The sequence below is a fragment of the Paraburkholderia sejongensis genome, from assembly GCF_020880815.1.
Taxonomy (GTDB): Bacteria; Pseudomonadota; Gammaproteobacteria; order Burkholderiales; family Burkholderiaceae; genus Paraburkholderia; species Paraburkholderia sejongensis.
On the sequence record NZ_JAJITD010000005.1, the window covers coordinates 170,685 to 228,355 of the forward strand.

Sequence of the window (57,671 nt, forward strand, 5' to 3'; positions counted from 1 at the left end):
CGGCGCTCGCGAGCGGCTCCGCGACGATGACGCTCACCGTCAACGGCGCCAGCACCTCGATTTCGCTGAACAGTTCGAACAGCACCGTTGCCGGCATCGCGTCGGCCATCAATAGCGCGAGCAACAATCCGGGCGTCACCGCTTCCGTGGTCAATGGCGCCGACGGCGCGCACCTCGTGTTGCACGCGACGAATACCGGCTCGGGCAACGGAATCAGCATTGCGGTCAACGACTCGAACGGTTCCGACGCGCTGAACCATCTCGCCGTGCAGACGACGAACGGGGCGACGCTGACCGGCAAGGCGAACGCAACCTCCACTGATCTCGCGAACAACCAGTCGACGATCGACAACAAGTCGTACTGGACGCAATCTACCGCAGCGCAAGACGCCTATTTCACGATCGACGGCACTGGCGTCACCAGCGCGAGCAACACCGTGAAGTCCGCGTTGTCAGGCGTGACGCTGAACCTGACGGCGGCCTCCGTCGACGCGAACGGCACTGCGCCCCAAACCCTGACGGTATCGCAGAACACCAGCGCGCAGTCGGCCGCGATCAACCAGTTCGTCACGCTGTACAACACGCTCGTCACGACGATGGGCACGCTGACGTCGTATAGCTCGACGGCGACGTCGCAGGGCGTACTGCTCGGCGATTCGACGTTGAACATGATTCGCAACCAGTTGGCCACGAACGTCGCGACCGGTGTGAAGAACGGCAATACGACGACCAGTCTCGAGGCGATCGGCATCACGCTCGGCGCGGACGGCACGATGTCGATCGACAGCACGAAGCTCAGCGACGCGCTGCAGAACAACCAGTCGACGGTCGCCACGCTGTTCAGCTCGACCAACGGGGTGGCCGAGCAGTTGAACGCCAACATCACGAACTATCTGTCGAGCAGCGGCGCGATCGCCACACGTACCAACGCGCTGAACGCGGACCTGACGAGCCTGACGACGCAGCAGAGTTCGCTGTCCAGCTACCAGGCGCAGTTGACGAGCATGTACACGGCGCAATTCACGGCGCTCAACACGCTGATGGCGACGATGAACAACAACAGCCAGTATCTGACGCAGCTGTTCGGCGGCACCAACAGCGCGGGCGCGCTCGCAACCAAGGCGAGCTAACGGAAACAATCCATGGACGCACAGACTGACATCGAACGCATCTGGCAGCTCACCAAGGCCATCGAACAGGCCGCGGCCGTTGACGAATGGGAGCGCGCCGCGCAACTCGTAGACGAACGCTCGCCGCTGCTGATGGCGCTCGGCGCGCAGCAACCGCCGGTGGTGATTGCGCAGCTCAAGGAAATACAGGCGATCGATGCGCGCGTTTCCGCAGCCGCGCAAGATGCGCAGAAAGCGCTAGGAGAGGAGTATCAGGCAGCCATGCTTGCGACTCGTAACGCCAGCCAGTACCAGCGCATCGCACAGTTTTGAAATTCGAATAACTACGACTTTGCGCCCTTCGGGGCGCGTGTAGTCCCTTGCCCGCCTCGTGCGGGCTTTTTACTTTGCGCGCTCTGCAGCGACGACCGCCGCGTCGCCGAGCCGTGATTAACCCCGCAAATTGACCACCATTTTGGCCCCAACTCGACGCATGGGCGCGGTGGCGCGCCCTTCATAATTTCTCTAACTTACCGCTCGAGGACGCCCTCGCCCCTTCGTCATGACCGCTTTGCATACTGCCACCGACACCACCACGCTGCCCCCCGAAGCGAAACGGGAATGGGACATCGACCGCATGATGCAGACAGCGTTCGAACATCACCACAAGCAGGAATACGCCGAAGCCGCGGCGCTCTACGCGCGCGTGCTCGACGCCGACAGCAATCATCTCGACGCCCATTACCACATGGGCGTGCTGCGTCTGCAAACAGACCTGCCTGCTGAGGCTGCTCCGCATTTCGAGGTTGTGCTGGGGCAGACGCCGAGGAATGGGCAGGTGTGGGTCTACTACATCAACGCGCTGGTAGGAAGCGGTCAGTCCGAAGCGGCACAAGCCGCACTGGAACTCGCGCGGCAGCACGGTCTGCCCGACGATGCTGTCCGCACGTTGCGGGCGCGCATCAGCGGCGAGGCAGACCCGCTCACAGTTGCGCAACAGGCGGAAGCCGACGCGGGAGCCGCAGCGCCCCTTGGCGACGGTGATGTGAGTGGCGATGCGCCCGCAGCAGCCGAGTCCGAAGGGACACCGCGATTGAAACTCGACACGCGCCGGGCGAGTTCCAAGGAACTGCGTGCCTTCGAGCAGCTTTACAACAGCGGAAAGCACGATGCGGCGCTCAAACTCGCGCGTCGCTTGACGCAGCGATATCCATCGCACGGCGAGTGCTGGTTCGAGCTCGGGCGTGTCCTGCAGGCGACGGGCCACTACAAGGAGGCCGTCGAGACTGCCGAACACGCAGCGCGCCTGTTGCCCAACAGCATCGTCGCCCAGACGACTCTGGCTGACCGGCTCGTCGCTACGCTCCAGCACAAGCGGGCTGAAGAACACTGCGTGCGGGCACTCAAAAGGTATCCCGAAAGTGCCGCGCTACATCGCGGTTTGGGTGCTGCTCTGCTGGAAACGGGCCGGGCCGAGGAGGGATTCGTCCATTTGCAGCGGGCGGTGGAACTGGCGCCCAACAACGCCCTCGAGCATGATGCGCTGGCGACTGCGCTAGGCAAGCATGGACTGTACGAAGAGGCCGAAGCCGCATTTCGCCGTGCGCTCGAACTCGCGCCGATGCAGCCGGCGACGCATAGCAATCTGCTCTTCTACGTAATGCACAAGCCGGACATCGATGCGAGCGGAGTATTCAAGGAGTTTCGCGAATTTGCGGCACGGCACGAAGCGCCGCTGCGTAGCCATCGCCTGCAGCACACCAATGACCGGGACCCGTCGCGCCGCCTCAGAATCGGCTTCGTTTCGGGCGATCTGCTCAATCATCCGGTTGCCTATTTCCTGCTGTCGGTGCTGGAACAACTGGTGCGCGACCCGAGTCTGTCACTGCACCTGTACTCCAATTACGCGGTGACCGATGGCTTCACCATGCAACTGCGCGAGCATTCGCATGCGTGGACCGAAATCTTTGGCATGACTGATGAAGCCGTCACCCAGAAGATCCGCGACGACCGAATCGACGTCCTCATCGACCTGTCGGGACATACCGGCCGCAATCGGCTGAAGGTCTTCGCGCAAAAGCCCGCGCCAGTCCAGGTGAGCTGGATTGGAAATCCGGCAACGACGGGACTCGACGCCGTCGACTATTACATGTCGGACCGTTTTGTCACGCCGCTCGAACAGTTCGAGCGCTTCTTCTCCGAAAAGCTGGTCTTCCTGCCCGCGCTAGCGCCGTTCAAACCGCATCCGCAGGCGCCGGAAGTGAACGAGCTGCCCGCCCTTAAAAATGGCTTTCTGACTTTCGGCAGCTTCAGCCGGATCGTCAAGATTGGAAAGGAAGTCGTTGCGCTGTGGGCTCGCGTGCTGCGCGAGGTGTCGAACTCGCGCCTGCTGATCGGCGGGATCGCGGCGAAGGATCAGATGCTCAAGCTGACCGATATGCTCGTGAAAGAGGGCATCGACGTCAGCCGGATCAGTTTTCTGCCTCGCGGCAGTGTCACGACTTACCTCGAGCAGCATCACCTGATCGACGTCTGCCTCGACACTTTTCCGTTCGGCAATTCGACCACGACCATGCAAGCGCTGTGGATGGGCGTTCCCACCATGACGCTGCCGGGCGATTCGATGGCGAGTCGCAGCAGCACGGGGTGGCTGTCTCACCTCGGCCTCGATGCGGCCTTCGTTGCCGAAGATAAGGATGATTTCGTGCGCAAGTGCGCGGCGCTCGCGGCCGACCCCCAAGCGCTTGCAGCGGTACGCCGGGAGCTTCGCGAGCACTGCAGAAAATCAGCCCTCATAGACGCGGGTGCAATCGCCAATGCCGCAACGCGCGCATTTCGAATCATGTGGCAGCGGTGGTGTGATGGACAGGAACCAGAGCATTTCGAGGTGCTGGTAGAGCCCACAGCGACGTCTATCGCTGAGCCTTTGGCTGCACGACTACCTGCCTTTACCGATTCCGCCGAGACGAAAAATCGGATTTACCAGATCTACTATTCGGACGCGACGCGCGCGCGCGTCGAACCCGGGTTCGTTGCACTAGACAACACGGGCCAGCGACCCGACTGGCGCGAATACTGGCCAATGCGAAAATTTCTACTCGAGACACAGTTGGACGCCAACGCGCGCTATGGCTTTTTCTCGCCAAAGTTCACAGAAAAGACCGGGCTTCGTTCAAGCGATGTACATGCATTTCTCGACAGCGTGTCCGATGACGTGGACGTCGTAACGTTCTCGCCGTTTTTCGACCAAGGCGCATTCTCTCAGAACGTCTTTGAGCACGCAGCTGAAGTCCATCCAGGCTTGGGGCCGGTTATTGACGAGCTGCTTGCCGTTGTTGCTCCGGGAATCGATACCCGTGCACTGGTGATGACCGCAGCACAGAGCGTCTTCTGCAATTATTTCGTCGCCAAACCCGCGTTCTGGATGGAATGGCTGAAAAAATGCGAGCAAATATTTGCGATCGCCGAAGCCGGCTCTTCGCCCCTCGCCCGGAAGATCAACGATGACGTGAAATACAACACCGACGCGGCTCCCGCGAAGGTCTTCATCATCGAACGCATTGCGTCGTTGCTTCTGGCTACGCAGCCTGAATGGAAAACGCGCCAATTCGACCCTCTTCGCCTACCGATGACGCGCTCGCCCATTGCGCGGTTTCAAGATGGACTACTCATCCTGGACGCGCTGAAGCATGCAATGAGAACGACGGGGTTCTCACACTACCTGGAAACTTACCTGCGCGAACGGGCAGCGCTGCGATCGAAATCAGTCATTCGCAACGCGCTTAAATAGCATTTCAGCCCGGTCCGTTACCCTTGCGAGCGGCCGGGCTCTCGCGCCAATACAGCGACAAATAACTGCGCCGGAGCGAAAGCCAACAGCGCACTGACGGACAGGCATATGACCTTCGATGTAAAGCATTCTGGGCAGTTGGGCGATATCGTCTACGCGATGCCGGCGATGAAAGCACTCGCACGGCTATCCGGCTCGGACAAAGTCAGACTTTCGATTCCACGGAACAAGCAAGCGCACCGCCCTGCTGCGCTGAAACACGTGGGCGGCGACTTCATGATCAGCGATGAAATGTTCGCGTATCTCAAGCCGCTGTTAACCTACCAGGAATGCTTTTCCGAGGTTGTTTCAGTGGACGAGCGAGAAATTCCTTCCGGTGCGGCAGATTTCGATGTAATTCGCAGTGGCTGCATCAACGTGTCGGCAGGAAACATCAAGGATTATTACTTCAAGGTTTTTGGCCTCGTTTCCCGCGGGACGTCACCGTGGATTACCCCCAGCTTCGACGGTCGCCGATCCGGACAATTCGACATCGTGATCGGACGATCGACCCGTTATCTCAATCAGGGCATTGACTACGGAATCCTGGCCGCGCTGGGCTTGCGGATCGGATTTATTGGAACCGCGAATGAGTATCTGGCGTTTGCCAACCGATTTCCGAGCGTCGCGGCCGAATATGTTCCAACCTCGAGTGCGATGGAAGCCTGCGATCTGATCGCAAGTTCGTCGCTTTTTATCGGTAACCAGTCGTTTTTCTTCGCGGTAGCAGAAGCCCTGCAGGCCAACCGGTTACTGGAGGTGTTTGAGCCTGTCCCGAACGTCCTTCCAACCGGAGGTATGTGTGGACAGTTCATTGCGACTCGTGGGTTCGCCACGCTGTTGCGGGACTTTTTCGATCACCCACTTGCTATTTCCAAAGAGTCTCACCAGCTTCAGCCGAATTACTTATTGAGCATCTGATATGCCTCAAGTTATCGAAAATATCGACGATCGGTCCTACAGTAAAGTCATCCCGTGCAAAGTATGCGGCGAATCGTCGTCGTTATTCGGCGTAGTGGATTTCAGCAAAAGCTGCGAAGATCATAAAGGCCGCAGCCTCCCGCTCGCCGGAGTTCCGGTCTACTACCATCGCTGCGATTGTTGCGGGTTGGTTTTCACTGTTGCCCTCGACAAATGGTCAAAGCATGACTACATGGAGAACATCTACAACGACGACTACGTGTGCGTCGATCCAGACTATGTCTCCGTTCGACCAGAAGAGAATTCTGAGGTGACGAAGCGGTTCTGTAGGGAAAACCGGTCGCTGAAAATATTGGATTACGGCGGCGGTAACGGACATTGCTCCCGCCGTCTCGAGGCACAGGGATTCGACGCAAAAAGTTGGGATCCAATGGATTTCAACGCAGAAAAGCCCATTGGGCTACGCGTCGACCTCGTGACGGCATTCGAGGTCATGGAGCACACACCGACCCCAATCGAAACGCTTGCGGAGGCGTCATCTTTTTTGAAAGATGACGGGGTGATGTTCTTTTCGACTCTTGCAATCGACCAGGTACCCAATTCATCTGTCTCGGTACAACACTGGTACGTTGCCCCGAGGAACGGGCATATAACGATTTTCACTCAAAAGTCGCTCGATATTCTCGCGAAAAAATGTGGGCTGCAGATTTTCCATGCAAACCTGTCCCATCATATTGCGTATAGATCGGTACCCGCATGGCTGCGCTAACTGCGGCTCCGCTGAAACCGCCAGCCGCGATGATCGCCTCGTATAGATGGCGTGTAGCAGACCAATTGGAGCTGCAACGCGCTTGCGGGCTCGTTGTCCCCATGCCGATCCTAACCACGACATTCAGACGGGGCAGTCTAAGCTTTGGTGGGAAACGTCTATGACTGGCTACGGACGCTTCAACTCAAAACTGCGTGGACTACGCTAAAGCGCGCCGACCACAGCTGCGAGTCCACCGCCTCCCAACACCCCCGTGACCGCTACGCCCTCCTCGCCCCTATGCGCCAGCACATCCTCCCCGAAGCCACCGCCCTGAGCGCCGCCGGCCAGTTCGCCGACGCGCTCGCGCTGCTGACACCGCTCGTCGGCGAGAACGCCTGCCCCGAAGACGCTGAACACGCCGATGCGCTCAACCTCGCCGCCATGTGCGCGATGGGTGCAGGCCGGCCCGCGCAGGCGCAGGCTCTATGGCTGCGCTGCATGCAGGCGAAGCCGGATTTCGCCGACGCGTATCTGGGCCTGGGCGCGATGCTCGCGACGCTCAACCAGCTTGCCGAAGCCGCGGAAGTTTACGGGCAGCTTGCCGCGCTACGGCCCCACGACGCCGACGTCCACAGCAATCGCGGACTCGTGCTGCATCGCCTCGGCCGGCACGACGCGGCCGAGACCGCGTACCGCACGGCGCTCGCACTGCGCCCGGATCACGTCGACGCGCACTACAACCTCGGCATCGTGCTTCACGAACAGCGCCGCCTCGACGAAGCGCAGGCGGCCTATCGCGCAGCACTCGCCGCGAATCCCCAGTTCGCGAAAGCGCATAACAACCTCGGCAATCTGTTGCGCGAATGCGGCCGCATCGAAGACGCCGAAGAGGCGTATCGGCAGGCGCTGCTCGCGCACCCGCAATACCCCGAGGCACTGAACAACCTTGGCGCTCTATACAGATCGCTCGTCCGGCTTGCCGAAGCCGAACTCGCCTGCCGCCTCGCGCTGCAGATTCGCCCGGCTTACGCGGAAGCGCTCAACAATCTCGGCTGCGTGCTCACCGAACTGAAGCGTCTGCCCGAGGCCGAAAGCGCGTACCGGCAGACGCTCGCGTTGCGCCCCGCGTTCGCCGACGCGCATTACAACCTCGGCTGCGTGCTGCACGCGATGGACCAACCGGTCGACGCCGAAGCCGCGTATCGGGAAGCACTGCGGCTCGCGCCGAACCGCGTCGAAGCGGCCAACAACCTGGGCTGCGCGCTGCTTGCGCAAGCGCGTCTGCCCGACGCACTCGCGGCGTTTCAGCACGCGCTCACATTGCGCGACGACATCGCGGAAACGCACTTCAACATCGGCAGCATCGTCAAAGAACTCGGCGAACTGGAGCAAGCCGAAGCCGCCTACCGCCGCGCGCTCGCGCTGCGCCCCGACTACGGCGACGCGAAGTTCCGTCTCGCCACGCTGCTCATCAGCATGGGCCGCTTCGAGGAAGGCTTTCTCCTATATGAATGCCGCTACGAGATGGTGGGGTTCGCGCATCACGCGACGCAGTCGATGCTGCAATGCCCGCGGTGGCGCGGCGAGCCGCTCGCCGGCAAATCGCTGCTCGTCTGGCAGGAAGATGGACTCGGCGACATGCTGCAGTTCGGACGCTATCTGCGCCTGCTGAAGGCTCAGGGCGCCGCGCACGTCGCGTTTGCGTGTACTGCGCCGTTACAGCGCCTGTTTACCGAGGTCGACGGCGTCGACGCCGTGCTCAGTCACGACGAAGCCGCGGCGCGCGCCGGCGCTTTCGATTGCTGGACCAGCCTGCTCAGCGCACCGCTGTATCTGGGCACGACGCCCGACACGATTCCGCCCGCGCTGCGCGTCGCACTCGAGCCGTCGCGCGTCGAGCATTGGCGCGCGCGCCTTGCCTCACTGGGCGCGGGACACCGGGTGGGTCTCGTCTGGAAGGGCAACCCGAAGCACCACAACGACGCGCATCGTTCGCTGCCGTCGCTGAACACGCTGGCGCCGCTCTGGAGCGTGCCGGGAGTGAAGTTCGTGAGCCTGCAAAAAGGCGCGGGGGAAGACGAAGCACTGTCATTTCCCGCGAGCTTGCCCATCCTGCCTCTGGGCGCCGATCTCGCAGACTTCACCGACACCGCCGCGCTCATCTCGCAACTCGATCTGCTGATCTGTGTGGACACATCGACCGCGCATCTGGCGGCCTCGCTCTGCAAACCGTGCTGGGTGCTCCTGCCGGCACGCGACGTGGACTGGCGCTGGATGCACGAGCGCGACGACTCGCCGTGGTATCCCGGCACGGTTCGGCTATTCCGCCGTGGCCTGGATGAACCGTGGCTCGCCGTCGCGGAGCGCGTGCGGCAGGCTTGCGCCGCGTGGTTCGGCGCGTGACGGCGGCGCGACTTCAGCCAATGCGGTCGCATGCCCTCAACGCGTCAACGTCACCGCGAGATATGTTGCATACAACGCGCCGCACACCAGCAACGCCCACACCGGCACGCCCCGTTCGCGCGCGTTGATACGCAGCCACGCGGCGGCAGCCAGCGTGATCATCACGCCGGTCAGCACCTCGATGCGCGGCGTCCACGGCGTCAGCAAAATGCCGATCGCGGGCAACAGCGTGCCCTGAAACACCATCGCGCCCGTGATGTTGCCGAACGCGAGCGTGTCCTTGCCGCGGCGGATCCACAGGATACTGTTGACCTTCTCGGGCAACTCCGTCGCGATCGGAATGATCAGCAGCGACAGCAGCAGCGGCGACACCTGGAACGCTTCGGACACGCCCCGCACGCCTTCGATAAAGCCTTCCGCGCCCCACACCAGCAAGCCGACCGCGAGCAGCAGCTGCACGCCGATCGTCGCGAGATTGGTCGGGATGCCCAGGCGCGCGAGAAACATCTTGCCGGGCGCCTCGGTGCCATGACCGGCATCGACCAGCCCGCTCGACGCGCGGAACGTCATCACGACATAGGTCACATAGACGCCGACCAGCGCGATGCTGAACAGCGCGCGCACGATCATCTGCTCGTGTGGCACGTACATCGCGACGGCCGCGAGCGCGAACGCGCACAGGAAGTAGTTCAGATCGCGGGTGAAGCCGCTGCGCTCCGGCGCGACCCAACCGTTGACGCCGCGTGTGCGCAGCACCGCTAGCGTCATCAGAAACGTCGACAGGGTGGACAGCATCAGCGGCGCGCCGAGAATCGCGCCGACCCCGATCTCTTCATTGACGGTGCCGCCGGTCCGGCTACCCGCGATCGCGAGCAGCGGCACCAGCGTTTCGGGCAGCGCGGTGCCGACCGCCGCGAACAGCGAGCCGGTCACGCCTTCGGAGATTTTCAGACGCTCGCCGAGATGTTCGAGCGCATTGGTGAAGAGTTCGGCCGCCACCAGGATGACGACCAGCATGATCGCGAGTTCGAGCAGCAGACCGGTCATGCGGCGCTCCCGGCCGACGCGCGGCAAACACGGCTACTCATCGACACCGTCCGGCGGGTCGACGCGAAAGCAAAGGGGGAAACGGCTGACGTGCAACGGTGATTCACAGGGCAACTCCGCGGTCGGACGTAGGTGACGAACCATGACGCACCGCCACCCGTCCGACCAGAACGAGGCAGTACGTCAATGGTCTCGCCAAACCGACCCGGTCGAACGCGCCATGACCCGCAGGCCAAGTATGTTGACGCGCTCTCCTTCATGCGATGAAGGAAGGCTACTCCCCAGTGACCGGTGGATTCTAAAGTGACGCGCGGCTTTCAACAAGCTTTAGGGCGGGATTGGGTGATTGCGGAGTGTTGGGGGAGATAACGTCTGAATCGACGCGATGGCCAGCCTCGCGGGACGCGCAATGCGGATGATCGACCGATCGATGCAAACGGCAATCCGCGCAATCGTGCAGGGTCGAGAAAAGGGGAAATCTGTTGGGAAGGCTTGATACAGATGGCGCGCCCGGCTGGGATCGAACCAGCAACCCCTGCCTTCGGAGGGCAGTACTCTATCCATTGAGCTACGGGCGCTTCAACGCAAAACTGCGTGGACTACGCGAGAGCGCGGCAACCAGAACGGACGCGACGCCAAAGCGAGAGACCGCAAGGATACCCGGTTTCGGTCGAAGCGTCCACCGGCCGGCGACCGCCCATCCCCGCAAGCCTTGCACACAGCCCGTCGTCCGCCGCTTCGCTGCGGGTAAACGCCTGCTGAACAGCCTCCGGAGCCCCCTCGCCGCCGCCGAAATCTTGCGTCTATAATCGTCCGTGCCTGATAAAGAACAAGAAGTTGCCGTCGCGCTGTACCGCTCACAATTCCCACGGAGACGAGACAAGCATGAGCGAAGCACCACACGGAGCCCCGATCAAAACGCCAGCACAGCTCATCGCCGCGGTCATCGCCGGGTTCGCTGTGCCGATCATCATCATTGTTCTGCTAGCGGTCTACGTCGATAACTCGACCCGCACCGGCGCCGGCACCGACTCCCTCTCCGAAGCCGATGTCGCTTCGCGGATCCATCCGCTCGCACAGGTCGAAATCCGCGACGCCAACGCGCCGCGCGTCTACAAGAGCGGCGAGGAAGTCTACAAGGCGGTCTGCTCCGCATGCCACGCATCGGGTGCGGCGGGCGCGCCGAAATTCACCAATACCGCCGACTGGGCGCCGCGCCTCGCGCAAGGCTTCGACACGCTGCTGCACACCGCGCTGTCCGGCAAAGGCGCGATGCCGCCGCGCGGCGGCACCAGCCCCGACGACTACAGCGACTTCGAAATCGCCCGCGCGGTCGTCTATATGGCGAACAACTCGGGCGCGAGCTTTCCCGAGCCAGCCCAGCCGGCGGCCGGCGCGGCCGCGGCACCCGGCGCGGCGGCAGCTTCGGGCCCGGCGGCCGGTGCAGCGGATGCCGGCGCGGCCCAGCAGGCCGCCGCCGCGGTGGCGGCACTGGCCAGCGTGCCGCAAGCCGCGGCTCCCGCGGCGGCTGCCGCAGGCGGCGCGGACGCGGCGCAGGCCGGCAAGGCGCTGTATCAGGCGGTCTGTCAGGCCTGTCACGCGGCCGGCGTGCTGAACGCGCCGAAGTTCGGCGACAAGGAAGCCTGGGCGCCGCGTTTGAAGGAGTCGATGGACACCGTCTACAACTACGCGCTGCACGGCAAGGGCGCGATGCCGCCGAAGGGTGGCTCGAACGCGTCGGACGCGGATGTGAAAGCCGCCGTCGACTATATGGTCAGCGCGGTGAAGTAAGTAAAGCGGCTGGCGCTTCGGCCGCCGGTTTCACCCGCCCAATGAAAAATCCCTGCAGACGCTCACGCACTGCAGGGATTTTTTCATGCGCGTTGCGCAGCAGGCGTGACGGACACGCCGCGTCGTAACCTGGGAGCGTCGAGCCGCGCAGCCGCGAGCCCGCATCAAGCCTTCTGCAACAACGCCTTCAAACTGGCCAACCGGTCCTTCGGCGACATCGGCGCCTCTTCGGCGGTCGGCGGCGGCGCATCGTCGAGCAGCATCTCATTGATAAACCGCGACGGTTCGCAAACGATCGTCTCCCGCGCACGCTTGCGCTTCTTGCACCAGTTCAGATGCAGGCTGCGCTGCGCACGCGTGATCGCCACATACATCAGGCGACGCTCTTCCTCGATGCGCGAATCGTCGATCGGTTCGTCGTCGGCGCCGCCGCGGTGCGGCATGATCCCCTCCTCGACGCCGACCAGGAACACGTGCGGATACTCGAGCCCCTTCGACGCATGCACGGTCGACAACCGCACAGCATCCGGATCTTCCTCGCGGCCTTCGAGCATCGACATCAGCGCGACGGTCTGGATCAGGCCGAGCAGATTCTTGCCGGTGTCGGCTAGGCCATCGGCGGTGTCGTAGCCGGTCGCATCGCTGCCGGCCTGCGGCTCTTCCTTGGTGCCCTTGCGTTTGAGCCACTCGATGAACTCCAGCACGTTCTGCCACTTCGCCTGCGCCTGACGTTCGTCGAACGCGTCGTAAAGATACGCCTCGTAATGGATCGCCTCCATCAGCTCGTCGAGCAGCGTGCCGGCCGCATCCTTCTCCGCGCGATCGGTCAGCCGCTGCATGAAGTCGCAAAACACGCGCATCGGCTCGATCTGGCGCGGCGACAGGCGCGCCTCGATACCGCCCATGTAGACCGCCTCGAACAGCGACACCTTCGCCTGCCCCGCGAACGCGCCGAGCGCCTCCAGCGTGGTATTGCCGATACCGCGGCGCGGCGTGGTGATCGCGCGGATGAACGCGGGGTCGTCGTTGGCGTTGGCGATCAGCCGCAGATACGCGCAGATGTCCTTGATCTCGGCCTTGTCGAAGAACGACTGGCCGCCCGACAGCACGTACGGAATCCGCTCGCGGCGCAGCACCTGTTCGAAGATGCGCGCCTGGAAATTGCCGCGATAGAGGATCGCGTAATCGCGGAAATTCGCGCGCCGCTCGAACTTGTGCGCGGACAGCCGGAACACCACCGACTCCGCTTCGTGCTCCTCATCGTTGCAGCCCGTCACGGTGATCGTGTCGCCCATTCCGTGCTCGGACCACAACTTCTTCTCGAACAGCTTCGGGTTGTTCGCGATCACGTTGTTCGCGGCGGTCAGGATCCGCACCGTCGAGCGGTAATTCTGTTCGAGCTTGATCAGATGCAGGTGCGGGAAATCCTTGCCGAGCTGGCCGAGGTTCTCCAGCGTCGCGCCGCGCCAGCCGTAGATCGCCTGATCGTCGTCGCCGACCGCGGTGAACGCCGCGCGCTTGCCGGCCAGCAGCTTCACCAGTTCGTACTGGCACGCGTTGGTGTCCTGATACTCGTCGATCAGCAGATAGCGCAGCTTGTTCTGCCAGCGGTCGCGCACCTGTTCGTTGCTCGCGAACAGCTCGGCCGGCAGCCGGATCAGATCGTCGAAATCGACCGCCTGATAAGCATGCAGGGTCGCCACGTAGTTGCGATAGACGATCGCGGCCTGGTGCTCGTCCTCGGTCGATGCGGTCGCGATCGCCTGCTCCGGCATGATCAGGCCGTTCTTCCACAGCGAGATGATCGATTGAATTTTGCGGATGAAGCCCTTGTCGGTCGAGCCGACCTGCTCCTGGATCATGCCGAAGCAGTCGTCGGAATCCATGATCGAAAACTGCGGCTTCAGGCCGACGTGCTCCGCCTCCTGGCGCAGGATCTGCACGCCGAGCGAGTGAAAGGTGCACACCGTCAACTGGTTCACCGGCACCTTGCGGCCTTCCTTGCCGGGCGTCGTCAGCGTCTTGCCTTCGAGCAGCTTGCCGACGCGCTCGCGCATTTCCGCGGCGGCCTTGTTCGTGAACGTGACGGCCGCGATGTGGCGCGGTTCGAAGCCTTTCGCTTCGATCAGATGGGCGATCTTCTGCGTGATCACGCGCGTCTTGCCGCTGCCAGCGCCGGCGAGCACGAGACAGGGACCGTCGAGATAACGGACCGCTTCACTTTGAGCGGGATTCAGGCCAGCGGACATCGTGTGTGGATGGGTAATACGGTTGAGGACGGTCGTGGCTACCGGCGGGAGGCGCCGGCCCGACAGCCCGGGGACATGCTGCGCGGCGGCGCGGGGCCGAAGTCGCGGTACGCGATTCGTCCGGGCGCGTCTTGCGCGAGAGGAGCGATGTTAACACGGTTACCTGCGACGGTTACCCCCACCGCTTACCCGCGCCGGCTCCGTGCCGCTTGCCCACGATGGCTCGCGGCACGACTGCGCCCCCAGGTCCATCCCACAAATGCCACAATAACGGCATCGCGCGCCGCCGCCGCGGTGGCAAGGCAGCGCGCCGCTCCTGCAGGAAGACACGCATGTCCGCATCGTTAAAGATTGGATTGATGGGCTACGGTTTCGCCGGCGCGACCTTTCACGCACCGGTGATCGAGCATTGCGGACGCGCGAGCGTCGCCGCGATCGCCACCAGCCAGACCGAACACGCGCACGCGGATTATCCCCACGCGAAGATCGTCGCCGATCTCGACGCGCTGCTCGCGCTCGAGGACATCGACTGCATCGTGATCGCGACGCCGAACGACACCCACTTCGACCTCGCGCGCCGCACGCTCGAAGCCGGCAAGCACGTGGTCGTCGACAAGCCGGTCACGCTGAACGCGGCCGACGCGCACACGCTCGCCAACATCGCGCTCGCGCGCGGCAAGCTGTTCGTGCCGTTTCACAACCGCCGCTGGGATGGCGACTTCCTGACCGTGCGCGATCTGCTCGCGCGCATCGAGCTCGGACGCGTGACCCACTACGAATCGCATTTCGACCGCTTCCGGCCCGGCGTGCGCCAGCGCTGGCGCGAGGACGTGACGCGCGGCGGCGGTCTGCTGTTCGACCTCGGCCCGCATCTGATCGACCAGGCGCTCGCGCTGTTCGGGCCGCCGCAAACGGTGTCGGCGACGGTGCGCGCGCATCGCGACGACGCCAGCGCGCCCGACTACGTGCACATCCAGCTCGGCTACCCGGACTTCGAAGTGATGCTGCACGCGAGTGCGCTGACCGCGATCCCCGGTCCGCGCTTTGCGATCCACGGCACCCGCGGCAGCTATCTGAAGTACGGACTCGACACCCAGGAAGACCAGCTGAAAGCCGGTTTGCGCCCCGGCGACGAAGGCTTCGGCGGCGGCAACACAGCCGGGCGCTTGCGCGTGCTGGAAGGCGAGCAGGAAGTCGAGCGCGAACTGCCGACTCGCGACGGCGACTACGCCGGCTTCTACATCGCATTGGCCGACGCGATCCAGAACGGCATCGCGTTCCCGGTCAGCGCTCAGGACGCGGTCGACGTGATGACGATCATCGATCTCGCCGCGCGTAGCTCCGAACAGGGCGTGCGGCTGCCGTTCGAGCGCATCCGCTGAAGGCCGTCGCGGACTCGTGTCCGCGCGCTGCCGCGCCGTTTTGTGTACCAAAAACGGCGCGGCCCGCCAGGCCAAGAAAGCCCGTCCCACCGGGCTTTTCTGACATTTCCGAAAGGAACATAACGTTACAAATTCGGCCGCTGCCGGGTCAGCGAACAGCCGCCATCAGCCGTTGCTACCGACGTAGCTCCACCCAATCGACAACGACTCCGGGAGAATTCATGTCTCGTTTCATCCGTGCCCTTGCCGCGTGCGCGCTGCTCACGTCCGTCGCCGCCTGCGTGGTGACACCTCCGCCGCCGGCGCATCCGGGTCCGACCGCCCAACAGATCGCCGATCAGCGCCTGCGTCAGGTCAATGGCCGCATCGACAGTCTCGCGCGCCGCATCGACAACCACGTGAATCAGGGCTACTACCCGCCGTCGCAAGGCGCGTCGCTGCATCACCGGCTCGAGACGATCCGCCAGGAAGCGCGCGATATGGCCGCACAGCACGGCGGCGGTCTGACGGCCGAAGAACAGCGGGTGCTGAACCAGGAACTGGACAACGCGGCTCACGCGATCGGCGAGTGATCGGCTAGTAAGCAAGCGAAGCCGCGACACAAGCGCGGGTCCTCACGGTCCCGCGCTTTTTTTTTGGCGTTCGCGCCGCGCCAGGGCCGCGTAACGCCCGCCCCCGCGAACGCCACCGCCTATGCCAGCGCCTTTATTTGACAAGCCCCCGGCCGTCGCGTAAATTCGCCGCACGCGTCGGGAGAGCGCGCTGGCCGCTGAAAAATCGCAGGCCGCGCCGCCGAAGGGGCACACCCGCAAACTCTCAGGCAAAAGGACCGACCGCGTCGAAAAACCCGCTTTCAAGGCGGTTTTTTCGCACTCTGGAGAGCGGCAGTAGCCATCGGCGTCGCACGTCGTGCACCGCTGGCAGGCTGCCCACCGAAGGGGCGCGCGTTTCACCGTGATGTGACCAAGCAGGCTCGCCCGCGAGCACGCCCCCGTCCCGGCAGCGCAATCTCTCAGGTATCGAGGACAGAGGGGTCATGCACCAGCACACTCGCAGGCACAGCGCCGCGAGGCGTTGCGCCGCATGGCCTTTTTTGTTTCGCGAGACGCCCGAGGCCCCATGACCGAACTCAAACACACCCCGCTCAACGCCGCTCACCGCGCGCTCAACGCCCGCATGGTCGATTTCGGCGGCTGGGACATGCCCGTCAACTACGGCTCGCAGATCGAAGAACATCGCGCGGTGCGCACCGACGCCGGCATGTTCGACGTCTCGCACATGTGCGTGGTCGATTTCACCGGCGAGCGCGTGCGCGCGTTCTTCGAATTCGCGCTGGCCAACAACGTCGCGAAGCTGCAAACGCCGGGCCGCGCGCTCTATTCCTGCATGCTGAACCCGAACGGCGGCGTGATCGACGACCTGATCGTCTATTACTTCGCCGAAGACCACTTCCGCGTGGTCGTCAACGCCGGCACCGCGGACAAAGACATCGCGTGGTTCGGCCAGCTCAACGCCGAAGGCGAATACGGACTGACGATCACGCCGCGCCGCGATCTGGCGATCGTCGCGGTGCAAGGCCCGAACGCCCGCGAAAAGTTCTGGCAGACCGTGCCGGCCGCGCGCGCCGCGACCGAAGCGCTGAAGCCGTTCAACGCGGCGCGCGTCGACGGTACGCCGTTCGGCGAGCTGACCGTCGCGCGCACCGGCTACACCGGTGAAGACGGCTTTGAAATCATCGTCCCGGCGACCCACGTCGAAGCGCTGTGGAACGCATTGCAGGCACAAGGCGTGCGACCGGCCGGTCTCGGCGCGCGCGATACGCTGCGCCTCGAAGCCGGCATGAACCTGTACGGCCAGGATATGGACGACAACGTCTCGCCGCTGGACGCCGGCCTCGCATGGACCGTCGACCTCGCCGCGCCGCGCGACTTCGTCGGCAAGGGCAAGCTCGAAGCCGACGGCTCGCGCGCCGCCTTCGTCGGCCTGATCCTGCTGAAGGACAACGGCAAGGCCGCCGGCGTGCTGCGCGCGCATCAGAAAGTCGTCACCGCGCACGGCGACGGCGAAATCACCAGCGGCACGTTCTCGCCGACGATGCAGGAATCGATCGCCTTCGCGCGCGTGCCCAAGGGCGTGCAGCCGGGCGACACCGTGCACGTCCAGATTCGCGACAAAGCCTGTCCCGCAAGCGTGGTAAAACTGCCGTTCGTGCGCAACGGCAAGGTGCTGGCGGTCTGAACGGCCGGCGCACGCCTCCCCTAATTCCAATCAACACCGAACAAACCGCATAGGAGCATCCGATGAGCATCCCGGCCGATCTGAAATACACCGAATCGCACGAATGGGTTCGCACCGAAGCCGACGGCACGCTGACCGTCGGCATCACCGACCACGCGCAGGAAGCGCTCGGCGATATCGTCTTCTTCGAAGTCCAGGAACTGAACAAGTCCGTCACGGCCGGCGACACCGTCGCCGTGATCGAGTCGGTGAAGGCCGCCTCCGACATCTACGCGCCGGTCTCGGGCGAGATCATCGAAGCGAACACCGCCGTGTCCGATTCGCCGGACTCGGTCAACAGCGCGCCGTACGAGAGCTGGCTGTTCAAGATCAAGCCGGCCGCCGACGCGACGCTGGATCGCCTGATCGACGCCGACGCGTACGCGAAGTCGATCGGCGCCTGAGTCAGCATCTAACGCAGCGCCTGAGTCACATTCTGTTTTAACCGTCAGGTGCGGCGCCCGCGAAAAGCGCGCGCCGCATCGCCAGGAACACCCATGAAGCTCGAACACCCGGATCGTCTGATGAACCGCACTCCTCTCTCGCTCGCCGCGCTCGAAGTGCACGACGCCTTCGCCGAACGGCACATCGGCCCGGATGCGGCCGACCAGCAAGCGATGCTCGAAGCCCTCGGCTTCGCGTCGCGCGCGGCATTGATCGACGCCGTCATCCCGAAGACGATCCGGCGCACCGAAACGCTGCCGCTCGGCCCCTTCGCGCAACCGAAGAGCGAAGCCGAAGCGCTCGCCGCGCTGCGCGAGCTGGCGGACAAGAACCAGGTGTTCCGCTCGTACATCGGCCAGGGCTATTACAACGCCCATACGCCGACGGTGATCCTGCGGAACGTGCTCGAAAATCCGGCGTGGTACACCGCGTACACGCCGTATCAGCCGGAAATCTCGCAAGGCCGTCTGGAAGCGCTGCTGAACTTCCAGCAGATGGTCACCGACCTGACCGGCCTCGCCATCTCGAACGCGTCGCTGCTCGACGAGGCGACCGCCGCCGCCGAAGCGATGACGCTGCTGCAACGCGTCGGCAAGCCGAAGTCGAATGTGTTCTTCGTCGCCGACGATGTGCTGCCGCAAACCATCGAAGTGGTGAAGACCCGCGCGACGCCGGTCGGCATCGAAGTGAAGGTCGGCCCGGCCGCCGAAGCCGCGAACGCGAACGCGTTCGGCGTGCTGCTGCAATACCCGGGTGTGAACGGCGACGTGCGCGACTACCGCGCGCTGACCGAAGCAATCCACGCGGCCGGCGGTCACGTGGTCGCCGCCGCCGATCTGCTCGCGCTGACGCTGCTGACGCCGCCGGGCGAATGGGGCGCGGACGTCGCGGTCGGCAATACCCAACGTTTCGGCGTGCCGGTCGGCTTCGGCGGCCCGCACGCCGCGTACCTCGCGGTGCGCGACGAATTCAAGCGGCAGATGCCGGGCCGTCTGGTCGGCGTGACCGTCGATGCGCAAGGCAACCCCGCACTGCGTCTCGCGCTGCAAACGCGCGAACAGCACATCCGCCGCGAAAAGGCGACCTCGAACGTGTGCACCGCGCAGGCGCTGCTCGCGATCATGGCCAGCATGTACGCGGTCTATCACGGCCCGCGCGGTCTGAAGACGATCGCGCTGCGCGTGAACCGCGTCGCCGCGCTGCTTGCCGAAGGCGCGAAGCAACTCGGCTACAAGCTCGTCAACGACACCTTCTTCGACACGCTCACGTTCGATACCGGCGCGCGCACGCAAGCGCTGCTCGACGCGGCGACCGCGAATCGCATCAACCTGCGCCGCGTGAGCGCGACGCAAGTCGGCCTGTCGGTCGATGAAACCACCACGCGCGGCGATCTGGCCGACCTGCTGGCGGTGTTCGCGCAAGCGGCCTTCTCCAGCGACGTGCCGCAAATCGACGCGCTCGACGCCGCGTTGAGCACGGCGAACCGCGCATCGGTGCCGGCCGCGCTCGAACGCACCAGCGCGTATCTGACGCATCACGTATTCAATCGTCATCATTCGGAAACCGAAATGCTGCGCTATCTGCGCAGCCTGTCGGACAAGGACCTCGCGCTCGATCGCTCGATGATCCCGCTCGGCTCCTGCACGATGAAGCTGAACGCGACGTCGGAAATGCTGCCGGTCACGTGGCCCGAATTCGGCCAGATTCACCCGTTCGCGCCGGCCGAGCAAACCGTCGGCTACCGCGAAATGATCGATCAGCTCGAGGAAATGCTGGTCGCCGCGACCGGCTACGCAGCGGTGTCGCTGCAACCGAACGCGGGCTCGCAAGGCGAGTACGCGGGTCTGCTGATCATCCACGCGTACCACGCGTCGCGCGGCGAAGGGCATCGCAACGTCTGCCTGATTCCTGCTTCGGCGCACGGCACCAACCCGGCGTCCGCGCAGATGGCCGGCATGCAGGTCGTCGTGGTCGCGTGCGACGCACAGGGCAACGTCGATATTGAAGACCTGAAGAAGAAGGCCGCGCAACACGCGGACAAACTCGCGGCGATCATGATCACGTATCCGTCGACGCACGGCGTGTTCGAAGAGAACGTCCGTGAAATCTGCGAGATCGTGCACGCGCACGGCGGCCAGGTGTACGTCGACGGCGCGAACATGAACGCGATGGTCGGCCTGTGCGCGCCGGGTCAGTTCGGCGGCGACGTCTCGCACCTGAACCTGCACAAGACCTTCTGCATTCCGCACGGCGGCGGCGGCCCGGGCGTCGGTCCGGTCGCGGTCGGCGCGCACCTCGCGCAGTTCCTGCCGAACCAGAGCTCGTCGGGTTACCAGCGCGCGGAAAGCGGCATCGGCGCGGTCTCGGCCGCACCGTTCGGCTCGGCGTCGATCCTGCCGATCTCGTGGATGTACATCGCGATGATGGGCGCGAAGAACCTGAGCGCCGCGACCGAAACCGCGATCCTGAACGCGAACTACGTCGCCAACAAGCTCGCGCCGCACTATCCGGTGCTGTACTCGGGCCCCGGCGGCCTCGTCGCGCACGAGTGCATTCTCGATCTGCGCCCGATCAAGGAAACCAGCGGCATCACCGTCGACGACGTCGCCAAGCGCCTCGCCGACTACGGCTTCCACGCGCCGACGATGAGCTTCCCGGTGCCGGGCACGCTGATGGTCGAGCCGACCGAGTCGGAGTCGAAGGAAGAACTCGACCGCTTCATCGAAGCGATGATCGCGATCCGCGAGGAAATCCGCGCGGTCGAGGAAGGCCGCGCCGATCGCGAGGACAATCCGCTGAAGCACGCGCCGCACACCGCGGCGGTGGTGGTCGCCGACGACTGGAAGCACGGCTACTCGCGCGAAACCGCCGCGTATCCGCTGCCCACCTTGATCGCGAAGAAGTACTGGCCGCCGGTCGGCCGCGCGGACAACGTGTACGGCGACCGCAACCTGTTCTGCTCCTGCGTGCCGATCGCCGACTACGAGTAAGCGCGACAGCGCGCGCGGCGCCCGTCGCCGGTTCCGGCAGCAGTATGCCGGGGCGGGCGACGGGCGCTTCTGTTGTTCGCGCCCGCAACCGGCTAACATCACACACCGAATCAGCCTAACGAGGAGTTCCGCATGGCGCGACAGGTGCGATCGATGCAAAGCCGGCCCGAAGCCATCCCAGCCCATTCGTGGCGGTCCACCTGCGCGGTGCTGCTGGCCGGCGCGGCAACGCTGCTGCCGCTGCGCGAAGCGCAGGCCGCGATGAATTTCTGCGCGGCGCCCGCGTTGCAGACCAGCGAGCGCACCAATGCCGACCCCGGCGTGAAAGCACTCGTCAGCAACGTGCAGGCCCGTCTGAACGAGCAGCCGCACGCGCTCGCGAAGTTGCATACCGAGGGCACGCTGCCGCACGAAGGCATCTACGATCAGAGCGTCGAAGCGCAAAAGGATCTCGATCTGCTGCGCGACGCCGCGCTCGCGTGGCGCGCGACCAGTGACGAGCGGTTCCTGAAGCTGGTCGACCGGCTGCTGTATGCATGGGTCACGACCTATCAGCCGAGCTTCAATCCGATTGACGAAACCCATTTCGAAGGTCTGATCCTCGCGTACGACATGACCGCCAGCGCGCTGCCGGTGAAAACCCGCAACGCGGCGATGGCGTTCCTGACCAGGCTCGCGAACGGCTACATCGAGCAGATCGACGCGCAGCCACGGCCGCTGACCGGCACCTTCCGCAACAATTGGCAGAGTCACCGGATCAAGCTGATCGCGATGGCCGCGTTCACGCTCGACAACCGCAAGATGATCAATACCGCGCAGCGGCTGTTCGTCGAGCACATCGGCGACAACATCGCGCCGGACGGCGCCACGATCGACTTCGGCGAACGCGACGCGCTGCACTACGTGACCTACGACCTGCAGCCGCTCGTCACTGCCGCGCTCGCCGCGCGCCGTCACAACCGCAACTGGCTGCAGGAAAAGGGCGCCAACGGCGCGACGCTGCTCGCCGCGCTGAACTGGCTGGTGCCGTTCGCGACCGGCAGCCAGACCCACGAGGAATTCGTGCATTCGAACGTGCCGTTCGATGCGAAACGTCGCGAAGCCGGCTTGCCCGGCTATTCGGGTCAGTGGGACCCGAAGAACGCGACGGAACTGTTTCACCTGGCGGCGCGTCTCGATGGACGCTTTACGCCAGTCGCGCTGCAGCTAGCACCGACGCCGCCCGCGTGGCTCGCCGTGTGTCTGCCGCTGCCGGCGCGCTAACCCTTCACTTATCGGCAGGAGCAGTAGATGGCAGTCAGCGTTTTCGATCTCTTCAAAATCGGCATCGGTCCGTCGAGTTCGCATACGGTCGGACCGATGCGCGCGGCGCTGATGTTCGTCCAGGGACTTGAGCGCGACGGGCTGCTCGATAAGGTTGCTTCGGTCAAAGCGGAGCTGTACGGCTCGCTCGGCGCGACCGGCAAGGGCCACGGCACGGATCGCGGCGTGATGCTCGGCCTGCTCGGCGACGCGCCCGATACCGTCGATCCGGACACGATCGCGCAACGGCTCGACGCGGTGCGCACGTCGCGCAAGCTCGCGCTGCTGGGCACGCACGAGGTGCCGTTCGTGCACAAGGAGCACATCGCGTTTTATCGTCAGGCGCTGCCCGAGCATCCGAACGGCCTGAAGCTGTACGCGTTCGACGCCCAACGCGCGACGCTGCGCGAGGCGACCTATCTGTCGGTCGGCGGCGGCTTCGTCGTGACGGCCGGCGCGCCGAATACGAAGGTGCTGTCCGCGGTCGACCAGTTGCCGCATTCGTTTCGCAGCGGGAATGAATTGCTCGCGCTGTGCGAGTCGACCGGCAAGAGCATCGCGCAACTGATGTGGGAAAACGAGCGCGTGTGGCACAGCGAGGAAGAAACCCGCGCGGGGCTGCTGAAGATCTGGGACGTGATGCAATCGTGCGTATCGCGCGGCTGCGGGATCAATAACCCCGATGCCGACGGCAATCTGCCCGGCCCGTTCCAGGTGAAGCGGCGCGCGCCGCAGCTGTATCGCGCGTTGACCGGGCATCCGGAGCGCGCGTTGCAGGACCCGCTGTCGATGGTCGACTGGATCAATCTGTACGCGATCGCCGTCAACGAGGAAAACGCCGCCGGCGGCCGGGTCGTCACCGCGCCGACCAACGGCGCGGCCGGCATCATTCCGGCGGTGCTGCATTACTACACGCGCTTCATGCCGAGCGCGAACGAGCAGGGCGTGATCGACTTCCTGATGACCGCGGCCGCGATCGGCATTCTGTACAAGCTGAACGCGTCGATTTCCGGTGCGGAAGTGGGGTGCCAGGGCGAAGTCGGCGTCGCGTGCTCGATGGCCGCGGGCGCGCTCGCCGCGGTGATGGGCGGCACGCCGAAGCAGGTCGAGAATGCCGCCGAAATCGGCATGGAGCACAACCTCGGGCTCACCTGCGATCCGGTCGGCGGGATGGTGCAGATTCCGTGCATCGAACGCAATGCGATGGCGTCGGTGAAAGCGGTCAACGCCGCGCGCATGGCGCTGCGCGGCGACGGCAGCCACTACGTGTCGCTCGACTCGGTGATCAAGACGATGCGCGAGACCGGCGCCGATATGAAGACCAAGTACAAGGAAACCTCGCGCGGCGGGTTGGCGGTGAATATCGTCGAGTGTTGAGCCGCGTGCGCGGTGTTTGATAGCGGGTGAGAAACGCGGGCCTTCGGGTCCGCGTTTTTGTTTATGCGCTGCGCCATGACAGCGCCCACGTCCGCGGCGTAAGCTGTCGAAGCGCCGATCGGCCGCGGCAACACGTCGCGTCGAGGCGGCTCCATCCATCGCACTGATGCACTGCCAGGAGGTTTCTCCGTAATGTCGCTGCCGAATGCTCCCGCTGCAAATTCCGCCGTCAATTCCTCCGCCAGTTCCGCTCCCACTTCCGCCGATGCTCGTACGACCGGCGCGCGGCTCGTCGTCGATGCGTTGCTCACGCATGGCGTCGAACGCGTCTTCTGCGTGCCCGGCGAAAGCTTTCTCGCGGTACTCGATTCGCTGCACGACGAGACCGGGCGAATTCAGACGATCGTCTGCCGTCACGAAGCCGCGGCCGCCAACATGGCCGAAGCGGTCGGCAAGCTGACCGGGCGCCCGGGCGTTGCGCTGGTCACGCGCGGACCGGGCGCGACGCATGCGTCGATCGGCGTGCACACCGCGTTTCAGGATTCGACGCCGATGATCCTGCTGATCGGGCAGTGCGCGCGCGAGCATCTCGATCGCGAGGCGTTTCAGGAAATCGACTACCGACGCATGTTCGGGCAGATGGCGAAGTGGGTCGCGCAGATCGACGACCCGAAACGGATCCCCGAGTATCTGAGCCATGCGTTTCATACGGCGACGTCGGGACGGCCCGGACCGGTGGTGCTGTCGTTGCCGGAAGACGTGCTGAGCGACGCGTGCGACGCGGTGCCCGGCGCGCCTGCCTATCAGCGCGTGGCGGCGTCGCCGTCGGCCGCGCAGATCGAGAAGCTGCGCGAGTTGCTTGAACGCGCGCAACGGCCGATGGTGATAGCCGGCGGCAGCGGCTGGACTTCGACCGCATGCGCGGACCTGCGTCGCTTTATCGAAACGTGGCAACTGCCGATCGGCCTCGCATTCCGCTTCCAGGATACGTTCGACAACGAGCATCCGAACTACGCAGGCGATGTCGGTCTCGGCATCAATCCCGCGCTCGCGCAACGCATCCGCGATGCCGATCTGCTGTTGACGCTCGGGCCGCGTCTCGGCGAGGCGACCACCAACGGCTACACGCTGCTCGACATTCCGAAAACGAAGCAGACGCTGGTGCATGTGCATCAGGGCGCGGAAGAATTGGGCCGCGTGTATGCGGCCGATCTCCCGATCGTCTCCGGGATGCCTGAGTTGGCGGCAATGCTCGCGGAGCTGAAACCGGCGTCGTCATCCGGGAAGCTCGCGTGGGCCGGGGCCGCTGAGGAAGCGCATCGCGCGTATCTGGAATGGCGCAAGCCCCGCGCGATTCCGGGCGACGTGCAGATGGGCGAAGTGATCCAGCAGCTGCGCGCGCACCTGCCAGACGACGCAATCCTGACCAACGGCGCCGGCAATTACGCGACGTGGCTGCATCGGCATTTTTCGTATCGACACTTTCGCTCGCAACTCGCGCCGACCAGCGGCGCGATGGGCTACGGCGTGCCGGCCGCGGTCGCGGCCAAGTCGCTGTATCCGCAGCGCGCGGTGGTCGCGCTGGCCGGCGACGGCTGCTTCATGATGGCCGCGCAGGAACTGGCGACCGCGATGCAGTACGACCTGCGGGTGCTGTTCATCGTCGTCAACAACAGCCACTTCGGCACGATCCGCATGCACCAGGAGCGGCATTATCCGCATCGCGTGCATGGCACCGGTCTCACCAATCCGGACTTCGCGGCGTTCGCGCGCTCGTTCGGCGCGCATGGGGAAACGGTCGAGCGCACTGAGGATTTTCTGCCGGCGCTGGAACGCGCGCTCGCGTCGCAATTGCCGGCGTTGATCGAGATCCGGATGCCGCAGGAAGCGAGCACGCCGGCGGCGACGCTCGAACAGATTCGCGAGCAGGGGAGGAAGATGCGGGGGGAGTAGGGGGGTGCGCGGCATGCGTGGTGAAGGGGCACACCACGCGCGAAGCCTGCGGGTTAATCACCCGTAGGCGCTTTGGTGAGCCTTGGACGGGCACTACGCTTGAAAGCCGCCTGCGAGCGACGCCTAGGCTCTGACCTGCTTTCGCCGCGCTTCAAGGATCGCGGGAGTCGCCTGTGCAGGCACCGCGATAACTCGATCGCAAATGTCACAAACCGCCGCCAGGACATGCTTCACCTCGCCGCTGCCGTCACTGAATGGCACGTCACGCGGCCGAAACGTCGTGCTCACCAACTGGTTGCAGTGAGAGCAGATGGCGTTGCTCGTTTCGCTCTCGTCGTAGAGCTTCGTCTTCATAGGTTCACTCGTTGATGCACGCTAATGAACGCGTCTTCGTGATGTCAGCGGAGATTGTCACCGAACTTTTTTTCGGGAGAAGCCGAATATCGGAGGGGAGGCGAGCCACAGCCGCACACCCGGACAGCCAATAAAAAAACCCCGCCGAAGCGGGGTTTTTTCATCGTCGCCAAAGCGAACAACACAACAAAGCTTACTTCCCACCCACGCTCTGCAGCGTCGTCCACTTGCCGTCGACCACCTTGTACAGCGTGATGCCGCCGTTCTTCAGATCGCCGCGCGCGTCGTACGCGAGGTTGTTGGTCGTCACCGCCGGCATCGAGGTCTTCGCCAGCACCGGCAGGTACTTCGCCGGATCGGTCGAGTTGGCGTTCTTCATCGCGGTGAACATCGCCATCGCGCCGTCGAATGCATACGGCGAGTAGGTCTGCACGTCCTCGTTGAAGCGCTTCTTGTACTTCTCGACATACGCCTTGCCGCCCGGCATTTCGTCCAGCGGCAGACCCGCCAGCGAAGCCACCGTGCCGTTCGCCGCGTCGCCCGCGAGCTTGATGAAGGTCGGCGTGTGCACCATCTCGCCGCCCATCAGCGGCGCCTTCACGCCGAGCTGCTTCATCTGCTTGACCATCGGCGCCGCTTGCGAATCCGCGCCGCCGTAATAGATCAGATCCGGGTTCGCGGCCTTCAGCTTGGTCAGGATCGACTTGAAGTCGACCGCCTTGTCGTTCGTGTATTCACGATCGACGATCGTCGCGCCGGCCGCCTTCGCCGCCTTCTCGAACTGATCGGCCAGACCCTGGCCGTAAGCGGTGCGGTCGTCGACGATTGCGATCTTCTTCATGCCGAGCGTCTTCACCGCGAACGTGCCGGCCACCGAGCCTTGCTGCGTGTCGGACGTCATCATCCGGAAGGTCGTCTTGAAGCCCTGCTGCGTGTATTCCGGCGCGGTCGCCATCGCGATCTGCGGGATGCCCGCGTTCGCGTAGATGCGCGAAGCCGGGATCGTGGTGCCCGAGTTGAAGTGGCCGAGCATGCCCTTGATGCCGTCATCCACCAGCTTCTGCGCAACCGTCGTGCCGGTGCGCGGGTCGGCCTGGTCGTCGGCCGAGTCGAGCACGATGCGAACCTGCTTGCCGCCGATCGTCGGCTTGGTCGCGTTGAATTCCTCGACCGCCAGCACGATGCCGTTCTGGAAGTCCTTGCCGTAGTGAGCCTGAGCGCCCGTCATCGGACCGGCGAAACCCACCTTCACGTCTTCCGTCGCTTGAGCGTAGGCCGTCCCCGCCACCGACATAGCCGCAACCAGCGCCGCGCCTGTCAGCTGTTTCATTTTGTGTTGCATAGCTTCTCCTTGATACCAGGTGTGGATGAAGCGGTATGGGGTCGCCGTGCCGCTTCCGTACTATTGAGCAATCGCCGAGGTTCGCTCAACCGATCGTCATCAAATTCGCATTGCCGCCTGCCGCCGCGGTGTTCACGCTGACCGAGCGCTCGGTCAGCAAGCGTTCGAGTGCGTAGTCCTCGTCGCCGCTCGCCAGCGCGCCGGCCGCGACGCCCTGCACCGAGACGATCGGGCCCGCGCGTTTCGCGACTTCCTTCACCAGCGCCAGCAGCTCGTCGCTGTCGCCCTCGAACAGCACCGCGTCGAACGTCGCGTCGGCGCCCTTCTTCACGCTCGCATTCGGCTTCAGCGACGCGGGCAGCTGCGCGACCAGTTGCTCGCCCGCCGCGCCTTCGAACAGCGCGCGATTGCCGGTCGCGAGCGCGGCCGCCAGCTGCACGCGCGCGCCGCTTGCGGTCGACGCGATACACAGCACCGTGCCGCGCGGGCCGAGCGTATACGTGTTGCGCTCACCGGTCGGTCCGGCCAGCACCGCGGTCGCGCCCGCCGGCACGTGCGCCAGATAACCGTCGCAACGCGCGGCCAGCTGCGGCTCGCGTTCGTCGATCAGCCAGTCGCGCAGCGCGGTCAGCGCGGCGCCCGGATTGTCGCCTTTTTCGGCGGCCTGCGGTACTTCGACGACGAGCGCCTGCGCGAGCGACTTCGGCAAACCGGCCGGCCGCGTCGCCAGCAGACGTTGCAGATACAGCGCGCCGCCCGCCTTCGGACCGGTGCCCGACAAGCCTTCGCCGCCGAACGGCTGCACGCCCACCACCGCGCCGATCACGTTGCGGTTCACGTAGATGTTGCCGACGTGCGCGCGGCTGATCACGTGGGCAATCGTCTCGTCGATCCGCGTGTGGATGCCGAGCGTGAGCCCGTAGCCTGTCGCGCGAATCTGTTCGAGCAGCTTGTCGAGCTGGCTGCGGCGATAGCGCACCACGTGCAGCACCGGGCCGAACACTTCGCGCTTCAGTTCGTCGATGCTGTCGAGTTCGATCAGCGTCGGCGGCACGAAAGTGCCCTGCGCGGCGCCGTCCGGCAGCGGCAGTTGCTCGATCTTGCGGCCCTTGTCGCGCATCGCCACGATGTGCGCGTCGATCCCGCGCTTCGCGTCGAGGTCGATCACCGGGCCGACGTCGGTCGACAGGCGGTCCGGATTGCCGACCGCCAGCTCGCGCATCGCGCCCGTCAGCATTTCCAGCGTGCGGTCCGCCACGTCCTCTTGCAGACAAAGAACGCGCAACGCCGAACACCGTTGACCGGCGGAGTCGAACGACGATTGCAGCACGTCGGCGACGACCTGCTCGGCGAGCGCCGACGAGTCGACGATCATCGCGTTCTGGCCGCCGGTTTCGGCGATCAGCGGAATCGGCTTGCCGTCCGGGTCGAGCCGGCCCGACAGCGTCTTGTTAATCAGCCGCGCGACTTCGGTCGAGCCGGTGAACATCACCGCGCGGGTGCGCGGATCGGCGACCAGCGCGGCGCCGACCGTCTCGCCGTCGCCGGGCAGCAGTTGCACCGCGCCCGCCGGCACGCCGGCTTCGCGCAGGATCCGCACCGCTTGCGCGGCGATCAGCGGGGTCTGCTCGGCCGGCTTCGCGAGCACCGTGTTGCCGGCCGCGAGCGCGGCGGCCACCTGGCCCATGAAGATCGCCAGCGGGAAATTCCACGGGCTGATACAGACGACCGGACCGAGCGGCCGGTGCGTGTCGTTCGAAAACTCGTTGCGGATCTGCGTCGAGTAGTAGCGCAGGAAATCGATCGCCTCGCGAATTTCGGACACCGCGTTGGCGAGCGACTTGCCCGCTTCGCGCACCACGAGGCCCATCAGCGTGTGCATCTGCGCTTCGAGCAGATCGGCGGCGCGCGCGAGGCAGTCGGCGCGCGCTTCCACCGGCGTCGCCTGCCAGATCGGCGCGGCGGCCACCGCGTAGCCGAGCGCGGCGCTCACGTGTTCGGCGCTAGCCTCGACGACCGTGCCCACGAGGTCGCGCTGATCGGCCGGGTTGCGCACGTCGCGCGCGGTGCCGGCGATGATCTCGTTGTCTTCCAGCATCGGCGCCGCGCGCCACGGATGATGCGCGCTCGCCAGCAGCGCCGACGACAGCGACGCGAGCCGATGCTCGTTCGACAGATCGAGGCCCATCGAATTGAGACGCTCGGCGCCGTACAGATTTCGCGGCAAAGGAATGCGCGCGTGCGGCGCGCCGAGCGGCACGATCTTCGACGCTTCTTCGACCGGATCGGCGACCAGATCCTTGATCGCGACCGATTCGTCGGCGATCCGGTTCACGAACGACGTGTTCGCGCCGTTTTCCAGCAGGCGGCGCACGAGGTACGCGAGCAGCGTCTCGTGCGTGCCGACCGGCGCGTATACGCGGCACGGCCGGTTCAGCTTGTCGCGGCCGGTCACTTCTTCGTAAAGCGGCTCGCCCATCCCGTGCAGGCACTGGAACTCGTACTGGCCCGGGTAGTAGTTGTGGCCGGCGAGGTGATAGATCGCCGCCAGCGTGTGCGCGTTGTGCGTTGCGAACTGCGGATAGACCGCATCGGGCGCGCCGAGCAGCTTCTTCGCGCAGGCGAGGTACGACACGTCGGTGTAGATCTTGCGCGTATAGACCGGATAGCCTTCGAGGCCGTCGACCTGCGCGCGCTTGATTTCGGTATCCCAGTACGCGCCCTTCACCAGACGCACCATGATGCGGTGACGGCTGCGGCGCGCCAGATCGATCAGGTAGTCGATCACGAACGGGCAGCGCTTCTGATAGCCCTGCACGACGAAACCGATACCGTTCCAGCCGGCCAGTTCCTGGTCGAAGCACAGCGCTTCGAGCAGATCGAGCGACAGTTCGAGACGGTCGGCTTCTTCCGCGTCGATGTTCAGGCCGATGTCGTAGCGACGCGCGAGAATCGCGAGCGAGCGCACGCGCGGCAGCAGTTCGCTCATCGTGCGTTCCTGCTGCGCGCGCGAGTAGCGCGGGTGCAGCGCCGACAGCTTGATCGAGATGCCCGGGCCTTCGTAAATGCCGCGGCCGCCGGCGGCCTTGCCGATCGCGTGGATCGCCTGCTCGTACGACGCGTAGTAGCGCTGCGCGTCGGCCTCGGTGGTCGCCGCTTCGCCAAGCATGTCGTACGAGTAGCGGAAACCGCGCGCCTCGTATTTGCGGCTGTTCGCGAGCGCCTCGGAGATGTTCTCGCCGGTCACGAACTGCTCGCCCATCAGGCGCATCGCCATGTCGACGCCCTTGCGGATCAGCGGCTCGCCGCCGCGGCCGATCAGCCGCGTCAGCGCCGACGACAGGCTCGTCTCGCTATTGGTCGTGACCAGCTTGCCGGTGATCATCAGGCCCCACGTCGCCGCATTGACGAACAGCGACGGCGCCTGGCCGACGTGCGAGCGCCAGTCGCCCTTGCTGATCTTGTCGCGGATCAGCGCGTCGCGTGTCGCGCGATCGGGGATGCGCAGCAGCGCCTCGGCGAGGCACATCAGCGCGACGCCTTCCTGGCTCGACAACGAGAATTCGTGGATCAGACCTTCGACGCCGCCGCCCTTGCTCTTCGAGCGCAACGTCTCGACCAGTCTGGCGGCGAGCGCCTGCACGTCGCCGGCGAGGTTGGCGGGCAGCTTCGCCTGACCGAGCAGGAACGGCACGCATTCCGGCTCCGGGCGGCGATACGCGGCGGTGATCGCCGCGCGCAGCACCGACTGCGGTTGCACGTTCTGCGCGAAATCGAGGAACGGGTGCGATGCGCCGTCTTCGTCGCTTTCGACCGTCGCGCCGTCGGCGAGATCGGCATTGCCGGTCGCGCCCGATAGTTCGGCCGGCAGTTGACCATGCTCGATCTTCTCGAGATACGCGAAGATCGCCTGCTTGATCAGCCAGTGGGGGGTGCGCTCGAGGCGAGTGGCGGCATCTTTCAGCCGGGAACGCAGGAGGTCGTCGACCTTGACGCCAAGGGTGGTGCTAGCCATGTTTCCTTCTTCGATACCCGGCGCAAGCCGGAGAAAGACCAAAAGTTGGGCGAATCGTACGCCTCCAAATAAAAAGGTGCAACCAAATGCCGCGCACGGTTGCACCCTCCGCAAAGCTATGTGGGACAAGGCTTTGCGGCCGACGACCCGCCTCGGCGCGAGCGCGGTTGCGATCGGTACTTTCCCTGGCGTGATTCTTTTTGCATTTGGTCTTATTAAACGACTGCACGCGCCGATATACATATGCACGGCGACGAATGGCCCGAAACAGGGTTTCAGGGCACGCAAAAAGATAAACGGGGTTCTCGAGGGGTGGGTGAGATGGAAAAGTGGCTGGTGATACTGGGCGTCTGGGCGATGTGCGCGGCCTGCGCGGTGTTTTTCATTCGAGGTGCGACCGGCGGCTCGAATCGGCAGGCGGACGAGAAGCCCGCGCGCGCGGACGCGCGTAAGTCGGGGAGTAAGGCGCGGGCTGCGCTGCACGATTGAGCGGCTGAGGGCGGCGGGCGCGACAGGCTAGTGCGGCGCCGCTTGCGTGCCCCGGCGGTGGGCCGGCGGCCGTTGGAGCGCGCGTCGCACGCTGGGGAGCCATGCGGGTAGGCGCGCGCGTGGATTGTCGCGCGCCGGCCTTGCGGCGCCTCTTGCCGCGAAGATACGGATCAGCTCAGCGCGCGCGGCCGGGCGGATCACCGCGTCGCAGATTGCGCGCTAGGAGCGCTCGACGCTTGCCTCGAAGCGCGCGCAACGGTCGCCGGGCGACACCAGTTGATCGTGCAGCCGACATAACCGGCTCGCCGCGACGCTCGCACCAAATCCTGAACTGAACGAAACGAGCCCCGGGATCCGCTGCTCGAGCGCATCCCGCTCTTCGAGCCGATGCCGGCACGCCGCGCAGCAGCGCGCCTGCGATAACACGCGTTGGCCGTTGCGGGCAGGCAACGCCACGCTGCTAAAACGCGCGATCAACGATTTCACTGCGGCTCACCCAAGACTGTTCCAGTACGACGCGAACACGTGCGCCGACAGCACATAGCCGATCGCGATATTGACCACGACGCCTGCAGTAAACGCGAGGAACGGCTTCACGCCGGTCGCCGCGAGCGAGCGAAAGCGCGTCGTCAAACCGATGCTGAGAAAGCAGAACGTGAACGCCCAGGTACGCAGTACGGTGATCGGCGCGACGAAATCGGGCGTCACGACCTTGCGGTAATCGGCGAGCGAATAGTGGCTCGCGATCCACGTAACCAGCGCCGACGCGATCACGAAGCCGATCACGAACTTCGGGAACCGCGCCCAGATCTCGCCGGCATTCGCGCGGGCGTTTACGCCGCTGTCCTGCGCCTCCCAGCGCGTGGTCGCGACGATCGCGAGCACGAACGCCCAGATGCCGATCCAGATGTCGCGGCCGACCACCTTCATCAGCGTGAACGACTGCAACGCTGCATCCGGCGCGCCGGCGATCGCACCGCCCGCGTGCCGCGCGAAATCGCCGTACGCTTGTGCGGCGGCGATGCCGGCGGCGTCGGCGAACTCGGAAGTGCCGATCCATGCGCCGGCGATCGCGGTCGACAGCCCGAGCGAACGCGACGCGAACGGCAGCACGAAGATCATCACGATCGCCCACAGCACGACCAGCGTTATCGCGACCGACGCCTGCTCGCGCTTCGCGCGCACCGCGCCGGCTATCGCGATCGCCGCCGACACCCCGCACACCGCGCCGCCGACGCCGAGCACCGCGGCGAAGCGTCGATCGAGTCCGAACCCGCGCGCGGCGAAAAAGATCACGAAGAACGTCACCAGCGACACAATGCTCGCCTGCGCGACCGCGACCGGGCCGGCCCACACGAGCAGCGTGAACGGCAGCGTCGCGCCGAGCAGCACGATGCCGACCTTGATGTAAAACTCGACGCGCAATGCCGCCGCCAGCCACGCCGGCAGAGTAAACAGATTCGACACGATCAGGCCGAGCGCTAGTGCGACCAGCGGCGGTTCGAGGTTGTACCTGGACGCATTGACCCACGCGCCGAGCGTAAGGATCAGCGCGGACGCGACGAACACCACCGCGAAGCCGGCCAGAAACGCACCGACACGCTGTTTCAGCAACGCGACACTCGTGCCGAATAGCAGCGCGAATACAACGAATAGCGCGACGAAGTTAGGCAAATGCCGGCCGATGTCCTGCACCGCTGCGCCAATGCTCGACCATTTCGCCGGCGCCACCGCCAGCCATTTGATACTGCCGCCCGACGCGAACAGCGCCCACGCGATGACGATCAGCAGCAGTCCGACGCCCGCCGCGAGCCAGTCTTCGGTTAACGAAAAGCCGTTGCCACGGGCGCTTTGCGCAGCGGCCCCGCCGTTGCCCTGCACGCTTTGTGTACCTTGCCGTCGCGCCGGCGCGGCGCCGGCCGGCACGCCGTGTCGAGTGTCGCTCATGATGAATTGCCCCGAGAAAATGGAAGTGACATCGGCGCGGTGGATATTGTCGTTTTGCCCGCGAATGCGCCGATTTCGCGACTATAGGCGAGCGCCCGCGCAAAGCGAAACGACCATTCGCTCTATGGATATGACGCAAAGAAGTATGGCGCGCGCGGCCTGGCCGGCTGGCGTCAGATGTCGAGCGGATCGACTTCCAGGTTCCAGCGCAGCACGCCCTTGAGGCCGCGCAACAGCGGTTGCCACGCGCGCAGCGTCGCTTGCAGCGCGGCCCGCGACGCACTTTCGATCAGCAACTGCGCGCGATGCACGTGCATCACTTTAACGATCGTCAGCGGCACGGCGTCATAGGCCGTCACCCGCGCGGCGGCGGGGATCTGCGTGAGCTCGGCGGCGGCCTGCTGGAGAAACGCAAGCGCCGCCTCGAGCGTGCGCCCCTCCGCGCGCAGCAGCGCCTGATAGACGAACGGCGGCAAATGGGCGTCGCGCCGCTCGGCCAGTGTGGCGCTCGCGAAGCCCACGTAGTCATGCCGGCTCAGCGCGTGATACAGCGCGTGACGCGGATAACGTGTCTGGATCAGCACCTCGCCCGGCAAACCGGCGCGCCCCGCGCGGCCGCTCACCTGCATCAGCTGCGCGAACAGCCGCTCGCTCGCGCGGAAGTCGTGCGAGAACAGCGCGGTATCGGCATTGAGCACGCCGACCAGCGACACGCGCTGGAAGTCGTGGCCTTTCGCGATCATCTGCGTGCCGACCAGGATGTCGACCTCGCCCGCGTGCACGTCGGAGAACAGCGCCTGCGCGCTGCCCTTGCGGCGCGTGCTGTCGGCGTCGATGCGCAGCACCCGGGCGCCCGGCACCGCGCTCGCGAGCGATTCCTCGACGCGCTGAGTGCCGCGCCCCATCGGCGCGATATCGACGTTGCCGCACTCCGGACACGAGCGCGGAATGCGCGACTCCCAACCGCAGTGATGGCAGCGCAGCGCGCGCTCAGGCTTGTGCAGCACCACGTAGGCGCTGCAGCGTGGACAACCGGCGACCCAGCCGCACGCATCGCAGGCGAGCTGCGGCGCGTAGCCGCGCCGGTTCAGGAACACGAGGCTTTGCTCGCCGCGTTCGAGCCGGGCCCTCAGCGCCGCGACCAGCGGTCCGGACAGCCCCTCGAACGACGCGCGGCCACGGCGCCGTTCCTCTTCGAGATCGACCAGCTTCACCGTCGGCAGCACCGCGTCCGCGACCGCGCGACGCGACAGCGTGAGCCGCTTGTAGCGCCCCTGATCGGCCTGCCACCAGCTTTCCAGCGACGGCGTCGCCGAGCCGAGCACGACGGGCACGCCGAGCTGCTTCGCGCGATAGATCGCCAGATCACGCGCCGAATAGCGCAGCCCCTCCTGTTGCTTGTAGGCCGGATCGTGCTCCTCGTCGACAACGATGACCGCCAGTTGCGGCAGCGACGCGAGCACCGCGAGCCGCGTGCCGAGCACGATGCGCGCGCGGCCGCTGTGCGCGGCGAACCAGTGGCGGGCCCGCTCGCCTTCCGCGAGGCCGCTGTGCAGCGTGACGATCGCGCTGCTGTCGAGCGCCGCGAAGCGGGCGCGGAACGCGGCCTCGAACTGCGGCGTCAGGTTGATTTCGGGGACCAGCACCAGCGCCTGCGCGGCGGGCTTCGCGGCCAGGATGTCGGCGAGCGCGCGCAGGTACACCTCGGTCTTGCCGCTGCCCGTCACGCCGTGCAGCAGGAAGGGCGCGAAACCGTCGGCGTCGCGAATCGCTTCGACCGCGGCGTCCTGTTCGTCGGTGAGCGTCGGAAGTGCCGGCGCGGGCGCGTTCTCCGCGGCGACCGCGGCGGGCACGGCGGCCGCTTCGATCACGTCGAGCTCGACCCACCCGGACGACTGCCACGTGTCCAGCGTCGGCAGCGCTTTCGGATGCAGGGCCCGCGCATCGGCCGCGAGCAGATAGTCGCTGTCGGCGAGCGCCTGCGCGAGTTTTCTTAGTGCCGACGCACGAGCCGGCAGCGCATCGGGCAATGCCGCGCGGCCTGCGGGTGTCAACCGGTAACGTTCTTCGGGGGCGAACAGCCGCGACCAGCGCGCCGTGTCCCGCAACGCCTGCGGCAATGCGGGCAGCGCGACTTCGCCGAGACCGCGCTGGTAGTAGTCGGCGGCAAATGCGGCAAGGGCGAGCCAGTTTTCCGACAGCGGCGGACAGGCGGTGCAAAACTTATCCACAGCCTTCAGGCGCTCGGCCGGCACGTCGCTGTGAGTAGTCACTTCGCAGACGAGCCCCACCACGTGCCGCTTGCCGAACGGCACGCTGACGAGTGCGCCCGGCACGGCCGCCGCCGCCATCTCGGGCGTCGCGCAGCGATAGTCGAACAGCGTCGGCAGCGGATGATCCAGCGCGACGCGGACAAAGACTTCGTTCACGCGGCGGGGGCAGGCAGGCCGGGGGATGCGGTGTGTAACCGCGGGAGGCGACGTGCTGCGCAGGAGGCGGCTGCGCCGAAGTTAAAGTAATACTTCAATTTCGCCGCTAAGTTTTGGATTCCGCTGAACAATTGCACTTGGGCCCCGCGCCTGTGGATAACTTTGTTAAGAACTTCCCTTCTGAAGCCCGCAAACCGCGTGGCGACGGGCTTGTGTGGGGTTCCGCACGTTTCCTCTTGACTCCGGCAAAGCCTTGCCAGACAAGGCTTAGATCAAATTCGCCGAGAATTTGCAAGGGTCGGGGTGCGATTAAATGCTCTACCGCGCCGCAGCGTGAACAATGTGTATAAGTCAAGTCTTGACAAGCGCGAGAGCGCCATCTGACGCCGGGTGTAGCGAGTTTTTAACCTTAGCCCGAGGGCCCGCTTCGCTGCATTGCAGCAAAAAATGGTAACGATTACAGCTCTACGCCGGCTTATGCGCGCCGCTTCTAATCGCGCGACTGTGACGGTGCACTTCGTCGACCAGTTCGGCCACATGCTCGGGCGGCGTGAACTGCGAAATGCCGTGGCCGAGATTGAAAACGTGACCCGGGTGATTGCCGAAGCTGTCGAGCACCGCGCGCGCTTCCATGCGGATCGCGGCTGGAGGCGCGAACAGCACCGACGGGTCGATGTTGCCCTGAAGCGCGACCTTGCCGCCGACGCGCTCGCGCGCGCGGCCGAGATTCACAGTCCAGTCGAGGCCGACCGCATCGACGCCGCTCGCGGCGATTTCGTCGAGCCACAGGCCGCCGCCCTTCGTGAACGCGATGACCGGCACCTTCTCGCCGTCATGCTCGCGCTTGAGCTGGCTGACCACCTGCTGGATGTAGTGCAGCGAAAAGCGTTGATAGATGCCGTCCGCAAGCGCCCCGCCCCACGTGTCGAAAATCATCACCGCCTGCGCGCCGGCTTCGATCTGCGCGTTCAGATACGCGGCGACCGACTGTGCGTTGATTTCGAGGATTCGCTGCAGCAGATCGGGACGCGCGTACAGCATCGATTTGACGGTCCGAAAGTCCGCTGAGCCGCCGCCTTCGACCATGTAGCACGCGAGCGTCCACGGGCTGCCCGAGAAGCCGATCAGCGGCACCCGCTGGCGCCCTTGCGCGTCCTTCAGCGCGGTGCGGATTTCGCGCACCGCGTCGGTCACGTAGCGCAGCGTAGCGTCGATGTCCGGCACCGCGAGACGCGCGACGTCGTCCTCGGTGCGCACCGGTCGCGCGAATTTCGGTCCCTCGCCGTTGACGAATTCGAGACCGAGGCCCATAGCGTCGGGCACGGTGAGGATGTCGGAGAACAGGATCGCGGCGTCGAGCGGGTAGCGTTCGAGCGGCTGCAACGTGACTTCCGTCGCGTAAGCCGGATTCTTCGCGAGGCCGAGGAAACTGCCCGCGCGACCGCGCGTGGCGTTGTATTCCGGCAGATAGCGGCCCGCCTGACGCATCAGCCAGATCGGGGTGTAGTCGGTCGGCTGGCGCAGCAACGCGCGCAGGAAGGTGTCGTTCAGGAGTTGGTTGGCCACGTTGCGTACGACTGAAGAGCGGAGGACAAGCAGGCATTTTACCGGAGCTGGCTCGCCCCAATGCGGGTGATCGAGGCAATAACGCTTTTGCCGGCGCACGCGCGACGGCGGATTTCCCCGCGCGCGCCCTGGCTGAATGGCCGATGTTCAAGCGCCCGTTGCCAAGCTACTATCCGACAGCCTTATCGACTAAATACACACATCACAAGGAGACTCGATGAACAAGGCAGCACTCGCGATGCTCGGCGCACTCGCCGGCGTTCTGATACAGGTCGGCGCGGCCAGCGCGCAAACCGCCACGGCCACTACCGCGACCGCAGCCGCGGCCGCGCCCTCCCGGCTCGACGACGTCATCAGCCGCGGCACGCTGCGCGCGTGCACGACCGGCGACTACAAGCCCTATTCGTTCTACAAGGGCGATGGCCAGTTCGAAGGGATCGACATCGACATGGCGGAATCGCTCGCCAAGTCGCTTGGCGTGAAGACCGAGTTCGTGAAGACCTCGTGGTCGAATCTGATGAACGACTTCGTCGCGAAATGCGACATCGGCATCGGAGGCGTGTCGCCGATCCTCGAGCGGCAAAAGCGCGCGTTCTTCACGCAGGCTTATATGATCGACGGCAAAACGCCGATCGTCCGCTGCGACGACGTCAGTAAATTCCAGACCGTCGCGCAGATCGACCAGCCGAACGTGCGCGTGATCGTCAATCCGGGCGGCACCAACGAACGCTTCGCGAAGCAGTTCTTCCAGCACGCGAACGTGACCGTCTATCCGGACAACGTGACGATCTTCAAGCAGATCCTCGCGGGCAAGGCGGACGTGATGGTCACCGATGCGTCGGAGACGCTGCTGCAGCAGAAGCTCAATCCGGGACTGTGCTCAGTGCATCCGGACAAGCCGTTCCAGTACGGGGAGAAAGCCTGGCTGCTGCCGCGCGGCGACGTCGCGTTCCAGCAGTACGTCGATCAGTGGCTGCATCTCGCGCGCGCCACCGGCGAATATCAGGCAATTTCCGACAAGTGGCTGAAATAGTCAGGAGCAAGGTCACCTGCTCCGGGTTACGTTTACCGGACGCAGGTGGCCAGTTGAGACTCAAACGATCGTGTAACCATGCGCGACGTTGCAGGATGCGTGCGAGAGGCCCGCACTAGTCCGTCCCTACTCGATGCGACCCTCTTTAATGCGGCAGCCAATGCGGATGAAATTGTTGCGACGCACCACTTTCGTCTGTTCTGACCGACAGAAATTCGGGCCAGTTTTGCGGCTCTTGTAACAGCGCAAACACGCGTTACAGCCGATGCATACGCAACCATTTATGCGCAATCGACTGATCTATTTATGCCGCACTATGCGTCCCGAATAGCATCAATCGGGCGTATGAGATTGCGCACTAGTCATCGGTAAATATTACGTTTCAAACATTTTAGTTTGGCAATAAATCCCGCAGCGCCTTATCTGGCGGGCGTTACAACCTGAAACACTTTGTTACGGCCTTCCTAGAGTAATTCGCCCACAATGCCCTCAACGGTTTCAACACGGATGTGGCGGGGTGCGTGGTGTGAGCGGATACGATGCACTTGCCGGTCGGCGCTTGCCGAAGCCCTGTGAAGGGGCATCCCTGCTGGGGCCGCAGTTCGACGCAGGGTCGTCGTGATAGTCGGTCCCATCTTTGGTCTCCTCGCGCTAACCCCGTAGCGTGTGGTTTTTAGCGGGCTCCAGGCCCGCTTTTTTTTCGCCTGTACAAACGTTTGCGAGGCGGAAAGAAAACCCTCACGACGTTTGCGTATCCCTTCCTTCGCTGTCGCAGCGGGCCCCGGTACCAGCGGCCCGCATCGCGTCACGCGGTCTTGTCCTGCTTCAGCTGGAGTTCACCGATCATCCGTTCGCGCATCACGAACTTCTGCACTTTGCCGGTCACCGTCATCGGCAATTCGTCGACGAAGCGGATATAGCGCGGGATCTTGTAGTGGGCGATCTGCCCCTGGCAGAACTGCTGGATTTCCTCACGGGTCGACTGTTCGCCGGCCCGCAGCACGACCCACGCGCAGACTTCCTCACCGTACTTCGAATCGGGCACGCCGAACACCTGCACGCTCTGGATTTTCGGATGCCGGAACAGAAACTCCTCGATCTCGCGCGGATAAATGTTTTCGCCGCCGCGAATCAGCATGTCCTTCAGGCGGCCGACGATATTGCAGTAGCCCTCGCTATCGAGCGTCGCCAGATCGCCGGTATGCATCCAGCCGTCGATGATGCTCTCTCGCGTCTTCGCTTCGTCGCCCCAATAGCCGAGCATCACCGAGTAGCCGCGCGTGCACAGCTCGCCAGTTTCGCCCACCGGCACGATGTTGCCGAGCGGATCGACGATTTTGACTTCGAGATGCGGCTGGATACGGCCCACGGTCGTCGTGCGCTTGTCCAGCGGGTCGGTGGTCGAGCTCTGAAACGACACCGGGCTCGTCTCGGTCATCCCATAAGCGATCGTGATCTCGCTCAGGTGCATCTTGGAGACGACCTTCTTCATCGTTTCGATCGGGCAGGGCGAGCCCGCCATGATGCCGGTACGCAGGCGCGAGAAGTCGTAGGACGGGAAATCCGGGTGATCGAGTTCCGCGATGAACATCGTCGGCACGCCGTGCAGCGCGGTGCACTTTTCCTCCGCGGTCGCCGCGAGCGTCGCAGCCGGATCGAAGCCCTCGCCGGGGAACACCATGTTCGCGCCGACCGACACGCACGCGAGCACCGCCAGCACCATCCCGAAGCAGTGATAGAGCGGCACGGGGATGCACAGGCCGTCCTGCTCGGACAGCCGCATCGCGATCGCGATATAGCGCGCGTTGTTGACGACGTTGCTGTGGGTCAGCGTCGCGCCCTTCGGATTGCCGGTGGTGCCGCTGGTGAACTGGATGTTGATCGGGTCGTCGCACGACAGCGTCGCGCCGATCGCATCGAGCCGGGCAACGTCGAGCGAGGCGCGGCCGCGCTCCACCAGATCGGAAAAGCTCAGCATCCCCGGCGTGTCCGTGTCGCACATGCGGATCACGTAGCGCAGATCGGGCAGCCGCGCCGCACGCAGCTCACCGGGCGCCTGAGTCGCCAGCTCGGGCGCGAGCTCCTGCAGCATCTCCAGGTACATAGAGGTCTTGAAGCGCTCGGCCGCGATGATCGCCTTGCAACCCACCTTGTTCAGTGCGTATTCGAGTTCCGCGAGGCGATAGGCCGGATTGATGTTGACGAGGATCGCGCCGATGCGCGCGGTGGCGAACTGGGTCAGCAGCCATTCGACGCGATTCGGCGACCAGATGCCGACGCGATCGCCCTTCTCTATGCCGAGCGCGAGAAGCCCGGACGCCAACACGTCGACTTCGTCCGAGAACTCCTGCCATGTCCAGCGAATGCCCTGCTCACGAAACACCACCGCCGGCCGTGCGGGAAAACGCGCGACGGTCTCGCGGAGAAACTCGCCGACGGTCGCCCGACTCAGCGGATTGTCGGTCGACCCGCGTACGTACGAGAGTCCGTCTTTGGGTTCGATCAATGCACCTTCGCCCAAACTATGCGTTGCCATGGTGTTGTCTCCGCGAGCGTGAGCGCGAGCACGCCCGCTCAAAATGAATTTGAAATCGATTGTGCACCGGCGACCACGCAACCGGCATCAAGTGTTACCCGCAGCGCATCGCCGCCGCCGTGCGTGACCCGCGACCTGGTCGTTTTCCAACCACGTGACTCGTCTTACCTTTCCGTAAACGTCAACTGGACGTCAAAAAAAAGCAGCCGCGAGGGCTGCTTTCATCTACTACGTGTTGCTTCAGTGCTGACCGCGCAGCTTGCGCAGACGCTGGATCGCTGCGAGCTGCGCCGTCGCGTACGCGAGTTCCGCTTGCGCGGTCGCGTACTCGAGATTCGAGCCCGTGTTCTGCAGCGCCTCTTCCGCGCGCTTGCGTGCGTCTTCAGCCTTGGCTTCGTCGAGATCCTTGCCGCGGATCGCGGTGTCGGCGAGAACCGTCACTGCGCCCGGCTGGACTTCGAGAATGCCGCCGGCGACGAACACGAATTCTTCTTCGCCGTTTTCGGCTTCGATGCGCACCGCACCCGGACGAATCCGCGTGATCAGCGGCGTGTGGCCCGGCAGAATGCCGAGTTCACCCGCTTCGCCCGGTAGCGCGACGAATTTCGCCTGGCCCGAGAAGATTTCCTCTTCCGCGCTGACGACGTCTACTTTAATGGTTGCCATAAGTGTCGACTCCTGTCGACGAGAGCCGGTGCGTGAGCATCGACTCTCGTCCCATTCAAGGCGGGGTGAGCGTTGTGAGAGGCGCGATAAGTCACGAGTGACTTATCTAACCGGCAAAAAATCTTGCCGCGCCCGCTTCGTTACACCCGACCTTTACTGGATCTTCTTGGCCTTTTCGAAGGCTTCGTCGATCGTGCCGACCATGTAGAACGCCTGTTCCGGCAGGTGGTCGCACTCGCCTTCGACGATCATCTTGAAGCCACGGATCGTTTCCTTCAGCGGCACGTACTTGCCCGGCGAACCCGTGAACACTTCAGCGACGTGGAACGGCTGCGACAGGAAACGCTGGATCTTACGAGCGCGCGCAACGGCGAGCTTGTCTTCCGGTGCGAGTTCGTCCATGCCCAGAATCGCGATAATGTCGCGCAGTTCCTTGTAGCGCTGCAGCGTCTGCTGCACGCCGCGCGTGATCGAGTAGTGCTCTTCGCCGATCACGTTCGGGTCGATCTGACGCGAGGTCGAATCGAGCGGGTCCACTGCCGGGTAGATACCCAGCGAAGCGATGTCACGCGAGAGCACGACGGTTGCGTCCAGGTGGCCGAAGGTCGTAGCCGGCGACGGGTCGGTCAAGTCGTCCGCAGGGACGTACACGGCCTGCACCGAGGTGATCGAGCCGGTCTTGGTCGACGTAATACGCTCCTGCAGCTTACCCATTTCTTCAGCCAGCGTCGGCTGATAGCCCACTGCCGACGGCATACGGCCGAGCAGTGCCGACACTTCCGTGCCTGCCAGCGTGAAACGGTAGATGTTGTCGACGAAGAACAGCACGTCGAGGCCTTCGTCACGGAAATGCTCGGCCATCGTCAGGCCGGTCAGCGCGACGCGCAGACGGTTGCCCGGCGGCTCGTTCATCTGGCCGTACACCAGCGCGACCTTGTCGAGAACGTTCGAGTCCTTCATTTCATGATAGAAGTCGTTCCCTTCGCGGGTACGCTCGCCAACACCGGCGAACACGGAGTAACCGCCGTGTTCCTTAGCGATGTTGTTGATCAGTTCCATCATGTTCACGGTCTTGCCCACGCCGGCGCCACCGAACAGACCCACTTTACCGCCCTTCGCGAACGGGCAGATCAGGTCGATAACCTTGATGCCGGTTTCGAGCAGTTCCGTCGACGGCGACAGTTCGTCGAACGCCGGAGCCTTCTGGTGGATCGAACGCGTGGTGTCGCTCGAGATCGGGCCGGCTTCGTCGATCGGACGACCCAGCACGTCCATGATCCGGCCCAAGGTCGGCTTGCCGACCGGCACGCTGATCGGGTTGCCGGTGTTTTTCACGATCGTGCCGCGGCGCAGACCGTCCGAAGCACCCAGACAGATGGTACGAACCACGCCGTCGCCCAGCTGCTGCTGGACTTCGAGCGTCAGCTCCGAACCTTCGAGAATGAGCGCGTCGTAAATCTTCGGCATGGTTTCACGCGGAAATTCCACGTCGATCACCGCGCCGATGCACTGTACGATCTTGCCTTCTACCAAAGCAGTAGTACTCATCGCTTTTCCTTTAGATACTCAATTCTTCACTCGCGCAAAGGCGCAGTTTCTTCGATGGGTGCGCCGCGAGGGCGCACGCGTTGCGACATGCCTGACTACGATCAGACCGCCGCCGCTCCACCGACGATTTCCGACAGTTCTTTCGTGATCGCGGCCTGACGGCTCTTGTTGTACACGAGCTGCAGATCGTTGATGACCGTCTTCGCGTTGTCCGAAGCGGCCTTCATTGCCACCATCCGGGCCGACTGTTCCGATGCCATGTTTTCCGCGACGGCCTGATAGACCAGCGCTTCGACATAACGCACCAGCAGTTCGTCCACCACGGCCTGTGCATCCGGCTCGTAGATGTAGTCCCACTGGGTGCTCGGCGTCGTGCCGTCTGCTTCCTTGCTCTCGAACTGGTCTGCCGACAGCGGCAGCAGTTGCTCGATCACCGGCTCCTGCTTCATCGTGTTGACGAAGCGCGTGTACGCGAGGTACACCGCCGAAACCTTGCCTTCCGAGTACAGGTCGAGCTGCACCTTCACCGCGCCGATCAGCTTTTCCAGATGCGGGGTGTCGCCCAGCTGCACGACGTTCGACACGACCTTCGCCTGCAGACGGTTCAGGAAACCCAGACCCTTGCTGCCGATCGCCGTTGCTTCGACGGTCTTGCTCTGGCCTTCCAGTTCCTTGAACTTCTGCAGCGTCGCGCGCAGCACGTTGGTGTTCATCCCGCCGCACAGACCTTTGTCGGTCGTAACTAGGATGAAGCCGGCCGCCTTCGCGCCGTCGTTCGCCACCATGAAGGGGTGACGATACTCCGGGTTCGCGCGGCTCATGTGCGCAGCGATGTCGCGGACCTTGTCGGCATACGGGCGAGCAGAGCGCATACGCTCCTGAGCGCGGCGCATCTTCGATGCGGCCACCATCTCCATCGCTTTCGTGATCTTGCGCGTGTTCTGCACGCTCTTGATCTTGCCGCGAATTTCCTTCATTCCAGCCATTGCTTGCTCCTTGTCGGCCCGAGCCGGCGCTTTCGCGCTTACCCGGACCCCGTGCCAAGCGGATCGAAACAGCGCGGGGGCATTCGCATGCGGCCCGCGCCGCTTCAAAATCCGTTTATGCCTTGCGAATCACTCGCGGATCAATAAGCGCCGGACTTCTTGAAGTCTTTGATGGCCGTATGCAGCAGGCCTTCGTCGTCCTTCGAGAGTTCCTTCGTATCTTCGATGCGCTTGATCAGGTCAGCACGGCTCGACTTCAGGAATTCGCGCAGGCCCTTTTCGAACGAGAGGACTTGACCGACTTCCAGATCGTCGAGGTAGCCGTTGTTCGCCGCGAACAGCGAGACCGACAGTTCCCACACTTGCAGCGGCTGATACTGCGGCTGCTTGAGCAGTTCCGTCACGCGGCGGCCGCGCTCGAGCTGCTTGCGGGTTGCTTCGTCGAGGTCCGATGCGAACTGCGCGAACGCAGCGAGTTCACGGTACTGCGCGAGGTCGGTACGGATACCGCCCGACAGCTTCTTCACGACCTTGGTCTGAGCCGCACCACCCACACGCGACACCGACACACCGGCGTTAATTGCCGGGCGGATACCTGCGTTGAAGAGGTCGGTTTCCAGGAAGATCTGGCCGTCGGTAATCGAGATCACGTTCGTCGGAACGAATGCGGTCACGTCGCCTGCCTGGGTTTCGATGACCGGCAGTGCCGTCAGCGAACCGCTCTTGCCCTTCACTTCGCCGTTGGTGAACTTCTCGACGTACTCTTCCGAGACGCGAGCAGCACGCTCGAGCAGACGCGAGTGCAGATAGAACACGTCACCCGGGTAAGCTTCGCGGCCCGGCGGGCGCCGCAGCAGCAGCGAGATCTGACGGTATGCCCAAGCCTGCTTGGTCAAGTCGTCATAAACGATCAGCGCGTCCTGGCCGCGATCGCGGAAGTATTCACCCATCGTGCAGCCGGCGTACGGTGCGAGGTACTGCATCGCAGCCGAATCCGAAGCCGAAGCGGCGACCACGATCGTGTATTCGAGCGCGCCCGATTCTTCGAGCTTGCGCACTACGTTCATGATCGACGAAGCCTTCTGGCCGATCGCGACGTAGATACAGACGAGGTTTTTGCCCTTCTGGTTGATGATCGCGTCGACAGCGACTGCGGTCTTGCCGCACTGGCGGTCGCCGATGATCAGCTCGCGCTGGCCACGGCCGATCGGCACCATCGCGTCGATCGACTTCAGACCGGTTTGGACCGGCTCCGAAACCGACTTACGCCAGATCACGCCCGGAGCGATCTTTTCGATCGCGTCGGTCATCTTCGCGTTCAACGGACCCTTGCCGTCGATCGGGTTGCCGAGTGCGTCGACCACGCGGCCGAGCAGTTCCGGACCCACCGGCACTTCGAGAATGCGGCCCGTCGTCTTGACGATGTCGCCTTCCGAAATGTGTTCGTACTCACCCAGAATCACGGCGCCGACCGAGTCGCGCTCGAGGTTCAGTGCGAGACCGAAGGTGTTGCCCGGGAATTCGAGCATTTCGCCCTGCATCACTTCCGACAGGCCGTGGATACGCACGATACCGTCGGTCACGGAGATCACGGTGCCCTGGTTGCGAACGTCTGCGCTCGCGTCAAGGCCCTGGATCCGGCTCTTGATCAGCTCGCTGATCTCAGAGGGATTGAGTTGCATTATTCGCTCCTGATAGTCAATTCTGTTGCGTGCCAGCCGCTAAAGCGCGAGGCGCTTCAGGCCGTCAGGGCCGTCTGCATGCTGGCGAGCCGCGCGCGGACCGAGGTATCGAGCACTTCGTCGCCGACCGTCACGCGCACGCCGCCGATCAACGACTGGTCGACTTCGACCGTCGGCTTCAGCTTGCGTTTGAACTTGCGTTCGAGGCTTGCGACGAGTTCATTCAACTGCGCACCTTCGAGCGGGAATGCGCTGGTAATCAGCACATCTGCCGCCCCTTCGCGGGCGTTCTTCAACTCTTCGAACTGCGAGGCGATTTCCGGCAGCAATTGCAGGCGATGGTTGTCGACCAGCATCTGCACCAGATTCTTCGCTTGCGCGTTGTCCTTGAGCGGCGACTTGACCGCAGCCAGCAGCAGATCGCTAACCTGGGCGCGGCTCACTTTCGGGCTCGAGGCGATCGACAGCACTTCGGGCAGACGCGCAACCTGTGCCAGCTCCTGCACGAGCGTGGACCAGGCGGCGATGTCACCAGCTTCGGCCACGCCAAACAGCGCTTCCGCGTACGGACGGGCGATGGTTGCAAGTTCGGCCATGATCAGAGCTCGGCTTTCAGTTGATTCAGCAGGTCAGCGTGAGCTGCCTGGTCGACTTCGCGCTTCAGGATCTGTTCAGCGCCCTTGACGGCGAGTGCGGCAACTTCACCGCGCAGCGTTTCGCGCGCCTTCACAACCTGCTGGTCCGCGTCGGCTTTGGCCTGAGCGAGAATCCGGGCGGCTTCGGCTTGCGCTTGAGCCTTGATTTCGTCGGCGACTGCGACCGCGCGCTTTTCAGCGTCGGCAATGCGTTGCTGACCGTCGTTGCGAGCCTGGGCGAGTTCCTGATCGACGCGCTTGTGAGCGGCCTCCAGTTCCTGCTTGCCCTTTTCCGCGGCGGACAGCCCGTCCGCGATCTTCTTCGCGCGTTCGTCGATGGCGTTGATCAGCGGCGGCCACACGAATTTCATCGTGAACCACGCGAGGATCAGGAACACGACCATTTGCGCAAACAGAGTTGCGTTGAGATTCACGGTGTTTCCTTAAACGTTGCTAGTTCGGAAAGTGAAACGGCAAGGCGCTCATCGATTCTGTTCGATCAGCGCCCCAGTACCCGTTCCGCCCTGCGCCTTTACCAGTTATAGCTCAGGCGCAAACCTCCGAGGAACCTCAGCCTGCCAGCTTCGAGAGCAGCGGGTTCGCGAACGCAAACAGCATTGCCACACCAACGCCAATCAGGAACGCCGCATCGATCAGACCAGCCAGCAGGAACATCTTGGTTTGCAGCGGGTTCATCAGTTCCGGCTGGCGAGCACATGCTTCGATGTACTTGCCGCCCATCAGACCGATACCGATACAGGCGCCGATTGCACCCAGGCCGATGATGATGCCGATACCGATGGCGGTCAGACCCTGGATGTTGGCGATGAAAGCTTGCATGATCACTCCTTTGTGAAAAGTCTTTTAGAACTGGTTGGAACTGGGATTTAAAAAACTGCGATTCTTTTACTGACAGCGCGGGTTAGTGCGTGTCGTGTGCCTGGCCGATATACACCAGCGTCAGCATCATGAAAATGAACGCCTGCAGCAGCACGATCAGGATGTGGAAGATAGACCACACCGTGCCGGCGAACACGTGGCCGATGAAGCCAAGCACCGTCGTGTCCGCGCCGAAGCTCCACAGACTGCCGAGCAGGGCAATCAGCAGGAACAACAGTTCGCCCGCGTACATGTTGCCGAACAGCCGCATGCCGAGCGAGACCGTCTTCGCGACGAACTCGATGATGTTCAGTGCAAGGTTCGGGATCCACAGCAGCGGATGCGCGCCGAACGGAGCGGACAGCAGTTCATGCACGAAGCCGCCGGCGCCTTTGATCTTGAAGTTGTAGTAAATCATCAGCACGAACACGCCGAGCGCGATGCCGATCGTGCCGTTCAGGTCGGCGGTCGGCACGAGGCGGTGGTGCGGGATGGCTTCCGACAGACCCAGCCAGCCGATCACGCGGCCCGGCAGGTCGACGGGGATGAAGTCGAGGGAGTTCATCAGCGCGACCCAGACGAACACGGTCAGCGCGAGAGGTGCGATGAAGGTGCGCGAGCCGTGGATCATCGCCTTCGATTGATCCTCGACCATTTCGACCAGCATTTCGATCGCGCACTGGAAACGGCCCGGCACGCCGGACGTTGCCTTGCGGGCTGCCAGATGCAGCACGAAGATCGTGACGAGGCCGCACACGATCGACCAGAAGAGGGTGTCGAGATTCCACACATGGATGTCGAAAATCGACGTCTGGTGCGCGGTGGAAAAGTTCTGCAAGTGGTGCGCGATGTACTCGGACGGATCCATTGCGCGCGTGCCTTCGCTAGCTGCCATATCGTTAAAGCCACCCAAATTGTCGAAAATCGTCTCAGGCCGTGCCCGCCGAAATGCTCTATTGCGGGAACGCGCCGGGTGTGGGCCATGTCTGAACCGCACACCGGATACCGGCGCCAGGCGCCGGCCCTAAATTCTTTTTGCCACTATTTTTTTGCTGCTACCTTAGCGCCACGCCAAGGCGATCCAGTAAGTCTTCAGCGCGATGAGGTAGGTCACGAGCAGCGGAATCCAGCGTACGTCGTGGTACCAGAAGGCGATCGCGACAAACATCGCAATCGTTGTCCCCATCTTGAGCGCTTCGCCGATCATCCAGCTCATTACGGTCTCGGCGCCGCCCAATTTCTTCAAACGTGCCGCGAACAACGCGCCCGGCACCCAGCAGATTGCTCCCCCCAGGAACGCGGACAGCGCAGCAGCGCCCGGCGGCTTGTAAAACAGCCACCACGCCAGCGTAGCAACCAGGGACAAAACCATTTGCGCTGCGACGACCCTGAACGGCGTCACTCGCGATGGACGACCCACGTCAGGACCAAACAGCTTTTCCGCTTCGGCCCGCGTGAGCGGAACGATATTGTTGTCTTCCGGCGCGTCATCCCACGCTTCGGCCGGGTCGAACTCTCGACTGGCGGATGGACCGGGTGCGGAGCGTTCAGCGCGGTGTCTGTCGTCACCGTGCTCCGGCGACAGATTCGACGTTTTGAGCGCCATCGCAGTGTTCCGAAAGTCTCGTGCCAGCCCGCGAGTTTACGCGGTGCTTACGGGGTTGCCGTGCAATTAAATCGGGGCGATTGTAAGCGATAGTTGCAGGCAATTCAAGACTTTAGGCCGCCCTATGAGCCGCGTGAAAAGCCTCTCCACGATACGGCAAAGCGCTCGTGCAACGTTCGATACACGTCAAATGTAAGGCGGGCGGGGGGTGGAGAAATCGATTGAGCGGAACGCATCGAGCCAAGCCGGCGAACGGGCCGTTCCGATGCCGCAGCGGACGTGTCGAAAATGCAACAATCGCCATTTTTTTGCGACATCGATTATGCGGCCCGGCGCGTGGCCGGCTGTTAGGTAGCATGGACTGCGACGCAGATCTGCCGCACTGCTGATAGCGGGGCGTAAGGATGTTTACCTGAGGTCGCCCCACCTATATTCGGATTCCTGATCATCACAAATCCGTTTATTTAGGAATCCGTGATAGAAAATTTGGGGCCGGACGTTTGGGGCGCGTGAACGAAGGTGAAAGCGCGGCGAGTCGAAAACCGTAGCGCCCGCTCACCGCCGTATACGTGATCCCGGAGAATGAAAGACAGCTTGCGGCCTTCGTCACACCCGGCCGCAAGCAAATTCCGGTTCTTTACACGTTGGCGTTGCCGCGCAGACGCAGAAGGATCCCTTCGAGCGCATCGAGATCGCCGAAGTCGACCATCACCTGGCCACGGCCGCGGCGGCCGAGCTTGATTTTGACCGTTGCCGACAGCAGGTCCGACAGTTCCTCTTCGAGCCGCCGGGTATCGCGGCCGCCGTCCGGATTCGCGCGCGCCTTCACCGCGGGCGTCACCTTCGTCGTCATCGCCACCAGCTTTTCGGTCTCGCGTACCGACAGGCGCTTATTGACAACCTGGTTGGCTAGCGTGATCTGGGTCGCCGCATCGACGGCGAGCAGCGCGCGGGCGTGGCCCATGTCCAGATCGCCGGCGAGCAGCATCGTTTGCACCGGTGCTGCGAGATTGAGCAGACGCAGCAGGTTCGACACCGCGCTGCGCGAACGCCCGACCGACTCCGCCGCCTGCTCATGCGTGAAATTGAACTCGTCGAGCAGGCGCTGGATACCCTGTGCCTCTTCGAGCGGATTCAGATCTTCGCGCTGGATGTTCTCGATCAGCGCCATCGCGGCGGCAGCCTGATCCGGCACATCCTTCACGAGGACCGGCACCTCGTCGAGTCCCGCCAGCCGCGCCGCGCGAAAACGTCGTTCGCCCGCGATGATCTCATAGCGATCCGCACCGATCGGGCGGACCAGAATCGGCTGCATCAGACCCTGCGCGCGAATGCTTGCCGCGAGTTCCTGCAACGCGCCCTCGTCCATCCGGGTACGCGGCTGATATTTGCCCGCCTGCATCTTGCCGAGCGGCAGCACGTTCGGCGCGCCTTCGATCGTCACTGCTTCGGTGATATCCGCGGTGCCGCCGAGCAATGCCTCCAGACCGCGGCCCAATCCCTTCTTTCTTGCAACTGCGTTCATCGTGCTTCCTCGATCCGCTTAGGATGCCTGGGGCGCGTCGTTCAACGCGCGCACCCGCTCAATCATTTCGGCGCCGAACTGCACGTACGCTTGCGCGCCCCGCGATGCCCGGTCGAACACCACGCCCGGCAAGCCGTAACTGGGTGCCTCGGCAAGCCGCACGTTACGCGGAATCACCGCGTCGAACACCTTGTCGCCGAAATGCTCTTTCAACTGATCCGAGACCTGCTGTTGCAACGTGATGCGCGGATCGAACATCACGCGCAGCAGACCGATTACCTTCAGGTCGCGATTCAGGTTCGCGTGCACCTGCTTGATCGTATTGACGAGGTCGGACAGTCCCTCGAGCGCGAAGTATTCGCACTGCATCGGTATCACGACACCGTGCGCGGAGCACAAGCCGTTCAGTGTCAGCAGCGACAAAGCGGGCGGGCAATCGATCAGCACGAAATCGTATTCGTCTTCCACCGCCGCGAGCGCCGTCCGCAAAACCCGCTCGCGGTTCTGTACGCTGACGAGTTCCACCTCGGCGCCGGCGAGTTCGCGGTTCGCGGGCAGCACGTCATAGCCGACTGCCTCCGGCCGCACGCGCGCGCCGGCCACCGAAACGTTGTCCACCAGCACTTCGTAGACGGTGTTTTCGCATTCGGCCTTGTCGATGCCGCTGCCCATCGTGGCGTTGCCCTGCGGGTCCAGGTCGATGAGAAGGACTCGCTGTCCCTGCGCTGCCAGGCTTGCGGCCAGATTGACTGTGGTGGTCGTCTTGCCGACACCGCCCTTCTGGTTCGCAACGCAGAAGATTTTTGCCATCGTTGGTGTGTCCCTTTTGCTGCTTGAATAAAGTGAAAATCGTTGGTGGTACTGCAAGCCCGCGAAGGCCGTCAGTTTTCGGCGTCCACCCGCACCTTGATCAGATGGCGCTCCGCATCGAGCGACGGCACGTTCAGGCGAATCACCTGTTCCACGTGGGCGCCCGCCGGCAAACGTTCGATCTCGCCGTCCGGCTGCACGCCTTTCATCGCCCAGATCGCGCCCTGCTCCGCAACCAGATGACGGGCCAGTGTAACGAAATCCGTGAGTTCTGCGAATGCGCGCGAAACGATAACGTCGAACTTTGCCGGTACTTCGGCGCCGGGTCGCAGCGTTTCGACCCGGCCGGTCACGACCGACAGATTTGTCAGACCCAACTCGGCCTTGGCCTGCGCCTGGAACGCGGTCTTTTTGTGAACGATGTCGTTGGTGGTGATGGTCCACTCGGGTAGCACGATCGCCAGCACGATGCCCGGCAAACCGCCGCCCGAGCCGACGTCGAGTGCCGACGACGGTCCCAGCGGCGCCAGATGCGGGACGATCGATAGCGAATCGAGGATGTGCTGAATCAGCATCTGACGCGGATCGCGGATCGCCGTCAGGTTGTAGACCGCGTTCCACTTCGCCAGCAGCGCGACGTAATCGAGCAGCTTGCGCTGCTGCGCGTCGCTCAGTTCGAGCCCCAGTTCACGGATACCATCCGCCAGCAGCGGCGCCAACGCCTGCTGGTCCATGCCCCTCTGCCCTGCCGTCATTGCACCACCGGCGTGTTGTCAGCGCCAGGTTCGGCGGGTTTCGACGGACGGCGACCGAGGCCGCGCTTAAGGTGAACCATCAGCAGCGAGATCGCGGCCGGGGTGATCCCCGAGATACGCGACGCCTGGCCGATCGTCTCCGGCCGGAACTGCGTCAGCTTCTGGCGCGCCTCGAACGACAAGCCACGCACTTCGGCATAGTCCAGCCCTTCCGGCAGCCGGGTGTTCTCGTGCGCTTCATTGCGCTCGATTTCGCCGGCCTGACGGTCGATATAGCCCTGATATTTGACACCGATCTCGATCTGCTCCTTGATCTGCGCGAGCAACACCGGATCTTCGGCCAGCGCTTCCGGCGCGCCGCAGGCGCCTGCGCGCAAACCGCACACGCCGTCGTAGGTCACGCCCGGGCGGCGCAGCAGGTCCGCGAGACTGTATTCATGATCGATTGGCTTGCCGAGCAAGGCGGTCGCTTCGTCGGCCGGTAACGTCTTAGGATTGACCCACGTCGTGCGCAGTCGCTCTGTTTCACGTGAAACAGCGTCACGCTTGCGGCTGAATGCATCCCAACGGGCGTCGTCGACTACGCCAAGCTCGCGACCGATCTCGGTCAATCGCATATCGGCGTTGTCTTCCCGCAGGCTGAGGCGATACTCGGCGCGGCTCGTAAACATCCGGTACGGTTCCGACACGCCGCGCGTGACCAGATCGTCGACCAGCACACCCAGGTACGCCTGATCGCGGCGCGGGCACCATGCCTCCTTGCCCTGTACGAACAGCCCGGCATTGATACCGGCCAGCAAGCCTTGCGCGGCCGCTTCTTCATAGCCAGTCGTGCCGTTGATCTGGCCAGCGAAGAACAGCCCGTTGATCACTTTGGTTTCCAGCGACGCCTTCAGGCCGCGCGGATCGAAGTAGTCATATTCGATCGCATAGCCGGGCCGAAGGATGTGCGCGTGCTCGAGGCCGCGCATCGAGCGCACGAGCTCCAGCTGCACGTCGAACGGCAGGCTGGTCGAAATCCCGTTCGGGTAGAACTCGTTCGTCGTCAGCCCTTCCGGTTCGAGATAAATCTGATGCGATTCCTTCGACGCGAAGCGATGAATCTTGTCCTCGATCGACGGGCAATAACGCGGCCCTACCCCTTCAATCACGCCCGTATACATCGGCGAACGGTCGAGACCGCCCCGAATGATGTCGTGCGTTTGCTGATTGGTATGCGTGACCCAGCACGGAATCTGGCGCGGATGCTGCTCGACGCGGCCGAGGAACGAGAAAACCGGCACCGGATCGAGGTCGCCCGGTTGCTCTTCGAGCTGCGAAAAGTCGATGGTGCGGCCATCGATACGCGGCGGCGTCCCGGTCTTCAGCCGGCCTTGCGGCAGCTTCAGCTCCTTCAGACGCGCGGACAGCGACACCGCCGCGGGATCGCCTGCGCGGCCGCCGGTGTAGTTGTTCAAACCCACGTGAATCTTGCCGTCGAGGAACGTGCCCGCGGTCAGCACCACCGCACGCGAGCGGAAGCTGAGACCGACCTGCGTGACAGCGCCGACTACGCGATCGCCTTCGACGATCAGATCGTCGACCGCCTGTTGAAACAGCCACAGGTTCGGCTGGTTCTCCAACCGATGGCGGATCGCCGCCTTGTACAGCACACGGTCCGCCTGAGCGCGCGTCGCGCGGACCGCCGGCCCCTTCGACGAATTCAGGATACGGAACTGGATGCCGCTTTCATCGGTGGCGGCCGCCATGGCGCCGCCAAGCGCGTCGACTTCCTTGACCAGATGGCCTTTGCCAATACCGCCGATCGACGGATTGCAGCTCATCTGGCCGAGGGTTTCGATGTTGTGGGTCAGCAGTAGCGTCTTGTTGCCCATGCGCGCCGACGCCAAAGCGGCTTCGGTGCCGGCATGACCGCCGCCAACGACGATTACGTCAAATTCTGAGGGAAAAAGCATCGCGGGATCTCACGCCAGATCGTCGCGTGAGCCTTCAAAGGAAAAGTATGGGCGAATTATAGCGGGTTCAGTTTCGGCCCGAATTCCGCCGGAACGGTGAAACAAGAAAAAAGCGGTGTGTTTCACGTGAAACACACCGCTTCCACAAACCGCTGGCACGGGGAAAGTGTCGAGCCCGGCTATCGCTACGCGACCTTTTTCGCCAGCCCCAGATAAGTTTCGATCACCCGCGGATTTTGTGCGAGGTCTGCCGCCTGCCCTTCCAGCGCCAGCTCGCCGGTTTCGAGCACGTAGCCGTAGTCGGAGATTTGCAGCGCGGCCCGTGCGTTCTGCTCGATCAGCAGCGTCGCGACGCCCGTCTGCCGCAGCGCGCTGATGATATGGAAAATCTCCTTCACGATCAGCGGCGCAAGACCGAGACTCGGCTCGTCGAGCATCAGCAGATCCGGCTTGCCCATCAGCGCCCGGCCGACTGCGAGCATCTGCCGCTCGCCACCGGACAACGTACCGGCCGCCTGCTTGCGGCGCTCCTTCAGCCGCGGGAACAGCCCGAACACCGGTTCGAGCTGATCGAGAAAGTTACGCTCCCCTGCCCGCTTGCGCCGGTATGCGCCGAGCACGAGGTTGTCCTCGACCGTCATCGACGCGAATAGCTCGCGCTTTTCCGGCACCAGACACATGCCGAGTGCGACGCGTTTTTCGACCGGCACCGCGCTGACGTCGTTGCCTTGGTAAACGACCTCGCCCTTCGCATGACCAGTGGTCGGCAACGCGCCCATGATCGCGTTCAGCAGCGTCGACTTGCCCGCACCGTTCGGCCCGATCACCGATACGATCTGCCCGGCCCGCACCTTGATCGCCGCGTTGTGCAGCGCTTCGACCTTGCCGTAGCGGACCGACAGCCCGTTCACTTCGAGAATCGGCGCGGCCGCCGCCACGCCTGTCGTCATCGTGTTGTTCATCACTCCACCCCGCCCAGATACGCTTCGAGCACCGCCGGGTCCTGCTGGACCTCCTGCGGCAAACCTTCGGCGATCCGCGTGCCGAATTCCATCACCACCAGCCGGTCAGTCAGATTCATCACGAAATCCATGTCATGTTCGACCAGCAGGATGCTCACCCCTTCCGCCTTCAGGCGCCGCAGCAGATCAGCCAGTTGCAGCTTCTCCTGATAACGCAAACCGGCAGCCGGTTCGTCGAGCAATAGCAGAGTCGGATCGCAGCACAGCGCGCGGGCGATTTCGAGAATCCGCTGCTGCCCGAGCGCGAGACTGCCCGCTTCGTCGTACATATGCTGCTCGAGACCGACGCGGCGAATCTGCCGCGCGGCCTCGGCCATCAGCCGCGCTTCTTCCGCGCTGTTCAGGCGCGCGACGCTGCGCCATACGCCCGCGTGGCCGCGCAGATGCGCGCCGATCGCGACATTTTCGAGCACCGTCATGCCGGGCAGCAGCTTGACGTGCTGGAAGGTCCGGCCGATCCCGCGCTTGACGATTTCACGTGAACTGAGCGAGTCGATCCGCTCGCCGCGGAACGTGATCTCGCCGCTGGTCGCCTGCAACACGCCGGTGACAAGGTTGAACGTGGTCGACTTGCCGGCGCCGTTCGGGCCGATTAGCCCGATGATCTGCCCCGCTTTCACCTCGAAGCTAACATCGTTCACCGCGACGAGACCGCCGAACTGCTTGCGCGCCTTGTTGACGGTCAGCAGATCTTCGCCCGCCTGCGGCTTGTTGCGCTGCGGCAAAGGCTCAGCGTGCTCGGCCAGATGCGCGCGCGGCCCGCGCGGGAAAAAGCGCGCGACGAACGGCCAGACGCCCTGCCGCGCGTATTGCAGCAGCAGCACCATCACGATGCCGAACACGATGATTTCGAAGTTGCCGTTTTCGCCCAGCAGCTTAGGCAGCAGCGTTTGCAGATAGTCCTGCAGCACGGTCAGGATCGCCGCGCCGAGCACCGCGCCCCACACGTGCGAGACGCCGCCCACCACCGCCATGAACAGAAACTCGATACCGTGATTCAGCCCGAACGGCGTCGGATTCACCGCGCGTTGCAGATGCGCGTACAGAAAGCCCGACACCGACGCCAGCACCGCCGCGTAGACGAAGATCACCACGCGCATCCAGCCGGTATTCACGCCCATCGCCTCCGCCATCATGCCGCCGCCGCGCAGCGCGCGAATCGCCCGCCCCGGCCGGCTATTAAGCAGGTTCTGAACGGAGATGACCGCGCCGAGCACGACCAGCCAGATCAGGTAATAGATATGGCGGCCGGACTCGAGGTTTATCCCGAAAACATTCAGTACCGGAATGCCGTTGATCCCGTCGTACTTGCCGAGCATTTCGAGATTGCCAAACAGATAGAACAGCGCGAGCCCCCACGCGATCGTGCCGAGCGGCAGGAAGTGACCGGACAGCCGCATCGTCACGAGGCCGAGCATCAGCGCGATCAATGCGGTGACGATCACGCCCGCGATCAGCGCGAGCCACGGCGACACGCCGTAGCTCGTCGTCAGATAGGCGGTCGCATACGCGCCGATGCCGACGAACGCGGCCTGCCCGAAACTCGTCATCCCGCCGATGCCGGTCAGCAGCACGAGCCCGATCGCGACGATCGAATACAGGCCAATGTAGTTCAGCAGCGTGACCCAATACTCGGGCACGCGCAGCGGCTGCGGCAGCACCGGCAACGCGAACAGCACCACGAGGAACAACCAGAAGAACTTCTTTTGCATGATCCGTTTCATCGCGTCACTCCTCTTCCTCTTCGGCATGCGGGCTCGCAAGACTGCGCCACAACAGCACCGGGATGATTAGCGTGAACACGATCACTTCCTTATAAGCACTGGCCCAGAACGACGAATACGACTCCAGCAGCCCGACCAGGATCGAACCGGCGGCAGCGAGCGGATAGCTGACCAGACCGCCGATGATCGCGCCGACGAACCCCTTCAGGCCGATCAGGAAGCCCGAGTCGTAGTAGATGGTGGTGAGCGGCGCGACGAGGATCCCGCACAGCGCGCCGAGGCCCGCCGCGAGCGTGAACGCGAGACGCCCCGCCTGGGTCGTGCCGATACCGACGAGGCGCG

43 protein-coding genes, 1 tRNA gene and 3 riboswitches (2 of these 47 cut by a window edge) are annotated in these 57,671 nt (G+C 63.9%); of the genes, 17 read left to right on the forward strand and 27 right to left on the reverse strand.

The annotated features are described in order from the left end of the window. The 6 genes from fliD to LJ656_RS11690 form a co-directional block, all read left to right on the forward strand. On the forward strand, positions 1-1,130 hold the 3' portion of the coding sequence (fliD, locus tag LJ656_RS11665; protein WP_230509575.1) for a flagellar filament capping protein FliD. Its footprint begins 442 nt before the window's first position; only the last 1,130 of its 1,572 coding nucleotides appear in the window; its start codon lies beyond the left edge, outside the window; it ends in the stop codon at positions 1,128-1,130. 12 nt (positions 1,131-1,142) lie between these two features. Then, a complete protein-coding gene (fliT, locus tag LJ656_RS11670; RefSeq protein ID WP_230509576.1) occupies positions 1,143-1,442 on the forward strand; it encodes a flagellar protein FliT in 300 nt (99 codons plus the stop codon). 229 nt (positions 1,443-1,671) lie between these two features. Continuing rightward, the gene (locus LJ656_RS11675; protein WP_230509577.1) at positions 1,672-4,899 is read left to right on the forward strand and encodes a tetratricopeptide repeat protein; all 3,228 of its coding nucleotides are present in this window, start codon (positions 1,672-1,674) and stop codon (positions 4,897-4,899) included. A gap of 108 nt (positions 4,900-5,007) precedes the next feature. Further along, complete coding sequence (locus LJ656_RS11680; protein ID WP_230509578.1) at positions 5,008-5,859, forward strand: hypothetical protein; 852 nt, start codon at positions 5,008-5,010, stop codon at positions 5,857-5,859. A gap of 1 nt (position 5,860) precedes the next feature. Beyond that, positions 5,861-6,628 (forward strand): class I SAM-dependent methyltransferase, encoded by a 768-nt coding sequence (locus LJ656_RS11685; protein WP_230509579.1) that lies wholly within the window; start codon positions 5,861-5,863, stop codon positions 6,626-6,628. Positions 6,629-6,907: 279 nt separating this feature from the next. Further along, entirely contained in the window at positions 6,908-9,013 is a 2,106-nt protein-coding gene (locus LJ656_RS11690) for a tetratricopeptide repeat protein (protein WP_230509580.1), read from the forward strand. Between the two features lie 36 nt (positions 9,014-9,049). Here the strand turns inward: LJ656_RS11690 and LJ656_RS11695 are convergent, their stop codons facing one another. Further along, a complete protein-coding gene (locus LJ656_RS11695) occupies positions 9,050-10,060 on the reverse strand; it encodes a sodium:calcium antiporter (RefSeq protein WP_230509581.1) in 1,011 nt (336 codons plus the stop codon). 124 nt (positions 10,061-10,184) lie between these two features. Then, a riboswitch (yybP-ykoY riboswitch) is annotated at positions 10,185-10,355 on the reverse strand. 207 nt (positions 10,356-10,562) lie between these two features. After that, a tRNA-Arg gene (locus LJ656_RS11700) sits at positions 10,563-10,638 on the reverse strand. Positions 10,639-10,945: 307 nt separating this feature from the next. Between LJ656_RS11700 and LJ656_RS11705 the strand changes: the two genes are divergently transcribed. Beyond that, on the forward strand, positions 10,946-11,851 hold the full coding sequence (locus LJ656_RS11705; protein ID WP_230509582.1) for a c-type cytochrome: 906 nt from the start codon (positions 10,946-10,948) through the stop codon (positions 11,849-11,851). Positions 11,852-12,015: 164 nt separating this feature from the next. Here the strand turns inward: LJ656_RS11705 and LJ656_RS11710 are convergent, their stop codons facing one another. After that, on the reverse strand, positions 12,016-14,100 hold the full coding sequence (locus LJ656_RS11710; RefSeq protein ID WP_230509583.1) for a UvrD-helicase domain-containing protein: 2,085 nt from the start codon (positions 14,098-14,100) through the stop codon (positions 12,016-12,018). A gap of 332 nt (positions 14,101-14,432) precedes the next feature. On the opposite strand from LJ656_RS11710, the gene LJ656_RS11715 reads away from it, so the two are divergent. The 8 genes from LJ656_RS11715 (at position 14,433) to LJ656_RS11750 (ending at position 25,825) form a co-directional block, all read left to right on the forward strand. After that, complete coding sequence (locus tag LJ656_RS11715; protein WP_230509584.1) at positions 14,433-15,482, forward strand: oxidoreductase; 1,050 nt, start codon at positions 14,433-14,435, stop codon at positions 15,480-15,482. A 221-nt stretch (positions 15,483-15,703) separates the two neighbouring features. Then, complete coding sequence (locus tag LJ656_RS11720) at positions 15,704-16,054, forward strand: hypothetical protein (RefSeq protein WP_230509585.1); 351 nt, start codon at positions 15,704-15,706, stop codon at positions 16,052-16,054. A gap of 168 nt (positions 16,055-16,222) precedes the next feature. After that, a riboswitch (glycine riboswitch) is annotated at positions 16,223-16,324 on the forward strand. Positions 16,325-16,346: 22 nt separating this feature from the next. Next, a riboswitch (glycine riboswitch) is annotated at positions 16,347-16,521 on the forward strand. A gap of 80 nt (positions 16,522-16,601) precedes the next feature. Further along, positions 16,602-17,720: a glycine cleavage system aminomethyltransferase GcvT gene (gene gcvT, locus LJ656_RS11725; RefSeq protein WP_230509586.1), complete on the forward strand. Its 1,119-nt coding sequence runs from the start codon at positions 16,602-16,604 to the stop codon at positions 17,718-17,720. Between the two features lie 62 nt (positions 17,721-17,782). Beyond that, entirely contained in the window at positions 17,783-18,163 is a 381-nt protein-coding gene (gene gcvH / locus LJ656_RS11730) for a glycine cleavage system protein GcvH (RefSeq protein WP_230509587.1), read from the forward strand. Positions 18,164-18,256: 93 nt separating this feature from the next. After that, positions 18,257-21,193: an aminomethyl-transferring glycine dehydrogenase gene (gcvP, locus tag LJ656_RS11735; RefSeq protein ID WP_230509588.1), complete on the forward strand. Its 2,937-nt coding sequence runs from the start codon at positions 18,257-18,259 to the stop codon at positions 21,191-21,193. A gap of 132 nt (positions 21,194-21,325) precedes the next feature. Further along, a complete protein-coding gene (locus tag LJ656_RS11740; protein ID WP_230509589.1) occupies positions 21,326-22,456 on the forward strand; it encodes an alginate lyase family protein in 1,131 nt (376 codons plus the stop codon). 27 nt (positions 22,457-22,483) lie between these two features. Beyond that, positions 22,484-23,872, forward strand: coding sequence for an L-serine ammonia-lyase (locus LJ656_RS11745; protein ID WP_230509590.1), 1,389 nt, complete (start codon positions 22,484-22,486; stop codon positions 23,870-23,872). A 192-nt stretch (positions 23,873-24,064) separates the two neighbouring features. Continuing rightward, the gene (locus LJ656_RS11750) at positions 24,065-25,825 is read left to right on the forward strand and encodes a thiamine pyrophosphate-binding protein (protein WP_230509591.1); all 1,761 of its coding nucleotides are present in this window, start codon (positions 24,065-24,067) and stop codon (positions 25,823-25,825) included. Positions 25,826-25,948: 123 nt separating this feature from the next. Here the strand turns inward: LJ656_RS11750 and LJ656_RS11755 are convergent, their stop codons facing one another. From LJ656_RS11755 to putA, 3 genes are all read right to left on the reverse strand, one after another. Beyond that, positions 25,949-26,179, reverse strand: a complete 231-nt coding sequence (locus LJ656_RS11755; protein ID WP_230509592.1) for a hypothetical protein — start codon at positions 26,177-26,179, stop codon at positions 25,949-25,951. Positions 26,180-26,372: 193 nt separating this feature from the next. Then, a complete protein-coding gene (locus LJ656_RS11760; RefSeq protein ID WP_230509593.1) occupies positions 26,373-27,521 on the reverse strand; it encodes a branched-chain amino acid ABC transporter substrate-binding protein in 1,149 nt (382 codons plus the stop codon). Positions 27,522-27,606: 85 nt separating this feature from the next. Next, positions 27,607-31,536, reverse strand: a complete 3,930-nt coding sequence (gene putA / locus LJ656_RS11765) for a trifunctional transcriptional regulator/proline dehydrogenase/L-glutamate gamma-semialdehyde dehydrogenase (protein ID WP_230509594.1) — start codon at positions 31,534-31,536, stop codon at positions 27,607-27,609. A gap of 243 nt (positions 31,537-31,779) precedes the next feature. Here putA and LJ656_RS11770 point away from each other — a divergent pair, with 243 nt between their 5' ends. Beyond that, complete coding sequence (locus LJ656_RS11770) at positions 31,780-32,025, forward strand: hypothetical protein (protein WP_230509814.1); 246 nt, start codon at positions 31,780-31,782, stop codon at positions 32,023-32,025. A 219-nt stretch (positions 32,026-32,244) separates the two neighbouring features. Here LJ656_RS11770 and LJ656_RS11775 read toward each other — a convergent pair whose 3' ends face one another. The 4 genes from LJ656_RS11775 to hemE all read right to left on the reverse strand — a co-directional run bounded on the left by LJ656_RS11775 (position 32,245) and on the right by hemE (position 37,967). Continuing rightward, entirely contained in the window at positions 32,245-32,511 is a 267-nt protein-coding gene (locus tag LJ656_RS11775; RefSeq protein ID WP_230509595.1) for a hypothetical protein, read from the reverse strand. Between the two features lie 6 nt (positions 32,512-32,517). After that, positions 32,518-33,972 (reverse strand): YeiH family protein, encoded by a 1,455-nt coding sequence (locus LJ656_RS11780; protein WP_230509596.1) that lies wholly within the window; start codon positions 33,970-33,972, stop codon positions 32,518-32,520. Positions 33,973-34,145: 173 nt separating this feature from the next. Beyond that, a complete protein-coding gene (locus LJ656_RS11785) occupies positions 34,146-36,401 on the reverse strand; it encodes a primosomal protein N' (RefSeq protein ID WP_230509597.1) in 2,256 nt (751 codons plus the stop codon). Between the two features lie 465 nt (positions 36,402-36,866). Continuing rightward, on the reverse strand, positions 36,867-37,967 hold the full coding sequence (gene hemE, locus LJ656_RS11790; RefSeq protein WP_230509598.1) for a uroporphyrinogen decarboxylase: 1,101 nt from the start codon (positions 37,965-37,967) through the stop codon (positions 36,867-36,869). Between the two features lie 217 nt (positions 37,968-38,184). Here hemE and LJ656_RS11795 point away from each other — a divergent pair, with 217 nt between their 5' ends. Then, on the forward strand, positions 38,185-39,000 hold the full coding sequence (locus tag LJ656_RS11795) for a transporter substrate-binding domain-containing protein (protein WP_230509599.1): 816 nt from the start codon (positions 38,185-38,187) through the stop codon (positions 38,998-39,000). Positions 39,001-39,805: 805 nt separating this feature from the next. On the opposite strand, the gene LJ656_RS11800 is transcribed toward LJ656_RS11795, so the two are convergent. The 17 genes from LJ656_RS11800 to LJ656_RS11880 form a co-directional block, all read right to left on the reverse strand. Further along, entirely contained in the window at positions 39,806-41,536 is a 1,731-nt protein-coding gene (locus tag LJ656_RS11800) for an AMP-binding protein (RefSeq protein WP_230509600.1), read from the reverse strand. Between the two features lie 240 nt (positions 41,537-41,776). Next, entirely contained in the window at positions 41,777-42,202 is a 426-nt protein-coding gene (locus LJ656_RS11805; RefSeq protein WP_075303464.1) for a F0F1 ATP synthase subunit epsilon, read from the reverse strand. A 153-nt stretch (positions 42,203-42,355) separates the two neighbouring features. Beyond that, positions 42,356-43,750, reverse strand: coding sequence for a F0F1 ATP synthase subunit beta (gene atpD, locus LJ656_RS11810; protein WP_230509601.1), 1,395 nt, complete (start codon positions 43,748-43,750; stop codon positions 42,356-42,358). 101 nt (positions 43,751-43,851) lie between these two features. Continuing rightward, a complete protein-coding gene (atpG, locus tag LJ656_RS11815; protein WP_230509602.1) occupies positions 43,852-44,736 on the reverse strand; it encodes a F0F1 ATP synthase subunit gamma in 885 nt (294 codons plus the stop codon). Between the two features lie 140 nt (positions 44,737-44,876). Next, positions 44,877-46,418: a F0F1 ATP synthase subunit alpha gene (gene atpA / locus LJ656_RS11820; protein WP_075303467.1), complete on the reverse strand. Its 1,542-nt coding sequence runs from the start codon at positions 46,416-46,418 to the stop codon at positions 44,877-44,879. A 56-nt stretch (positions 46,419-46,474) separates the two neighbouring features. Continuing rightward, positions 46,475-47,014 carry a F0F1 ATP synthase subunit delta gene (locus LJ656_RS11825; RefSeq protein WP_230509603.1) on the reverse strand — a complete coding sequence of 180 codons (540 nt, stop codon included), beginning with the start codon at positions 47,012-47,014 and terminating at the stop codon, positions 46,475-46,477. A 2-nt stretch (positions 47,015-47,016) separates the two neighbouring features. Then, positions 47,017-47,487, reverse strand: coding sequence for a F0F1 ATP synthase subunit B (locus LJ656_RS11830; protein WP_230509604.1), 471 nt, complete (start codon positions 47,485-47,487; stop codon positions 47,017-47,019). A 136-nt stretch (positions 47,488-47,623) separates the two neighbouring features. After that, positions 47,624-47,893, reverse strand: a complete 270-nt coding sequence (atpE, locus tag LJ656_RS11835; protein ID WP_007180033.1) for a F0F1 ATP synthase subunit C — start codon at positions 47,891-47,893, stop codon at positions 47,624-47,626. A gap of 82 nt (positions 47,894-47,975) precedes the next feature. Continuing rightward, entirely contained in the window at positions 47,976-48,827 is an 852-nt protein-coding gene (atpB, locus tag LJ656_RS11840; protein WP_075303469.1) for a F0F1 ATP synthase subunit A, read from the reverse strand. Between the two features lie 165 nt (positions 48,828-48,992). Continuing rightward, positions 48,993-49,538 carry an ATP synthase subunit I gene (locus tag LJ656_RS11845; protein WP_230509605.1) on the reverse strand — a complete coding sequence of 182 codons (546 nt, stop codon included), beginning with the start codon at positions 49,536-49,538 and terminating at the stop codon, positions 48,993-48,995. A gap of 637 nt (positions 49,539-50,175) precedes the next feature. After that, positions 50,176-51,063 (reverse strand): ParB/RepB/Spo0J family partition protein, encoded by an 888-nt coding sequence (locus LJ656_RS11850; RefSeq protein ID WP_230509606.1) that lies wholly within the window; start codon positions 51,061-51,063, stop codon positions 50,176-50,178. 18 nt (positions 51,064-51,081) lie between these two features. Next, positions 51,082-51,873, reverse strand: coding sequence for a ParA family protein (locus tag LJ656_RS11855; protein ID WP_230509607.1), 792 nt, complete (start codon positions 51,871-51,873; stop codon positions 51,082-51,084). Between the two features lie 71 nt (positions 51,874-51,944). Next, a complete protein-coding gene (gene rsmG, locus LJ656_RS11860; RefSeq protein ID WP_230509608.1) occupies positions 51,945-52,628 on the reverse strand; it encodes a 16S rRNA (guanine(527)-N(7))-methyltransferase RsmG in 684 nt (227 codons plus the stop codon). Then, entirely contained in the window at positions 52,625-54,583 is a 1,959-nt protein-coding gene (gene mnmG, locus LJ656_RS11865; protein WP_230509609.1) for a tRNA uridine-5-carboxymethylaminomethyl(34) synthesis enzyme MnmG, read from the reverse strand. Before mnmG ends, rsmG begins: the two co-directional genes overlap by 4 nt. A gap of 185 nt (positions 54,584-54,768) precedes the next feature. Continuing rightward, positions 54,769-55,545, reverse strand: coding sequence for an ABC transporter ATP-binding protein (locus LJ656_RS11870; RefSeq protein ID WP_230509610.1), 777 nt, complete (start codon positions 55,543-55,545; stop codon positions 54,769-54,771). Continuing rightward, entirely contained in the window at positions 55,545-57,329 is a 1,785-nt protein-coding gene (locus LJ656_RS11875) for a branched-chain amino acid ABC transporter ATP-binding protein/permease (RefSeq protein WP_230509611.1), read from the reverse strand. The genes LJ656_RS11870 and LJ656_RS11875 overlap by 1 nt, the downstream gene beginning before the upstream one ends. Positions 57,330-57,333: 4 nt before the next feature. Continuing rightward, positions 57,334-57,671, reverse strand: partial view of a branched-chain amino acid ABC transporter permease gene (locus LJ656_RS11880; RefSeq protein ID WP_230509612.1) — the end only. The gene runs 718 nt beyond the window's last position; only the last 338 of its 1,056 coding nucleotides appear in the window; the start codon falls outside the window, past its right edge; it ends in the stop codon at positions 57,334-57,336.

What these genes read in the sequence shown, in the direction of transcription:
- fliT (WP_230509576.1), top strand. Translation starts at nt 1,143, where the DNA reads ATGGACGCACAGACTGACATCGAACGCATCTGGCAGCTCACCAAGGCC.
- LJ656_RS11675 (WP_230509577.1), top strand. Translation starts at nt 1,672, where the DNA reads ATGACCGCTTTGCATACTGCCACCGACACCACCACGCTGCCCCCCGAA.
- LJ656_RS11680 (WP_230509578.1), top strand. Translation starts at nt 5,008, where the DNA reads ATGACCTTCGATGTAAAGCATTCTGGGCAGTTGGGCGATATCGTCTAC.
- LJ656_RS11685 (WP_230509579.1), top strand. Translation starts at nt 5,861, where the DNA reads ATGCCTCAAGTTATCGAAAATATCGACGATCGGTCCTACAGTAAAGTC.
- LJ656_RS11690 (WP_230509580.1), top strand. Translation starts at nt 6,908, where the DNA reads ATGCGCCAGCACATCCTCCCCGAAGCCACCGCCCTGAGCGCCGCCGGC.
- LJ656_RS11695 (WP_230509581.1), bottom strand. Translation starts at nt 10,060, where the DNA reads ATGACCGGTCTGCTGCTCGAACTCGCGATCATGCTGGTCGTCATCCTG.
- LJ656_RS11705 (WP_230509582.1), top strand. Translation starts at nt 10,946, where the DNA reads ATGAGCGAAGCACCACACGGAGCCCCGATCAAAACGCCAGCACAGCTC.
- LJ656_RS11710 (WP_230509583.1), bottom strand. Translation starts at nt 14,100, where the DNA reads ATGTCCGCTGGCCTGAATCCCGCTCAAAGTGAAGCGGTCCGTTATCTC.
- LJ656_RS11715 (WP_230509584.1), top strand. Translation starts at nt 14,433, where the DNA reads ATGTCCGCATCGTTAAAGATTGGATTGATGGGCTACGGTTTCGCCGGC.
- LJ656_RS11720 (WP_230509585.1), top strand. Translation starts at nt 15,704, where the DNA reads ATGTCTCGTTTCATCCGTGCCCTTGCCGCGTGCGCGCTGCTCACGTCC.
- gcvT (WP_230509586.1), top strand. Translation starts at nt 16,602, where the DNA reads ATGACCGAACTCAAACACACCCCGCTCAACGCCGCTCACCGCGCGCTC.
- gcvH (WP_230509587.1), top strand. Translation starts at nt 17,783, where the DNA reads ATGAGCATCCCGGCCGATCTGAAATACACCGAATCGCACGAATGGGTT.
- gcvP (WP_230509588.1), top strand. Translation starts at nt 18,257, where the DNA reads ATGAAGCTCGAACACCCGGATCGTCTGATGAACCGCACTCCTCTCTCG.
- LJ656_RS11740 (WP_230509589.1), top strand. Translation starts at nt 21,326, where the DNA reads ATGGCGCGACAGGTGCGATCGATGCAAAGCCGGCCCGAAGCCATCCCA.
- LJ656_RS11745 (WP_230509590.1), top strand. Translation starts at nt 22,484, where the DNA reads ATGGCAGTCAGCGTTTTCGATCTCTTCAAAATCGGCATCGGTCCGTCG.
- LJ656_RS11750 (WP_230509591.1), top strand. Translation starts at nt 24,065, where the DNA reads ATGTCGCTGCCGAATGCTCCCGCTGCAAATTCCGCCGTCAATTCCTCC.
- LJ656_RS11755 (WP_230509592.1), bottom strand. Translation starts at nt 26,179, where the DNA reads ATGAAGACGAAGCTCTACGACGAGAGCGAAACGAGCAACGCCATCTGC.
- LJ656_RS11760 (WP_230509593.1), bottom strand. Translation starts at nt 27,521, where the DNA reads ATGCAACACAAAATGAAACAGCTGACAGGCGCGGCGCTGGTTGCGGCT.
- putA (WP_230509594.1), bottom strand. Translation starts at nt 31,536, where the DNA reads ATGGCTAGCACCACCCTTGGCGTCAAGGTCGACGACCTCCTGCGTTCC.
- LJ656_RS11770 (WP_230509814.1), top strand. Translation starts at nt 31,780, where the DNA reads ATGCACGGCGACGAATGGCCCGAAACAGGGTTTCAGGGCACGCAAAAA.
- LJ656_RS11780 (WP_230509596.1), bottom strand. Translation starts at nt 33,972, where the DNA reads ATGAGCGACACTCGACACGGCGTGCCGGCCGGCGCCGCGCCGGCGCGA.
- LJ656_RS11795 (WP_230509599.1), top strand. Translation starts at nt 38,185, where the DNA reads ATGAACAAGGCAGCACTCGCGATGCTCGGCGCACTCGCCGGCGTTCTG.
- LJ656_RS11800 (WP_230509600.1), bottom strand. Translation starts at nt 41,536, where the DNA reads ATGGCAACGCATAGTTTGGGCGAAGGTGCATTGATCGAACCCAAAGAC.
- LJ656_RS11805 (WP_075303464.1), bottom strand. Translation starts at nt 42,202, where the DNA reads ATGGCAACCATTAAAGTAGACGTCGTCAGCGCGGAAGAGGAAATCTTC.
- atpD (WP_230509601.1), bottom strand. Translation starts at nt 43,750, where the DNA reads ATGAGTACTACTGCTTTGGTAGAAGGCAAGATCGTACAGTGCATCGGC.
- atpG (WP_230509602.1), bottom strand. Translation starts at nt 44,736, where the DNA reads ATGGCTGGAATGAAGGAAATTCGCGGCAAGATCAAGAGCGTGCAGAAC.
- atpA (WP_075303467.1), bottom strand. Translation starts at nt 46,418, where the DNA reads ATGCAACTCAATCCCTCTGAGATCAGCGAGCTGATCAAGAGCCGGATC.
- LJ656_RS11825 (WP_230509603.1), bottom strand. Translation starts at nt 47,014, where the DNA reads ATGGCCGAACTTGCAACCATCGCCCGTCCGTACGCGGAAGCGCTGTTT.
- atpE (WP_007180033.1), bottom strand. Translation starts at nt 47,893, where the DNA reads ATGCAAGCTTTCATCGCCAACATCCAGGGTCTGACCGCCATCGGTATC.
- atpB (WP_075303469.1), bottom strand. Translation starts at nt 48,827, where the DNA reads ATGGCAGCTAGCGAAGGCACGCGCGCAATGGATCCGTCCGAGTACATC.
- LJ656_RS11845 (WP_230509605.1), bottom strand. Translation starts at nt 49,538, where the DNA reads ATGGCGCTCAAAACGTCGAATCTGTCGCCGGAGCACGGTGACGACAGA.
- LJ656_RS11850 (WP_230509606.1), bottom strand. Translation starts at nt 51,063, where the DNA reads ATGAACGCAGTTGCAAGAAAGAAGGGATTGGGCCGCGGTCTGGAGGCA.
- LJ656_RS11855 (WP_230509607.1), bottom strand. Translation starts at nt 51,873, where the DNA reads ATGGCAAAAATCTTCTGCGTTGCGAACCAGAAGGGCGGTGTCGGCAAG.
- rsmG (WP_230509608.1), bottom strand. Translation starts at nt 52,628, where the DNA reads ATGACGGCAGGGCAGAGGGGCATGGACCAGCAGGCGTTGGCGCCGCTG.
- mnmG (WP_230509609.1), bottom strand. Translation starts at nt 54,583, where the DNA reads ATGCTTTTTCCCTCAGAATTTGACGTAATCGTCGTTGGCGGCGGTCAT.
- LJ656_RS11870 (WP_230509610.1), bottom strand. Translation starts at nt 55,545, where the DNA reads ATGAACAACACGATGACGACAGGCGTGGCGGCGGCCGCGCCGATTCTC.
- LJ656_RS11875 (WP_230509611.1), bottom strand. Translation starts at nt 57,329, where the DNA reads ATGAAACGGATCATGCAAAAGAAGTTCTTCTGGTTGTTCCTCGTGGTG.